Source organism: Pantoea sp. VS1 (assembly GCF_002207995.1).
Taxonomy (GTDB): Bacteria; Pseudomonadota; Gammaproteobacteria; order Enterobacterales; family Enterobacteriaceae; genus Pantoea; species Pantoea dispersa.
Genome location: NZ_NHZE01000004.1, coordinates 114672 through 171756, shown reverse-complemented (window position 1 = coordinate 171756; position 57085 = coordinate 114672). Strand labels below are relative to the sequence as shown.

Here is a 57085-nt window from a genome sequence, read left to right as displayed (position 1 = left end):
CCTCGAAAATAGTAACGGCGCGCATTTTGTGCAAAAAATAGCAAGGGAATCATGACCCGGATCAATATTATTCCTTTCAGAAGACGGTTTATCGACCCTGACGCCGCCCCCTTCGCCGGGGTGTTTTTGTTTCTTACACAGAAACAATGGCTTGTCTGAAGGTCGGTTGCGCACACGGCGCACCAGGCGTGCAGAAATAATCGTCCCTTTGTCACAACCTCCTTCACCAGCCCGCAGCTACAGCGGTGGGGGCAAAAAAGTGACACGTCGCGCATATTGTTGCGCAAGGCTCAGAGTGCTAAAGCGGTCAGCGGCATGCCTTGTTTGAATATTTTTATCTTAATTCAATAACTTAAGTCGATATCAAGGCAGGTAATAGCGCAGGTTAGTCACGGGTGGAAAGCATTTTCGGTATTCTAAAAAGCAACAGTGTTTGTTATATTTATTGCTCATTGATTATTCACTGCCGCGGTATGAAAACAAGAAGATAGGCCGCAACTCAGGAAACAGAAATGCTAGATTACCGCTTCCCGACAGCTTTGCAGATGGTTTTGAGCGTAGCGATGGCGGAGCAATTGGGTAAACGCTCGACCAGTGCCATTCTGGCGTACGGTCTTGAAGCGAACCCCAGTTTCATTCGGAAACTCATGGTTCCGTTAACGCGCGATGGCATCATTGTCTCGACGCTTGGCCGTACCGGCTCGATCCATCTGGGTCGTCCGGCCGCTGAGATCACGCTGCGCGATATCTACACCTCAGTGATTGAAGACAAAAAACTGTGGGCGTCGCGCCCCGATGTCGCACCGCGCTGCCTGGTCAGCGCCAACCTGTGCTGGTACTTCAAATCGATCGCGGAACAGGCGGAAGAGGCGTCGCTTAAAGTGCTGGAAACCCGCACCGTCGCCGATGCTCTTAACGAGCTGAAAAAGCACGATACCAGCAACTGCGAACCGCTGCCTGACCTCGAAATCGCCGAACTCTGCAAAAAAGACCGCTAACCTCGCGTGCGCATCGCTGATGCGCACCTTTCCATTCCGCTTCTGTACGCGCAATCTACCCCTGTAAATCCTGTGAAATCCGGCTGCTGTGCTCTGGCGCAGAGGCGCACTGTTGCTGTGTAACATCGTCATGCTGCGCCAGGCAAAAAAAATCCGGGCACGATGGCCCGGATGGGTTTTACTCCTCAGCGTTTACACCGTCTGCGTTTCCACCGCCGGCTGCTGTTTGCGCGTCACCAGCTTACGCAGCGTGACGTAGAACACCGGCGTCAGGAACAGGCCAAACAGCGTAACCCCCAGCATGCCCGAGAACACGGTGATACCGGTTACGCCACGCACTTCGGCGCCCGCACCTTCGCCCAGAATCAGCGGCACGGTGCCGGCGATAAAGGCGATGGAGGTCATGACGATCGGGCGCAGACGCAGGCGACAGGCTTCCAGCGCCGACTCCACAATCCCTTTGCCCTGCATCTCCAGTTCGCGGGCGAACTCGACGATCAGGATGGCGTTCTTACATGCCAGCCCCATCAGCACCACCAGACCGACCTGGACAAACACGTTGTTATCGCCGCCGGTCAGCCACACGCCGACCAGTGCGGAGAGCATCGTCACCGGTACGATCAGGATCACCGCCAGCGGCAGCGTCCAGCTCTCATACAGCGCCGCCAGTACCAGGAACGCCAGTAGCACCGCCACCGGGAACACGATAAACGCGGTGTTGCCCTGGGTTGCCTGCTGATAACTCAGGTCGGTCCATTCGATATTCATGCCGTTCGGCAGCACCTGGCTGGACATCGCCTCGAGTTTCTCCATCGCCTGCGCGGAAGAGAGCACGCGCGGATCGGCATCGCCAATCAGGTCGGCCGCCGGATAGCCGTTATAGCGAATCACCGGGTCCGGACCGTAGGTGGTGGTGATGTTCACCATGCTGCCAATCGGCACCATCTCACCGCGATCGTTACGGGTACGCAGGTTCGCGATATCCTGCACGCTGTCGCGGAAATCCCCGTCGGCCTGCGCCATCACGCGCCAGGTACGACCAAACTTGTTGAAGTCGTTGACGTAAGAGGAACCCAGATACACCTGCAGCGTCGTGAACAGATCGGTCAGCGATACGCCTTGTGCTTTGGCTTTGTCGCGATCGACCTGCACATCCAGCTGCGGCACATTGGCCTGATAGGAGGAGATCGGGAACATCATGCCAGGCGTCTGCATCACCGCACCGGACAGCGTATTAATCGCGGTTTGCAGTGCGCCATAGCCGAGGCCCGCACGGTCCTGCACATACAGCGAATAGCCCGATCCCTGGCCCAGACCGAGGATCGGCGGTGGCATGATGGAGAAACCGAAGCCCTGCTGAATTTTGGAAATTTTCGCGTTGATCTCAGCATTAATTTCCGCCGCAGTGCGGCTGCGCTCGCTGAACGGTTTCAGACCGAAGAACACCGTGCCGGTATTCGGCGTATTGGTGAACTGCAGCGCATTCAGGCCGGGGAAGGCGACGGAGTAGGCCACGCCTTCGGTGTTCATGCCGATTTCGCTCATCTTACGAATCACTTCATCGGTACGCGCCAGCGATGAGCCTTCCGGCATCTTCACGCCACCAATCAGGTACAGCTTATCCTGCGTCGGAATAAAGCCGCCTGGCACGGTGTGGAACATGAAGCCGGCACCGGCCAGCAGCAGCACGTACACGCCAAACACCGCACCGCGCCGGCGCAGGGTTTTGCCGACCATCGATTCATAGCCGTCCGAGCTGCGCTGGAAGAAGCGGTTAAACGGCCGGAACACCCAGCCCAGCAGGCGATCGATCAGGCGCGTCGGCAGGTCCTTCGGCGCACCGTGCGCCTTCAGCAGTTTCGCCGCCAGCGCCGGAGAGAGCGTCAGCGAGTTAATCGCCGAAATCACCGTCGAAATGGCAATGGTCACGGCAAACTGCTTATAGAACTGACCGGTTACGCCCGAGAGGAAGGCCATCGGCACAAACACTGCACACAGCACCAGCGCGATGGCGATAATCGGCCCGGAGACCTCGCGCATGGCCTGGTGAGCTGCCGCCACCGGTGTTAAGCCCTGCTCAATGTTACGCTCGACGTTCTCCACCACCACGATGGCGTCATCGACCACGATCCCAATCGCCAGCACCAGCCCGAACAGGCTCAGGGTATTGAGCGAAAAGCCCAGCAGGTAGAGCACGCTGAAGGTACCGACCACCGACACCGGCACTGCCAGCAGCGGGATGATCGAGGCGCGCCACGTCTGCAGGAACAGAATCACCACCAGCACCACCAGCACGATGGCTTCGAACAGCGTCTGGACCACGGCGCGGATCGAGTCACGCACGAACACCGTCGGGTCATAAGGCGCGGCCCACTGCACGTCATCCGGGAAGCGCGTTGCCAGCTCGGCCATCTTGGCGCGTACCGCATTCGACAGGTCGATGGCGTTTGCACCCGGCGACTGGAAGATACCGATACCAACCGCATCCTTGTTGTTCAGCTGCGAACGCAGGGCATAGCTGCCGGAGCCCATCTCGATGCGCGCCACGTCACGCAGGCGCACCAGCGTGCCGTCATCGGCGGTTTTCAGGATGATGTTGCCAAACTGCGCCTCATCTTCCAGCCGCCCCTGGGTGTTGATCGACAGCAGGAAATCGCTCTCTTTCTTCGTCGGCTCTGCGCCCAGCTGCCCGGCAGAAACCTGCACGTTCTGCTCCTGCATGGCGCTGACCACGTCGCCGGCGGTCATGCCGCGCGCCGCCACTTTGTTCGGGTCGAGCCAGACGCGCATCGCGTAGTCACCGGCACCGAAGATCTGAATCTGGCCGACGCCTGGCAGGCGCGCCAGCTCATCTTTCACCTTCAGCGTGGCGTAGTTACGCAGATAGAGCGAATCGTACTTGCCGTGGGGCGAGAACAGATGCACCACCAGCGTCAGGGTAGGTGACTGCTTCTGGGTGGTCAGGCCGAGCTGACGCACCTCTTCCGGCAGACGCGCTTCAGCCTGTGCTACGCGGTTTTGCACCTGGACCTGCGCCTGATCGGGATCGGTTCCCGGGCGGAAGGTCACGGTGGTAACCAGCACGCCATCTGAGCCGGCCACCGACTTCATGTACATCATGTTTTCCACCCCGTTGATCGCTTCTTCCAGCGGCGTTGCCACCGAATCAGCAATCACTTTGGGGTTGGCACCGGGATATTCTGCGCGCACCTGCACGCTGGGTGGCACCACGTTGGGGTATTCACTGATCGGCAACAGCGGAATGGCGATCAGTCCGGTGGTAAATATCAAAATCGACAGGACCGCGGCGAAAATCGGTCGGTCGATAAAAAAGCGGGAGAAATCCATAACGGGCAGTCTCGATTATTATTGAGCGGAGCGCATGGCCACCGGCTGCGCTTTTACCGGCATACCGGGCATGAACACTTTCTGCAGACCGTTGACAATCACCTTGTCACCTGGCTTCAGACCCTGCTGCACAATACGCAGGCCGTTAGCCAGATCGCCCAGCTGAACATCGCGGCGTTCGGATTTGCCCTGCGCATCAACCACGTAAACGTATTTACGATCCTGATCGGTCAGTACCGCGCGGTCGTCGACCAGCAGCGCGTTAAATTCTGCGCTGCCCGGCAGCCGCACGCGGGCAAACAGGCCTGGGGTAAACTGACGCTGCTGATTGTCGAGCGTGGCGCGCATGCGAATGGTGCCGGTGCTGGCGGTCAGCTGGTTATCGAGAAAATCGACGGTGCCGCGGTGCGGATAGCCCTGTTCGCCGGTCAGCGCAATCTCTACCGGCAGCGAACCGCGGTTCTGGCCCTGACGCGCCATCGCCTGGTACTGCAGATAGATCGCTTCGTCGACGTCAAAGTAGACGTACATGCGGTCCTGCGAAACCAGCGTGGTGAGAACGCTGGCGCTGTCGCCGGCGGTCACCAGGTTACCGGTGGTGATCATCGCCCGGCTGGCGCGACCATCAATCGGCGCGGTGACGCGGGTAAAGTCGAGGTTCAGCTGCGCCATATCGACTGCCGCCTGGGCGGCCAGCACGCTGGCCTGCGCCTGACTGGCGGTCGAACGCCGCTGTTCCCACTCTTCGCGCGACACCACCTGGGTGCCGATCAGCTTGTCGGTACGGGCCGACTCGCTGCGGGCCAGCGCCGCCTGGCTACGCGCGCTGGCCAGTTCGGCCTGCGCCTGCTCCAGCGTGGCGCGGTAGGTGCGGTCATCAATGGTAAACAGCACCTGACCTTTCTTCACCTCATCGCCTTCGCGATAGTTAACCTGATCGATGTAGCCCGAGACGCGCGGACGCAGCTGCACGCTCTGCACCGCTTCAATGCGGCCATTGAAGCTATCCCACTGGCTGACTTTTTGTTGCACCACCTGCGCGACACTCACTTCGGGCGGAGGCGGCGGCGCGTTTTGCGCCACACCGCGATCACAACCGGCCAGCAGGCTTCCCAGCAACATCACTCCTGACAGGCTTACGGCCCGACGAACCCCATATGTTTGCAGATGCATTGTTGTTATTCCGCGTTGGTGAAAAAGAAAGGAGACGTACGAAAAATCTGCAACTTTTAAGATTGCATTAAAACCACAGGAGTGTAGGCTTGGGCGAACTGCATCTGCAAGAATATCTGATACACTTTATGTGCGGTTTTGATCAATTCGTAACAGGTAGCGAAAGCCCCTACGGCGAGTGCGGCATTTAATGCAATAATAAAACTTGCATTAAGTGCGATAGTCAGTCACCCTTAAAGTGTAATTGCAACTGATACTGATACTGTTCGCCATGGCGACGGGAGAGAATGGGATGATGAGCGACGCTTTTATTCACGATCTGATCGACTGGATTGATAACAACATTGAAGCACGTCTGGATCTGGACACCGTAGCGGGGCGCGCCGGCTATTCGAAGTGGCACCTGCAACGTATGTTCAAAGAGCACACCGGCTATCCGCTGGGTGAGTACATCCGGGCCAAGAAGCTGAAAAAATCGGCCGACCGCCTGACCACCACCAACGAACCGATCCTCAACGTGGCCATTTCGCTGGGCTTCGATTCACAGCAGTCGTTTAACCGCAGCTTCAAGCGCCAGTATGGCGTGGCACCGGGCGCATGGCGTCGTCACGCCGCGCACACCCCGAGCGCGATGCAGCAGTAAACCTCCGCCAGGGCCAGCCATGCTGGCCCGCGTTTTTCCCCGCCTGAAACCTGCTATTATCGGCGTCCTGCTTTTCAGGATGTCACTATGTCGAAAAAACTCTGGATTGGATTACTGTTTGCGCTGGTGGTTTGCTGGATCGGGCTGAAGCCCCATCTGAGCGGTACTGCACCGGAAAAACAGACGGATATTGCGCAACTGACCGATGCACATCGTGTGGCGCGCTGGCTGCAGCAGCATCACCGTTTGCCTGATTTTTATCTCACCAAAAGCGCGGCACGTCGTCAGGGCTGGAACCCGGCGCAGGGTAACCTGTGTGAGGTGTTGCCAGGGCGGGCGATTGGCGGCGATCGCTTCAGTAACCGCGAACGGCGGCTGCCGATGCAGGCAGGGCGTCAGTGGTATGAAGCGGACGTCAATTACGACTGCGGCCACCGCGATGCCGATCGTCTGCTTTACTCTTCTGATGGGCTGATCTTTCTCACCACCGATCACTATCGCAGCTTCACGCCGGTACCCTGACTATGCTGACACTCCATTTTGATTTTCGCACGCTAGGCACGCGCCAGGCCTTTTATCAGGCGCTGGTCGAACAGAGCGGCTGCGGTGAATGCTTTGGTTACAATCTGGATGCGCTGTGGGACTGGCTGACCGGCGGTATGGCGCTACCGGCAACGCTGCATCTGCAGCATGTCGCCGAGGTCAGCACCAGCGCGGAGTTTGCCCCGGTGCTGGCGCTGCTGGAAGAGGCGGCGCAGCAGCTGGCGGGCGAGCTGCGCCTGATTACTCACTGACTACGCGTGCAGCGGCAGCAGCATAATCGCCAGCGTCTGGCGTGCGCTGGCCGGCAAATCGCCGCCGCCGGTGTAGCCGTTATTCTCGACGATCAGCGAATTTAACCCCACCAGCCAGTCATAAATGTAATAGGCGGTGTGGTTAGCCGGCGCGGCAGACAGCCGCGTCAGACGCTGGCCTGACGAAAAGCTGACGCTGGACGCCGGCGGGCGGGCGAAAATCGGGCTGCCGCGATTGACGCGACTCTGCGGCCGTTCACGTTCATCCCGCTGCAGGAAGCCGAGCCAGGCGACAAAGTCACCCAGCACCGTCATGGCACGCGACACCTGGCGATCGGTGCGCGCTTCATGGGCACTGGCCTGCGCCTCCGTTTCGTTCAGCGCGCTTTGCAGTTTGCTCAGCACCTGCAGACGGAAGCTGGCGGTGATGAGCTCCTCCACCAGCAGTTCCAGCGTCGGCTTATCAACGTTGAGCAGCGCCAGCAGGCTCTGGCTCTCCGGCAGCTGACGCAGGTGCGCCAGCCACAGCGCGAACACCTGCTGAGGAAACTGCTGATCGCGCTGGCCACTGCTGCTGCGCGGTTCGGCGGTGGTTACCGGCTCATCGTTAAACAGGTCAAACTCAAAACCAATACCAAAATAGCTCTGCTCCACCGCGGCTGGCTGGCCGCCGGTGGACGGCGTGCTGCCGTGGCTCTGACTCAGCCACAGCTGGCGCACCGCCTCGCGCGACGGCTGCAGACGCTCAAGCAGCTCGCCGTGCAGGCCGGTGCGATGCTGTAAACACTTCAGCAGCGTATCGGCGATGGCCTGTTTCCGCGCGGCCTGTTCCGGCGTGGCGCTGGCTTCGGTCCACGGCTGCAGACGTTCCACCAGTTTCTGCTGCAGCGTGCTGAGCTGCAGCGCCAGCCGGTCGCGCCGTGCCTCCGGCTGCATCTCATCCTGCAGCCAGCTGCTCATGCGGTCAACACCGGCGCGATCGCGCGCCAGCATGGAGCCCCAGCTCTGGCCAGGCTGACCAATCTGCCGCTGTACCGCTTCATCGACGTTGATTTGCGACTGCTGATAGCGCGCATCGTGCGGCGTAATCGCCCAAATCAGGCGCGGCTTGTCTGCGCTGGCCGTCGCGATCTGTTGCAGTTGCCACTCGCGCAGCGCGCTGGCGGCGAGATCCGCATCCTGACGCTGGCTGGCGGCGGTACAAATCAGCATTAAATCGATGCCCTGACGGGCGGCATAGAAGCCCGGCAGCAGGGCACGTTTGTGTTCCAGCAGACTGGCGCGCAGCGCATCACGCGCCTGCAGCCTTGCGCGCTCATCCTGCTGATCGCGATCGGCGGGCGTGCCCGGCGCGGGCAGCTCCAGCATATCGGCGTCGTCATACAGCGCCTGACGCGGCGTCGAACTGAGCGGCAGGGTGATTTCCAGCGTCAGCAGCGCCAGCCAGCCGAGCGGTACCGACTGCGGTTTGCCCACGCGGTTGGCGACAACCGGACACACTTCAATCAATTCGTTCAGGTCGGCGTCATGGCCGATGAGCTTTTCAGCGGGCAGCGAGGCGTCATCCACCAGCAGGCTGAGCGGTGCCAGCACGCGCGGCGCGTGCCGCAGCTGATGGCGCAGATGCAGCAGGCTGCGCAGGGTTTCATTCAGCGCCGGACGCTGCGGCCACAGCAGCGCAAACAGCTGCACGCGGTCGTCCACGTTGAGCCACGGTGCCAGCTCAATCGCCTGCGGCCAGAAATGACGGTCCAGCACCTCGGCGTGGTCGGGCTGGCGGCGATGCCACGCCCACAGCGTCACCAGCGCATCGCTGTCGAGGCCGGGCTGCATCTCGCTCTGGCGATGGCGCTGCAGGCGCTGCAGCGCGGCATCAATCGCCGCGCTATCCGGCTGGGTGTCTGCGCTGGCACAGGCCAGCATCAGACGAATCAGCTCGGCTTCGCTCAGCAGCGTCATCTCCAGCGGCCACGCACCAGACTGCGCTTCACGCTGATGGCTGAAACGGGTGGCGATGGCAAAATCGAGATTGCCGGGATTGATGTGCTGAAAATAGTTCAGGGTTTTGTCGCCGAGACGGGCGATCAGCTGGCCCTGCGCGTCGCCGACCATTTCACTCAGCAGCCAGGCTTTACCCGCCTGCGACTGACCAAACAGCGCCAGGGTGACCGGCCGCGCCAGCTGTCGCGCCAGCGCGTGGCTTTCAACGCGGGCGCGACGCAGCTGGAGCCGCAGCGTATCGGCTTCCAGCGCCAGACGCGGCGAGTGCGCCTGGTGGCTCTCCACCCAGTTCAGCGCGCCGTCAACCGTCTCCTGCAGCAGGCCCAGGCGTTTAGCAGGCGTCGCCGGCGTGGCTTTTTTGGCAGTTCTCATCGTTTACACACGCTCCCGCTGTCGATCCAGTATTGCGCATTGGCGTTGCCGGTGGCCGACAGCGTATTCAGTTTCAGACTCAGTTGCTCCAGCGGCACGCGCGTGCCATCGTCCATGCGTGCCTCGCTCAGTACCAGCCGCTCCGGGCCGAGGTTATCCGGCCCCGGTTGTACCGCCAGCCTGATGCGCAGCACGCTTTCGCCCGCTACCTGGCGCGCCAGCTGCGGATCGGTAATGCTCAGGCTGTAGAGCGGTGTCGCCGGCCAGCGGTCGTTCTCCAGCTGGCGGAAACCGAGGCAGACGTTACCGCGAATGCGGAAGCTGCTTTTACGGTCCAGCGCGAAGCTGTGGCTGTCCAGATCAATCTCGCTGTAGCACAGATTGTCATCGCTCAGCGTGGCGTTTTCATCCAGTACGCCAAGATAGCGAATGGTCGAGTAGGGTTCAAAATCGCCGGCGCGGAACCAGAAGCTGCTGAGACGCAGATCGAGTGCCAGCAGACACAGCATGGCACCGACCGCCGCGGTGGATTTCGGGTTGTCAATGCGCCCCTGTTTGTTGAACGGATACCAGTCGCTGGTGTGATACCCCTCCAGCGACAAAATGCGGCTGCCCGGCAGCGGCTGCAAATGACGCACCAGCGCCTGAATGCCGGGGAAGCGCGACGGGCGACCGGTCAGCAGCAGCACATCGCACTGATAGAGAGAAACCACTTCGCACATGGCGCGTAGCGCCGGGATGATCGCCATCCGGTGCTGCAGGAACTCAGCATGCAACTGCGCCATGCTCACCACCAGCGGCACGTCAAGCAGATCGAAACGGCTGTCGCCGCCGAGCGTGCGCTGAATCTCTCCGTTGACAAACGCCAGCACGCTGCTGGCTGGCTTCTGCGGCACCAGCTCGCCAAACAGCGTGTTAATTTCGCTGTGGCTGTCGAGCGGATTCCAGTTTTCATAGCGCTCCAGCACCGCCTGCGCCAGCGGAATAAACAGCTGCAGGGTGACCTGCTGGCGCAACGTGGCCTGACCGTCCATGCGGCTGTCGTGTCCAAACAGCTTGTTCATCAGCGGTTCCGCCAGCGCCAGGCCGGCTTTTTGCAGACTCTGCTGTAGCGCGGGCAGGATCCACAGCTGAATCACGTCCAGCAGAATGTCATCGCCGGCCACTTTAAACCCTTCCCGGAACAGCAGGCGCGGGGTGATTTTCACGTTGTTGCCCTGACCATCATCCAGACGATACTGGGTGATGGCGAGGTCGGTGGTGCCGCCGCCGATATCAATCGAGGCGATGCGCAGGCTTTTGCCCGGCAGCTCATCCGCTTCGCGCGGGCGATCCGGGCGCGCCATGCTGCTGAAGAAATCTTCCGCGCGACCTGCAAAGTTCACCTGGGTTTCGTTGAACAGCCACACCATCTGACCGCAGGTGGCTTCATCCCACTCCATCTGCACATCCGGTACCGGCCGCAGGCTGTGCGCCTGGCTGGCGGCGTCAAACGCGGCGTCGGCCGGATGCCAGCCTTCGGCTTTCCACACCAGCGCGATGGCTTCCTGCATGCGGCGACGAAAAATTTCCCGCTCCGGCTTCGGCATGGCCGACGGCAGCGTGAGGATCACATGACGCAGCTGGCGCGGCGCCTGGCTTTGCGGCATACGCTGGCGCTGGGCCACGCTGTTCATCTGCATCATGGCCTGCGCCAGCAGCTCACACAGCATAAAGGTCATCAGCGAGCTGCGGCTGTAGCTGGCAGAAAACACCGGCAGGCGGTCATCTTCCGGCAGGGCATGCAGCGGCTGCCCCTCATCGTTGAGCAACAGGGTAAACGGCAGCGCGGTGGCCTGCGGCTCGTCGCTGCCGCCGCTGGCGTTGAAGCGCCAGCCGGGCTGATAACGCGCTTCGTCCCATAAGTAGCGGCGCGGGCTGGAGAGGCCGGTGCTGCCCTCGGTGCCGGCGCGCAGCAGCGCCAGGCGGCTGGCTTCGCGACCAACGCGGGTCAGTGAGGGCCACATAAACGCGTTTTCACGACCGCTCTCCAGCGAGAAGTTGGCTTTGCCAAAGTGCGTTTCGGCAAACTCCAGTCGGCTGTCGAACAGCTCGTTGTAAACCTGGTGCGGCTGCGACAGATCGCGCAGCTGCAGCTCATAGGTCTGGCGCAGGCCGTTGCTCTCTTCGGGGTGATCTTCCACCAGAATGCCGCAGGTGTGTGAGTTGCCGACGTCGAGAATGATATCCACGTTGACCGCCGGCGTTTGCGGTGAGGCCGCCTGGATAGTGATTTCTGCCAGATCGAGCTGTTCGCCCAGCAGTTCCAGCACGTTGAGATAGTGCGCCTGATATTCAAATTCGCGCAGCGCCTGGTTCACTTCCTGCTCGCGGCGTGATTCCAGCGCATACACCTGCTGGCTGAACGTCTCGCGCAGCCAGCCGTCAACCCAGGTAAGGTCGAGGAACTCGCCCAGTTCATAGTTGTGCCACGCCAGCGCAAAGCTGACGCCGTTCTGCGCATCGGCTTTGCTCAACCCCAGCTGCTCACCGCCGTCCGCGTCGGCCACCAGGCGCGTATCGAAGGCGAGGGTGATGCGATGGGTATTGCCCGCCGCGTCGGGCTGGCTAAGCGGCGCAAGGCGCAGACGCGCCCAGTTATCCGGGCCACCGATGAAACGACGGCCGCTGGAACAGCGCAGCACCGGCAGCGGCAGCCACTGCCCGGCCAGCAGCGTCAGGGAATCGGCCAGCGCGATATCGGTCTCCGGACGCACCACCTCAGCGGCACCGCCATCCTGCGGATAGAGCAGAAACTTGCCGCTGTTGCCATCAACGTTGAGGCGCAGCAGCGGGCCGTTGGCGGTCTGGCGCACAAACTGCCGCCGCGTCTGTAGCGCGGGCAGGCGCAGACCAAAATCAAGAAACTGCACACCGCTGTCTTCGATCAGCGTGATTTTCTGTTTGTCATCAATCAGGGGAGCCAACATGGTTACTTACTCTCACGCTTAATCGTCAACGGGAACACCTGATCGGCGCCATACTGCGCCGTACAGCTGGCAATGCCATCACCGGCTTTGCACACCAGCTCCGGCATGCGATAGCGTGATTTATCGCTGCAGCTGGCAGTATAGCGGCTGCGCACTACCATGGTGCCGGCGCTGGTCATGGCAGCGGTGACATCGGCTTTACAGCGAATATTGTCGCCCTGGGTAATCACTGCGCTGCCTTTACCGTTGCGGATCTGATAGCGCAGGCTCGGCGGCTTGCCGGTCGGCAGATTGGTCTGACGCAGCGTCACGCGCCAGGTACCATTGATAAATTTCACCGAGCCGAGACGCGCGTCATCGGCCGTCATCACCAGATCGTCCGCTTTGGCCGGTTCGGTATGTTCCGCTACGACCTCCGGCGGTGCCGGTGGGGCAGCCGGTGCCGGCGCAGGCGTTACCGTCGCACTGCTGTGCGGCAGCGTGGCGGCCAGCGTCTGTGCTTTCGCCAGCATCGCCGGGGCCAGCGCGGGCGCGGCGCTGACCACTGACGCGGTTTCGGTTTCTGCCGGCTGGACCGGCGCGTCGTGTAACCAGAAGGCCACGCCCGCTGCGGCGACAGCGGCCAGAGGCAGCACCAGCAGCAGCGGGCGCAGTGCGGATTTCTTCCGCGCGGGCGCGTCGGCGACAACGCTCAGCGGTGCAGGTTCAGGCTGTGGTTCGGGTTCCGCCAGCCGTTCCGGCTCGGGCTCCGCCACAACGGGGGCCGCAACCGGTTCAGGCGCGGCAGCCCTTTCTGGCTCCGGCGCGGGCACCACCAGCGGCGGCAGTTCTTCATCAAGGCTGTCGCGCAGGCAGGCCAGCGCATCATCACGCGTGCGCGCCTGCGGGTCGACAAAGCCCCAGAAGGTGATCACCGGCTTGCCATCCACCAGATAGACGTATTGCTGATCGGGAAACTGCAGCGTCTTCGCCAGCAGCGCCCCAAACAGGCGCATCGCCGGATTGTCGGCATCCCGGGCGCGCAGGCTGAGCGCCTGCAAATCCTGCTGATTAAGGGTGAGCTGATCCAGCGCCTGACGCTTTTCGCGATCGCTGGCCGCCAGCCAGGATTTCACTTTGCCGCTGAATGGCGCGTACCAGTCAAGGCGGTCACCGCGCTCGTTGGCCTGCGGGATCGCGAGGCAGTTGGCCAGTGTCGTCTGGCGGCGCAAACGTAACGTTTCGCGAATTTGCAGGGCAGAAGCCCAGACCGGCTGGCCGTTCTCCCCCAGAGCCAGTAACGCGTCGAGATTGCCGCTGCGCAGAAAAGTTTTTGCCACTCGTTGGGCCCTTATCGGTGGTTATCTGAAGCCAAACATCGGGTGTGATGGGCGATGGTAGTGATCTTAAGCCAAATGCGCCGCAATCAAACGGGGGAAAAAGGGGGGAAAACAGGGCGTTATTCCCCCCACGGTACGCGGGGTGGTGAAATGTTAACCGTTCCGGCGCGGGCTGAGCAGCAAATGGGTGAGGACGCCCCCGATCAGGCCCCAGAACGCCGAGCCGACGCCGAGCAGGGAGATGCCGCTGGCGGTGATCAGGAATGCCACGATGGCGCTGTCGCGCTGCGCGGGTTCCGCCAGCGCGCGCTGCAGGCTGCCCGCCAGCGTGGCCAGCAGTGCCAGACCGGCCAGCGTGGCGATCAGCACCGGCGGCAATGCGCTGAGCATCACGGCGATCAGCGCGCCGGTAAAGCCGGTCAGCAGATAGAACACGCCCGCCAGCGCGGAAGCCACCCAGCGGCGCGCCGGGTCCGGATCGACATCATCGCCCATGCAGATCGCGGCGGTGATGGCGGCAATACACACCGAAAAGCCGCCGAACGGCGACAGCAGCAGCGCGATCAGGCCGGTCCAGCCGGTGAGCGCGGAGACCGGCGGCCGGTAGCCATGCGCCTGCAGCGTGGCAATACCGGGCGCATTCTGCGACGCCATGGTCACCAGGAAGTAGGGCAAGCCGACGCCAATCAGCGCGGCAGGATTAAAGTGCGGCATGATAAATTCCGGCACGCTCAGCGTTAGCGCATGAGGCGGAAAGTGGATGGCGCGCTGACCCAGCGCCACCAGCACGCCCGTCACCAGCGCCAGCAGAATGGCATAACGCGGCAGCCAGCGGCGGCCCAGCAGCCACACCAGACACATGCTGCCGCACAGGGCAAAATGATCCTGTAAGCCGCTGAAGGTGCCGATGCCAAATCGCAGCAGAATTCCCGCCAGCATCGCGGCCGCCAGCGACTGGGGAATATGGTTCATCAGCCGGGCAAACAGGCCGGTCACGCCGCTCAGCACAATCAGCAGATTGGTAGCGACAAACACCCCGACCACTTCATTCAGCGTCAGGCCGTGCACGCTGGTGGCCAGCAGCGCGGCACCCGGCGTCGACCAGGCGGCGAGCACTGGCATCCGCGTCCACAGCGACAGGCCGAGTGACGCCAGTCCCATGCCCACGCCCAGCATCGACAGCCAGCCGCCAATCTGTGCCGGTGAGGCGCCTGCAGCCTGCGCCGCCTGGAAGATCAGCGCCGCGGTGCTGCTGTAGCCGACCAGCACGGCGATCAGGCCGGAAATCAGCATCGGAAAGGAAAAAGCCGGACGAACAGTCGCAGTGGTCATGGAATCACATCCTGTTGTGCGTTATAACGCACATTGTGGCACGCACGGTATGGCGCGCACAAGTGGTACACTGCGCGCCCGCTTTTCAGGAGAATTCATGGAAAATCTGCATCAACATCTCAGCCAGGCGCTGAAGCAGCTGCGTCAGGCCAATGGCTGGAGCCTGACGCTGGCGGCGGCGCGCACCGGCGTGAGTAAAGCCATGCTCGGTCAGATTGAGCGCGGCGAGTCGAGTCCAACGATCGCCACGCTATGGAAAATCGCCACCGGCTTTAATGTGCCGTTCTCCTTTTTTGTGCAGAGCGGGGCGCAGCCGTCGGGCGATGTGGCGACCTTCAGCCAGCCCAATGCACAAATGCAGGTGAAGCCGCTGCTGCCGTATGACGCGCGTTTGCGCTTCGATCTGCTGGAAGTGACGCTGGCGGCGGGTGCGCAAAGCGATTCGTCGGCTCACGAAAGCGGGGTGATTGAACAGGTGGTGGTGCTGGAAGGTGAGCTGTTGCTGGGTATGGCGGGCAGCTGGCGTCGCCTGCAGGCCGGAGAAGCCAGCCAGTTCGCCGCCGATCAGCCGCACAGCTACCGCAATCCGCTGGCCAGCCCGTTGCGCTTTCATAGCCTGATTCACTATTTGCAGCGCAGCTGAGCGGCGGGATGCACAATTACAAATTGATACGAAGGCAAACTACACAGTTTACCTGCGTATTTATATACTGCGGTCTCATCAGTAAAGGAGAAGGGCGATGAGCGAGCTGAATAGCGCCGCTGCCGCGTTACGCAGCATCAATGGCAAACTGATGCGCCGCCTGCGTGAATCGGCCCCGCCGGGCGATCTCACCTGGCCGCAGGTTTCCGTGCTGGGGTATCTGGTGCGCGACGGCGCAATGACGGTGACCGAGCTGGCCGCGCGCGAAGGGGTGCGCAGCCAGTCGATGAGTGCCACGGTCGCCAGCCTGCAGACGCTGGGCCTGGTACAGGGCGTGGCCGATGCGCAGGATGGCCGCAAAACCCGTTATCAGCCTACCGCTGCCTGCCTGCAGCTCATCGCCAGCAATCGCGCCCAGCGTGACGACTGGCTGCTGCACAGTATCAGCAGCCTGCTCAGTCCGCAGGAGCAGCAAACGCTGCTGGCCGCCATTCCCTTACTGCAACGACTCGCTGACCACTAATTTGAGAGGACTCACCATGGCTGTCACCACGTTAGATGCCCAAACCGCCCTGATTGTCATCGACCTGCAGCACGGCATCGTCCGCCTGCCGGTTACGCCGCGCCATCCGGATGAAGTGATTGCACGTGCCACGCAGCTGACGCAGGCGTTTCGCGCGAAACAGCTGCCGGTGGTGCTGGTGAACGTGGCGGGCGGCGCGCCGGGCCGCAATCAGCAACCGCGCCACGATGCAGCTCTGCCGGCAGACTGGGCGGTGCTGGTGCCGGAAATGACACCGCAGCCGGGCGATATCAGCGTAACGAAAAAAACCTGGGGCGCGTTCCACAATACCGATCTGCACCAGCAGCTGCAGCAGCGTGGCGTAACGCAGGTGGTGGTGTGCGGGATTGCCACCAGTATCGGCGTGGAATCCACGGCGCGTCAGGCGTACGAGCTGGGCTACAACGTCACGCTGGCGACCGATGCGATGAGCTGCCTGAACGCCGAAACCCACCACAACAGCATTGAGCGCATCTTCCCGCGCCTAGGCGAAACCGGCACCACTGACGAAATCCTCGCTTTGCTGAACTGATCTTTTCCCTCCAGGGCTGGTACTGGCGGCCCTGTTCTCAATATTTTCCTGCCGCAGCCAACCGTCTTCTGGCGGATGTCATCCTGCTGTTAAGCATTCTCCTGTTACGGGAATGCTGCGTCAGGTCTGAATCAGAAATCGGTCCTGCTATGGAAAAAATCTCGCTTTTAACTCAAGTGCAGCACCCAGGAGGGCTATCAATACAACACAGATGAAACTGGTGATATGTGCGTAATAAAGCGCAGATATCCAGCCGAAACATTTGCCCTTGTTATCATCAAAAAAATCATATGCGCTACTATTGCGGTTAAGGAAAAAAACTTTCTTTTTTTTCATGATGCCCATAAAGAAATATGACATGGGCGCAGCGCCAAAAAAGCCCACGAGACAATGAAATGAATAGGGAGCCGGGAATACATGTCTTTTTTGAAACTCCTCCAAAAGCGTGTAATATTTCTTTCTGTTATAAGCATAAATCAGTATGGATAATAAGAAGCTGGCTAAACATAGTCCAATGATAAATATGCCAAGAAATTTTATCGTCATTTATAAGCCCATATGATTATAAAAAGCGTCGACACCCCAGTTCATAAACTCCCCGGCTGCATAACCAGCAGCAACTGAACCGACCGCTGCGCAGGCAACGCCTCCCACTCCTGCCGTGGCTATCCCGATAGCCGTGCAAAAACCCAGGCCAATCGCCGATCCTGCAGCGCCAGCGCCAATACCCGCAGCGGTTGAGAGTCCAAATTTCTAATACTCCCTAAACGCAGATCTACTACACTCACCTTCACGTCCAACCGTACAGGCCTTCATAACATCATTCGTCGTCCCGGCAAAAGAAAACGCAATACCCACATAGCCGCCCATCTTAAGAAAACGTGCCGCTTTGGCGGCATTGCCGACATAGGTTGAATAGCCTGGTATGCCTCCCAAACCCACAGTCGACCACTCATGTACTATTGAGCGACTTGAAAGGTTTAGCGCTCGTTTCATATTTTCGTACTGCTGGAATTTAATGGTATAGCGGGAGAGGTTTTTGAGTACAGGCTTATTGACTAGTTCTTTTAATTGATTCAGCAATTGATTACGCTCAACAAAGAACTGCTGGCTAATGAGGGTTCCCTGTGCGCGAAACTGATTCTGATAACTGGCCTCTATTTTTATTAACGTCTGCTCTATTGCACTGAAATATTTTGCTCCGGCATCCCCTGTGATACCAAAAATCTGATTGCCGGCACTCGTTAATGCAGCAATGGTGGCATAATGTTTTTGCATAAAATCCGCTTCATTAACACTGACGCCAATTAATGCATTGTTAATTCTGTGCTTAGCCTGTCTCAAAGCTGTCAAGGCATGCAGCGTAAGAGGAGCCTGAGTTTCAGGATCGGCGACGATTAATATCTGTCCCGGCCTTAACCAGGGCGTATCAGCGTTCAACTGCATAAACATGTTAACTGCTGGAGCACGGGTGTCGCGAAACAATTCTCTGGCCTGGTACTCCAGCGATCCAGCGCGTTCGACAACACAATATCCCGGGGCGATGTTACGTGTCATGAATCCTTTCTCCCTTCCCTGACTAACATCCTGCACGCCTGACTGCAGCAAACAATATAAGTAATTCTATTGCGCGGCGCAAAATATGTTGGCTAACAAATGTGGTGTGAGCGCTCAGATGCGTAAATGCGAAACCGGCACCACTGACGAAATTCTCGCGCTGCTGAACTGATCTTTTCCCTCCAGGGCTGGTGCTGCCGGCCCTTATCTTTGCGGCTCCCTGCCACTGGTTATTCTGCTGCGCCTCGCTTTCCCTGCCGCCGTTGAGAATTGGTTGTAACAGCGCTGGTTACTGTCACAGTATGCACAGCAACACGATAACCAATATTTAGCCTGACTTTATGACTTTATTAACACCAGTGAGCAGCAGGATCGGGCAGAGCAGTACAGTGCTATTCTGCTGCAGGGAGGTAGGGATGCTAAAAAAATTAAACGTGCTTTATCTCATCGCCAGCCTGTTTTTTCTGGGCACCGGTATTACCTTAGGTCTGGTGCTGTCACCGTTAATTACCGCGGAAGTGAATGCCACGCAAAAGGAGGTTGATCTGGCGAAACAGCGGGCGCTATATAGCGGTGAGTTTGATCGCCATCAGCCGGGCAGTGATGCGCTGTACTGGGCCAGCGGCAAGGTCTATCTCAATGAAAATGTCATCGTCTTTGAGGGGGAGATTGCCCCCGGGCCACACTATAAAATTTACCTCACCAAAACTCAGGCGTTCGATCAGCACTCATTTCTGCAAATAAAGCATCAGTCGGCGTTAATTGGCGATTTAAATAACTTTGGTGATTTTATTAAATCGCTACCCGAGGGCATCGATCCACAGGAATATTGTGCCGTGCAAATCTGGAGTGAGCAATTTTCGAAATTTGTCGGCTCAGCGCGTTATCGCACCTGAATAAGGCACCGACGTGCGCCGGTGCCCGCATGAGATTACTGGAAAGCGTAGCTTAGCGTCAGGCCGACGCTGTAATTACGCCCCGGTGCGGGTTCGTAATACCGGCCATTGCTCTCATTAACGATGACCGAGCCGATATAGTGGCGATCGAGCAGATTATCCACGCGGCCAAACAGATCCAGCGTCCAGTTCTGCACCAGCCATTTATAGCCGCTGTTCAGTCCCACAACCGTATACGCCGGCGCTTTGACATCATTCTGGTCGTTGGCCGCAATGTCGCTCAGGTAGCGCAGGTCGCCGCCGGCATACCAGCCTTGCTCCGGCGCGTAGGCCAGTCCGGCGTAAGCCATATTGCGTGCAATACCGGGGATGCGCTTGCCGTCACAGCTGTCGCTGCCGCAGGCGTTACTGCGGTAGCGCGCGTCGAGCAGCGTCCACGCGGCTTTCAGGTGCCAGTCATAGCCAAACTGCTGATCGAGTCCGAGTTCCAGGCCACGGCGGCGCGTCTCACCGGCGTTTTTGTAGCTGGTGCGGCCTTCGTAACTGCTGTCTGACACGATCTCGTTTTTGGTATCGGTCTGAAACAGCGCGGCGGTCAGCAGGCCGTTGCCGAGGCGTTTTTTGCTGCCGAGCTCCACGGTATTGCTGGTGGCCGGCTGCAGGTTGAGATTGAGCCCGGCCTGATCCGCCGCGCGGTAGGAGAGTTCATTGAGCGTCGGCGTTTCAAAGCCGCGACCGGCGGAAACATAGGCATTCCAGCCATCATCAATCGCGTATTTGAGCGAGGCCGCAGGCAGCCAGCGGTGATAGCGGCGATTGCCGCTGTCATCCGGATCGCTGGCGGTCACGTAATAGTCGTTAGCATCGAAATTGACCGTGCTGAAGCGCACGCCGGCGTCCAGCGACCAGCGATCGCTCAGCTGCCACGCGGTCTGCAGATAGGGATCGAGGTTCCACATCAGGTTGCGCTCGTTGCGGCGCAGATCACCCTGCACGCCGTAGTCGGTGGCACCATCACTGCGGGTAAAGTTCTGATAGCCTTTGCGCTTCTCGCTCATGGTTTCATAGTCGAGGCCGCCGGTCAGGGTCACCGGCAGCGTCAACAGCGTCGCGCGGTGCGTCCAGCGCGTATCAATGCCCTGGTAGTGGCGCGTCAGCGAAATGACACCGCCGGGGTAGCCGGCTTTCAGCTGGGTCGCCAGCGGGATGGACTGATACTGGGTGGTTTCGCGTTCACCGGCATAGAGCATCACGCTGAGGTCGTCGTTGTCGCTCATCTGGCGCTGGTAATGCAGGCCGGCCTGGGTCTGATCAACGGTTTTGCGCGCGTTGTACAGCGTGACGTTGCTGGCCACCTGGCGCGGATTATCACGCCACTGATCCGGCGTCAGGCCGCCCGGATCCTGCGCCTCAACGTGAACGCTGTTGAACAGCAGCGTCAGGGTGCTGACATCGTCAATGCGCACGCCAAGCCTGGCATTGCCGAGGTTTTTCTGCGCGGCGCTGTGGTCGCGATAGCCGTGCGTGGTGAAGCGCGAAGCCGACACCGTATAGTCAACGTCGCCGGCGTGGCTGCCATCACCGGTGGCACCGCTCGCTTTCACGCTGTTGCGCCAGCTACCGTAGCTGCCGTACCAGCTGCTGGCTTCAAGCGTGGTCGGCTGCTGGCCACGCTGGGTTTCCACATTGATCACGCCGCCCGATGCGTTGCCGTACAGTGCGGAGAACGGGCCGCGCAGCACTTCCACGCGTTCGATGGAACCGATATCGATATTCGAGGTCTGCCCCTGGCCATCCGGCATGCTGGCCGGAATGCCATCGACGTACAGGCGAATGCCGCGCAGGCCGAAGGTGGAACGCGAACCAAAGCCGCGCACTGAAATCTGCAGATCCTGCGCATAATTTTGTCTGTTTTGAATTTGCAGACCGGGCACGCTGGTGAGGTTTTCAGACAGGTTAACGCGCGGTGCGGCGTGGCGCATATCGTCGCCGCTGACGACGCTGACCGCCGCCGGGGTATCCAATTCGGAGAGTCCACTGGCCGCAGGCGCGGCGCTCACCACCAGGGTATTGCTGGCATTGTCCGCCGCTAATAGCGGCAGCGGCAGGAGTGCAGGCAGCATCAGCAACGGCGCCTGTCGCAAAAGAGCAATTTTCATTTTAATAACCGTAAAAGACGTGAAATGAACCAATCGGGACATTTATCGCGCGTATGTTAATCGTTTTAGCGCGGGTTTGAAAAGCGTTAATAGTAGGGCAGAACCCTGTTAAGTGTGGCGTGAAAAATGTCCTTTCACCGCACCTCTGGCCTGGCTGTCAGCCCCAATTTCTGTCAGTGTGATCGTTTTGCCTGCGGTCAGAGGAAGGAGAAAACATGAGTCAGCAACCTGTAGTGGCGGTACTGGGATTAGGCGCGATGGGACACGCATTTGCCGCCAATCTGTTGAAGAAGGGCTTTACCGTGCGCGGCTGGAACCGCACGCGTGCCAAAGGTGAAGATCTGGTGGCCGCAGGCCTGACGCTGAGCGACAGCGCCGCGCAGGCTGTGGAAGGCGCAGACGTGGTGATTGCCATGCTGGCGGACGGCGCTACCACGCGCGCCACGCTTAACCATGTGCAGAACGCACTGCAGCAGGGGGCTACCGTGGCGCAGATGGGCACCATCGGTGTTGAAGCGACCGACGCGCTGATCGCCGGGCTGGCGGCTGCACGGCCGGACGTGGTGTTTATTGATGCGCCGGTCTCCGGTACCAAAGCGCCGGCTGAAAACGCGCAGATTCTGGTGATGGCCAGCGGCGACCGGCAGCGCGCCCAGGCGGCGGAGCAGGTGTTCGCCGCGATTGGTAAAGGGACGCAGTGGCTGGGTGCCGCCGGTGCCAGCTCGCGCATGAAGCTGGTGGTGAATAGCTGGCTGATTGGCCTGATGCAGAGTCTTGCCGAAAGCACCCGGCTGGCAGAGCAGTTTGGTTTCACTACCGACGATCTCTGGCAGGTGCTGGAGGGCGGCCCGCTGGCAGCGCCGTACGCCAAAATGAAACTCGGCATGATTGCCAGTGGCGACTTTACGCCGCAGATGCATCTGGTCTGGGCGCTGAAGGATGCGCGGCTGGCGCTGGACGCCGCCGGCGACGCTTCTCTGCCGGCGCTGGAAAACATCGTCGATGTCTGGCAGCAGGCGGTCGATGCCGGTTACGGCGAGCGGGATCTGGCGGCGGTTTATCAGTACCTGAAACGCTAAATGAGTCAGCGGCTCGACTTTGACTTCTCGCAGCGTCCGCTGGTGCCGTATGCGCATGATTACGCGCACGGCGATGCGGAGCCGTGGCACTATCACCACTGCGCGCAGCTGATACATACTTTGAGCGGCGTGGTGAAAGTGGAAACGCAACACGGCAGCTGGATTGTGCCGCCCAGCCGCGGCGTGTGGCTGCCGGCCGGCACGCGTCATGCGCTGCACATCGTTGGCAGCGTGGCGGCGCGCACCCTGTTTGTCGATCCGCTGGCGCGCGCCGATCTGCCCGCCAGCTGTCAGGTGGTGCAGATATCGCCGCTGCTGCGGGAGCTGATTGTCAGCGCGCTCACGCTGCCGGAGCATTACGCGTCTGGCAGTCGCGCCGAGCGCATTTACGAGCTGATTCTTGATGAGATTCGCGTGATGGACGTGCTGCCGTTTGGCCTGCCACTGCCGCACAGCGACCGGTTGCTGACGCTGTGCCAGCAGATTCAGCAGGCGCCGGGCGAGAGCTGGACGCTGGCGCGCGCAGCGGCGCAGCTGTGTGTAGCGGAGCGCACGCTGGCGCGCCATTTCAGTCGCGAAACCGGTTTGCAGTTTAGCGACTGGCTGCGGCGTGCCCGGCTGAGCGTGGCGCTGACCCGGCTGGCACAGGGCGATACGGTGCTGGCCGTGGCGCTCGACCTCGGCTATGACAGCCCGAGCGCCTTCAGCGCCATGTTTCGTCGCGTGCTGGGCGTTACGCCAGCGAACTACTTTCCGGCGGCAGAAAAGCGCCCGCCGCGTTAAGCAACGCCTGCAGCGAGGCGCGCGTCACGTCATTATCAATACCCACGCCCCACGCACGCTCGCCACGCGGCGTGATGCAGCTGATATAGCACACCGAACGGCTGTCGCTGCGTTTGCCCAGCGTGTGTTCATGGTAATCCTCAATGGTTACGGCCAGATCGTAGCGCTGACGCAGCGCGGCCACCGCCGCTGACAGCAGACCGTTGCCGCGCCCTTCCAGGGTTAGCTGCTGCGGGCCCTGCTGCAGGCGCGCTTTAATCCGCGTCTCGCCCTGATCATCGCTATAGCTCTCCGCCTGCAGCAGGCGACACCGCGGCTGTTGCAGGCCGTACTGCTGACAGAACAGCTGCCACAGCGCGTGGTGCGTCATCTCCTGGCCGTGAGCATCGGTCTGCTGCTGCACGCAGCGGCTGAAATCCTGCTGCAGGCCGCGCGGCAGTTGCAGGCCGTGATTTTGTTCCAGCAGCCAGGCGGCACCGCCTTTACCGGACTGGCTGTTCACGCGGATCACCGCTTCATAGCTGCAGCCGATGTCCAGCGGATCGAGCGGCAGGTAGGGCATTTGCCATACCACTTCATGACGCGCGCTGCGTTCGGCAAAGCCTTTGCGAATGGCATCCTGATGCGAGCCGGAGAAGGCGGTAAACACCAGTTCACCGGCGTAAGGATGGCGCGGATGGACCGGCAGCTGGTTACAGCGCGTCACCACTTCCAGCACCTCGCGCATATCGCTAAAGTCCAGCTCAGGCGTCACGCCCTGGGTATAGAGATTCAGCGCCAGCGTCACCAGATCGACGTTGCCGGTGCGCTCGCCGTTACCAAACAGACAGCCTTCAACGCGATCGGCCCCGGCCAGCAGCGCCAGCTCGGCGCAGGCGGTGCCGGTGCCGCGATCGTTATGCGGATGGACGCTGATGGCCACCTGCGAGCGCTGGCTGAAGTGGCGACAGAAATACTCGATCTGGTCGGCATACACGTTGGGCGTGTTGACTTCCACCGTGGCGGGCAGGTTGATGATCATCGGCCGCTGCGGTCCCGGCTGCCAGATGGCGGCGACCGCTTCACAGATTTCCAGCGCAAACTCCGGCTCGGTAAAGCAGAAGGTTTCCGGCGAGTACTGAAAGGTCCAGCGCGTGGCGGGCTGCGCCGCACAGCGTGCGCGGATTTGCCGCGCGGCGGCGCAGGCCAGCTCGACGATCTCAGCTTTGCTCTGACGAAATACGCGCTCACGGAACAGCGGGGCGGTGGCGTTATACAGATGGACAATCGCCTGCGGCGCGTCACGCAGCGCTGTAAAGGTGCGATCGATTAAATCGCCGCGCGCCTGGGTCAATACCTGAATAGTGACGTCGTGAGGGATGTGCTGCTGTTCAATCAGCAGGCGCACAAAATCAAAATCGGTTTGCGAGGCGGCGGGAAACGCCACTTCAATCTCTTTAAAGCCGCAGCGCAGCAGCAGTTGCCAGAATGCTAATTTGCGCGCGCTGTCCATCGGCGTAGCCAGCGCCTGATTGCCATCGCGCAAATCGGTTGAGAGCCAGCGTGGCGTGCGGGTGATCTGGCGTGACGGCCACTGGCGATCCGCCAGATTGATGACAGGCCACGGGCGATATTTTTCAGCAGGTTGAGTCAGCATGAGGGTCTCCTTGAGGTCTGCCTGTAGTCTGCAGTAACCTGCCGGACGCGGCTCACGTATAGCTGACAACCCGGCGTGCAAAACTGACAGCTGCCGCAGCGATACCCGTCAGTTAAACCCTACTGTGCTTCGATCCCGTGTTTTTTCATCATCGCGCGCAGCTGATGATAAGTGACGCGCAACAGTTCAGCGGCGCGGCGCTGGTTGTATCGCGCCTGTTGCAGACTGGCTTCGACCAGTGCGCGCTCCTGCTGGTTTTGCCACTGGCGTAAATCCAGCGGCAGCGCCGGCAGGGTATTTTCACGCTGTTCTGCTTCCGCTTCGGTTACCGCAGGAGCGCCGCGTGGCGCAAACGGATTGATGATGATGGTGTCGAGCGCCTGTTCGGTGCTGTGATGACGGTACACCGAGCGCTCCACCACGTTTTTCAGTTCACGCACGTTGCCCGGCCAGCTGTGCTGCAACAGGGTGAGCTGAGCGCGCTCGCTAAAGCCGGGAAACAGCGCCAGGCCCAGCTCGCGGCACATCTGAATGGCAAAATGCTCGGCCATCACCAGGATATCGCTGCGGCGCTCGCGCAGCGGCGGCAGCTGGACGACATCGAACGCCAGCCGATCGAGCAGGTCGGCGCGAAAACGGCCGGCGGCGGCCAGCGCGGGCAGATCCTCATTGGTGGCGCACACCAGCCGCACGTTAACCTGCAGCGACTGATTGCCGCCAACGCGTTCCAGCTGGCCATACTCAATCACGCGCAGCAGTTTCTCCTGCACCAGCATCGGCGCAGTGGCAAGCTCATCCAGAAACAGCGTGCCACCATCGGCGCGCTCAAAGCGGCCAAGGTGGCGCTTCTGGGCGCCGGTAAAGGCACCGGCTTCATGGCCGAACAGCTCGGAATCCAGCAGGTTTTCATTCAGCGCGGCGCAGTTGAGCGAAATAAACGGCCCCTGCCAGCGGTCGGAGAGGTAGTGCAGGCGGCTGGCAATCAGCTCTTTACCGGTACCGCGTTCGCCAGTCACCAGCACCGGTTTCTCCAGCGGCGCCAGTTTCGATACCTGTTCCAGCACCTCTAAAAAGTTATTCGACTCGCCCAGCAGATTGTCTTTACCGTTTGCCATGATGAAATTCACCACTGATTAATTAATTTCACTACCTTAACGGATTGCGCCGCGCGTGTAAAACAGTCAAACCCAGTAAAATCAGCATATTAAAAACTGGCACGCATCTTGTATTAGTTATGGGCGTAAAGACATGACAACCAGAGGAACATCATTATGGGTATTTTTTCTCGTTTCGCCGATATCGTGAACGCTAACATCAACTCGCTGCTGGAGCGTGCCGAAGATCCGCAGAAACTGGTACGCCTGATGATTCAGGAAATGGAAGACACGCTGGTGGAAGTACGTTCCACCTCGGCCCGCGCGCTGGCAGAAAAGAAACAGCTGCTGCGCCGTATTGAGCAGGCCGAAACTCAGCAGGCCGAATGGCAGGAAAAAGCTGAGCTGGCGCTAAGTAAAGAGAAAGAAGATTTAGCCCGTTCGGCGCTGATTGAGAAACAGAAGCTGACCGACCTGATCGCCGCGCTGCAGCAGGAAGCCAGCCATGTTGAAGAGACGCTGGATCGCATGAAAGGCGAGATTGGTGAGCTGGAGAAAAAACTCAGCGAAACCCGCGCCCGCCAGCAGGCCCTGACGCTGCGTCACCAGGCGGCTTCATCGTCACGCGATGTGCGTCGTCAGCTCGACAGCGGCAAGCTGGATGAGGCGATGGCACGCTTCGAGTCGTTTGAACGTCGCATCGATCACATGGAAGCAGAAGCGGAAAGCCAGCGCTTCGGTAAAAGCAAAACGCTGGACCAGCAGTTTGCCGATCTGAAAGCTGATGACGAAATCAGCCAGCAGCTGGCTGCGCTGAAAGCCAAAATGAACCGCAGCGAGTGATCGCCCCGGGCCTGCTAACGGGCCCGGATTGCCGGGTGTACTGAAAAAGGAGAGTCAATGAGCGCACTATTTCTGGCCATACCGTTAACGATCTTCGTGCTGTTTGTGGCACCGATCTGGTTATGGCTGCACTACAGCAACAAACGCAACGGCGGGGCGCTTTCGTCCGGTGACCTGCAGCGCCTGCAGCAGCTGACGCAGGAAGCGCGCCGCATGCGTGACCGGGTCGAGGCGCTGGAAGCGATCCTCGATGCCGAACACCCGAACTGGAGGCAGCCATGATGAACGGACGCAAACTGTGGCGTATTCCGCAGCAGGGCAAAGTGCGCGGCGTGTGTGCCGGGCTGGCCGAGTACCTGGATATTCCGGTGCGGCTGCTGCGTGTGATTGTAGTGCTGTCACTGTTTTTCGGTCTGTTTATGATCACCGTGACCGCCTATTTTATCCTCGGCTACGTGCTGGATGAAAAACCGCTGGACGCACCCTCTGAGCGCACACCAACAGCGCGCGAACTGCTGGATGAGCTGGAGAACACCCTCACCGCGGATGAGCGTAACGTACGCGATATCGAGCGTTACGTGACCTCAGAAACCTTCAGCGTACGCAGCCGTTTCCGCCAGATTTAATCCCTGTCGCGGGCCCGTCAGCGGGTCCGCTGCTCTAAGAGAGGCGCTATGCATACGCAACGTTTAACTGCTCTGCGCCGCCGCGCAACGCCTGCGTTGAAGTCGGCGGGAAAATTCATCATCATCAGTGCAGTAACCTATGCGCCCGGCGGCCTGGCCGGCTGGGCAGTGAAATCGGTGGCGCGCCGTCCGCTGCGCCTGTTGCTGGCGGCCGCCCTGGAACCGTTGCTGAGTAAGGCGTTTAACCGCCTGTCGGCACGTTTCATCAGGGAGAGCGATGAAAAGACTGCAAAATGAGTTGATGGGGCTGATGAACCGTGGCGTGGATCGTCATCTGCGCCTCGCCGTCACCGGCCTGAGCCGCAGCGGCAAAACCGCCTTTATCACCTCGCTGGTTAACCAGCTGCTCAATGTCCACAGCGGCGCGCGTCTGCCGCTGTTTTCCGTGGTACGCGAAGAGCGGCTGCTGGGCGTGAAGCGCGTACCCCAGCGTGAGCTGGGCACGCCGCGCTTTACCTATGACGAAGGGCTGGCCCAGCTGTACGGCACACCGCCGATGTGGCCAACCCCGACGCGCGGCGTCAGCGAGATGCGCCTGGCGCTGCGCTACCGGCCGGATCAGTCTCTGCTGCGCCATTTCAAAGACACTGCCACGCTCTACCTCGAAATTGTCGATTATCCCGGCGAGTGGCTGCTCGATCTGCCGATGCTGGCGCAGGATTATCTCAGCTGGTCACGCCAGATGGTCGGCCTGCTGCAGGGCGATCGTCAGCAATGGGCCGCGCGCTGGCACAGCCTGAGCGCCGATCTCGACCCGTTCGCGCCCGCCGATGAAAACCGCCTGGCGGAGATCGCCGCCGCCTGGACCGACTACCTGCATCAGTGCAAAACCGAAGGACTGCACTTCATCCAGCCGGGACGTTTTGTGTTGCCGGGTGACATGGCTGGCGCGCCGGCACTGCAGTTTTTCCCGTGGCCCAACGTCGATGAACAGCAGGCCGGCAAGCTGCTGCAGGCACCGGCCGGCAGCAATTTCGCCATGCTGCAGCAGCGTTTCCACTACTACTGTCAGCATGTGGTGAAAGGGTTTTATAAAAATCACTTCCTGCGCTTTGATCGCCAGATCGTGCTGGTCGATTGCCTGCAGCCGCTCAACAGTGGACCGCAGGCGTTCAATGATATGCGGCTGGCGCTGACCCAGCTGATGCAAAGTTTTCACTATGGTCAGCGCACGCTGTTCCGCCGTCTGTTCTCGCCGGTCATCGATAAGTTGCTGTTTGCCGCCACCAAGGCCGATCACATCACCGCCGATCAGCACGCCAATATGGTGTCGCTGCTGCAGCAGCTGGTGCAGGACGCGTGGCAGAACGCCGCGTTTGAAGGCATCAGCATGGATTGTCTGGGGCTGGCGTCGGTGCAGGCGACCGAGAGCGGGCTGGTGGATCATCGCGGAGAAAAATTACCGGCGCTGCGCGGTCATCGCCTCGCCGACGGTGAACCGCTGACCTTTTACCCGGGCGAAGTACCGCCGCGCCTGCCGGGCAACAGCTTCTGGCAGCAGCAGGGGTTTCAGTTTGAACAGTTCCGGCCGCAGCAGCTGGATGTCGATCGGCCGTTGCCGCATATCCGCATGGATGCTGCGCTGGAATTTTTACTGGGAGATAAATTGCGATGAGCGATGAAACGCCACTCAAACCACGGATAGATTTTGCCCGCCCGTTGCAGGAGCCTGTGGAGCCGACCCTGCGCGCGGCACACACCTTTAGCAGCGACGCGCAACAGGGGTTTCTGGTGACGCCTGACGCGGAGCCGCTGGAAGAGGGCGCCGGCGAGAAAGTGGTGGAAGCCGCGCTGCGGCCAAAGCGCAGCCTGTGGCGCAAAATGGTGGGCGTCGGGCTGGGTATCTTTGGCATCAGCGTGGTGGCGCAGGGCGCCCAGTGGCTGCACGATGCCTGGCTGACGCGCGACTGGTTTGCACTGGGCAGCGGCGTGGCCGGTGGGCTGATTGTCGCCGCCGGCGCGGGCGCGCTGATTGGCGAATGGCGTCGGCTGTATCGTCTGCGTCAGCGGGCGGAAGAGCGGGACGTGGGCCGTGAACTGCTGGCCAGCCACGGCATTGGCAAAGGCCGGGCGTTCTGCGAAAAGCTGGCGCGTCAGGCGCAGCTGGATCAGGCGCATCCGGCACTGCAGCGCTGGCACGCGGCACTGCACGAAACCCATAACGACCGCGAAATTGTCACGCTGTATGCGCAGCTGGTGCAGCCGGTGCTGGACCGTCAGGCGCGGCGCGAAATCAGCCGCCACGCGGCAGAATCGACGCTGATGATTGCCGTCAGCCCGCTGGCGCTGGTGGACATGGCGTTTATCGCCTGGCGCAACCTGCGGCTGGTGAACCGCATCGCGGCCATCTACGGCATTGAACTTGGCTACTTCAGTCGCATCCGGCTGTTCCGGCTGGTATTACTGAATATGGCGTTTGCCGGGGCGTCAGAGCTGGTGCGCGAAGTTGGTATGGACTGGATGTCGCAGGACATCGCCGCCCGTCTCTCGGCGCGTGCGGCGCAGGGCATCGGTGCCGGGCTGCTCACCGCCCGACTGGGGATCAAAGCGATGGAATTATGCCGTCCGCTGCCGTGGCTGGCGGAGGACAAACCGCGGCTCGGCGATTTCCGCCGTGAACTGGTGGGACAGCTTAAAGAATCGCTGGCCAAAAGCGGTGATAAAGCAGGTCAGGCTGCTAAATAATCTCACCATGTTTGCCTTTCACGCTGCCGATGGCGTGAAAGGTGAAATTATCTGTGCTCAGAGCGATTTCTGGCGGGATTATTGTTGGTTGTTCCGCTACACTTCTCTTCGTCACCTGCCTCAGAGTGTCAACTTTTCATGACAGAACCCTTCTGAGGCGCTGCAAGTTAGCGTATTATCTCTAAAATCAAAACCTGACTAAGGCTCATCGCAATGCGTTTGGAAGTTTTCTGCCAGGACCGTATCGGTCTGGCGCGCGAGCTACTCGACCTGCTGGTTGCCCGTAATATTGACCTGCGCGGCATTGAAATTGCCTCGCTGGGCCGCATCTACCTCAACTTTTCTGCGCTGGAATTTGACGCATTCAGCAACCTGATGGCGGAGATTCGCCGTACACCGGGCGTGACAGACGTTCGCACCGTGTCTTTCATGCCGTCTGAACGTGAACATCGCGCGCTGAGCGCGCTGCTGGTGGCGATGCCCGAGCCGGTGTTCTCCCTCGACCTGAAAGGTAAAGTCGAACTGGCGAATCCGGCGGCGCAGAACCTGTTTAACCTCGACGAACAGAAGATCCGTAATCAGAACGCCGGCACGCTGATTGCCGGCTTTAATTTCCAGCGCTGGCTGGAGAGTGAACGTGTTGACGCGCAGGCGCAGCATGTGGTGATACAGGGGCGTGATTTCCTCATGGAAGCGCGCCCGATCTATCTGGCGCAGGAAGATGAGCAGAACGACCAGCCGGTAGGCGCGATGATCACCCTGAAATCCACCGCGCGCATGGGGCGGCAGTTGCAGAATCTCAGCGTCACCGATGATTCCGAATTCGATCACATCGTGGCGGTGACGCCGAAAATGCGTCAGGTGATTGACCAGGCGCGCAAACTGGCGATGCACGATGCGCCGCTGCTGATTGTCGGCGACACCGGCACCGGTAAAGATATGCTGGCGCGCGCCTGCCACCTGCGCAGCGCTCGCGGCAAAAAACCGTTCCTGGCGCTCAACTGCGGCTCGATCCCGGATGACGTCGCTGAGAGCGAGCTGTTTGGTCACGCGGCGGGCGCGTATCCCAACGCGCTGGAAGGGAAAAAGGGCTTCTTTGAGCAGGCGAACGGCGGCTCGGTGCTGCTGGATGAAATCGGCGAGATGTCGCCGCGCATGCAGACCAAACTGCTGCGCTTCCTGAACGATGGCACCTTCCGCCGCGTCGGCGAGGATCATGAAGTGCATGTGGATGTGCGCGTGATCTGCGCCACGCAAAAGAACCTGATTGAGCTGGTGCAGCGCGGTGAGTTCCGCGAAGACCTGTTCTATCGTCTGAACGTGCTGACGCTGAATCTGCCGCCGCTGCGCGAACGTCCGCTGGATATTCTGCCGCTCACCGAAATGTTTGTGGCGCGCTTCGCCGATGAGCAGGGGCTGCCGCGCCCGCGTTTGTCACCGCAGCTGACGCCGTTCCTGACGCGCTATAACTGGCCGGGCAACGTGCGCCAGTTGAAAAATGCGCTGTATCGCGCGCTCACGCAGCTGGAAGGTTATGAACTGCGTCCGCAGGATATCGTGCTGCCGGAGCAGGCGCTGGATGTGTCGCTGGGTGAAGAGGCAATGGAAGGGTCGCTGGATGAAATCACCAGCCGTTTCGAGCGTTCAGTGCTGACTCGTCTCTATCTGTCGTATCCCAGCACGCGTAAACTGGCGAAACGCCTTGGGGTGTCACACACCGCGATTGCCAACAAGCTGCGCGAATATGGCCTCGGTCAGAAACGCAGCGAAGGCGAATAATCCGCGTTCTGCATCAACAAGCCGTCTGTGACAGACGGCTTTGTTATCAGCAGTAGCCTTACTTCAGCGCTGCCAGTGCCGCTTCATAGTTCGGCTCTTCGGTGATTTCATTCACCAGCTCGCTGTACAGCACCTTGTCGTTCTCATCCAGCACCACCACCGCGCGGGCGGTCAGGCCTTTCAGCGGGCCATCGGCAATCGCGACGCCGTAATTTTCAATAAATTCTGCACCGCGCAGTGTAGACAGGGTCACTACGTTGTTGACGTTTTCGGCGCCGCAGAAGCGCGACTGCGCAAACGGCAGGTCGGCAGAGATGCACAGCACCACGGTGTTGTCAGCTTCGCCAGAACGCTCGTTGAATTTGCGCACCGACGCGGCACACACGCCGGTATCAATGCTTGGGAAAATGTTCAGAACTTTGCGTTTGCCTGCATACTGAGAAAGGGACACATCACTGAGATCTTTCGCTACCAGGTTGAACGGTTTTGCCTGCTCGCCAGCCTGCGGGAAGTGGCCGGCAACCGGCACCGGATTGCCCTGAAAGTGAACATTCTGCGACATACAATTTCCTTTTAACGATGAAAAATCTGGCGTTAACCCCACCAGAACAGGTATAGCGTTTGTTTATGACATAAATTTTAAGGGTTTACGAGCCTAATTCAACGTGGAGCTGCACCAGCACGTTATGACGTCATGGATTTGAGGAGTCAGTATGAGAACAGTGAAAAGTTATCCGGAAGCCTGGCCGCTGCACTCGCCGTTTGTGATTTCGCGCGGCAGCCGCACCGAGGCGCACGTGGTGGTGGTGGAGATTGAGCAGGATGGCCTCAAAGGGATTGGCGAGGCCACGCCCTATGCGCGCTATGGCGAAAGTGAAGCTTCGGTGCTGCAGCAGATTGCTTCACAGCTCGGTGCGTTACAAAACGGCATGACGCGGGCAGCGCTGCAACAGGCGTTGCCGGCCGGTGCCGCGCGTAACGCGATTGATTGCGCGCTGTGGGATCTGGAGCGCCAGCAGCAGCGCACCAGCCTGGCGGCGCTGTGTGAAGCGGTGCCGGCACAGGAGATCGTTACGGCGCATACCGTCAGCATTGATACGCCAGAAGCGATGGCCAGCAGCGCGCTGGCGCTGTGGCAGCACGGCGCGCGCCTGCTGAAAATTAAGCTGGATAACCATCTGATCAGCGAACGGCTGGTGGCGATCCGCAGTGCGGTGCCGGACGCCACGCTGATCGTCGATGCCAATGAGTCCTGGCAGGCTGAAGGGCTGGCGGCGCGCTGCCAGCTGCTGGCGGATTTGCAGGTGGCGATGCTGGAGCAGCCGCTGCCTGCCGCGCAGGATGCGGCGCTGGCCCATTTTATCCATCCGCTACCGATCTGTGCGGATGAGAGCTGCCACACGCGCGACAGTCTGGCAGCCCTGCACGGGCGCTACGACATGGTGAATATCAAACTGGATAAAACCGGTGGGCTGACCGAAGCGCTGGCGCTGGCCACGGCCGCGCGCGCGCAGGGATTTGCCATCATGCTGGGCTGTATGTTGTGTACCTCACGCGCCATTCGCGCCGCGCTACCGTTAACGCCGCAGGCCACGTTTGCTGACCTCGACGGTCCAACGTGGCTGGCGGCCGATGTGGAACCGTCGCTGCACTTCTCGCACGGCGTGCTTAAGACGACGGCTGCCAGCGCAGCAGGTTGATCATCGCATCGAGATACACCTCGGTGGCTTCGTCCACCGAGATGGCCGGCATTTCGGCGGTGATGCAGGGCAGCCTGAGATCGGCGCACCAGCTGCCAAACGAGCCCGGCGTGGCGTAGCCGACGCTGCTCACCACCGGCAGACCGGTTTGTTCCGCCAGCCAGCTGGCCAGCGGGCTATGGTGCGGATCGTCAATACAGGCCAGCGGTTCGTGCCAGGAGACGACCCAGCGCGGCCGGATACGATGAATCAGCTGGCACAGTGCGGCGGTTTCCGGCTCTGACGCCGGTGCGTTTCCGGTTGAGAGCAGCACATCGCGCGCGTCGGCCACGCTGTTCCAGCGATAGACCGTATCGCCCGCTTGCCAGTTGGCGGCAGGGAAGTTGCGGTTGAGATCAACACCGTTGACATTGGCGCGCAGCCCGAGCTGGCAGCCATCCGGATTGACCGCCAGAATCACATGATGACGCCGCAGCGTGTCCGGCAGCGTGCGCATGGCGGCGGAGAGCGTGGCCACCGCCGCGTTTTCATCGCCGTGGGTGCCGGCGATAATCAGTCCGCTGTCCTCGTCAGCCGCCGGTGCCGGAAACCACAGCAGCGGCGCACCCAGCACCGAATGTCCATACTGTTGCCAGACGGCGTCCAGCTTACCGCGCAGCGGGCGCGGGTGGTGTGTCGACATAACCTTCCTCTCTGTCATGCATCGCGTTCAGCCGCAAAAATTGTGAGCTGCAATCCAGCCTCAACATAACGGTAAACAGCAGACGGGGAAATAGCTATTTATCAATCAGCGATTTGCGATAAAGTGCGAAAAGTTGCTGGCGACGCATTGGTTTGGCCGTCGCCCTTTTTTCGGGTCAAGGAGTCGTGATGAAACTAACTTTCCGCACCACGCTGGCCGCGCTCATCATCAGCAGCGCTCTCTCATCCGCCTATGCCGCCAGTGTGCCAGCCGGGGCGCAACTGGCCAGCAGCCAGGAAATCGTCCGCCATATTAAAGATGAACCGGCCTCGCTTGATCCGCTCAAAGCGGTCGGCCTGCCGGAGATTCAGGTGCTGCGCGATCTGTTTGAAGGGCTGACCAGCCAGGACGCGCAGGGCAAAATCGTACCGGGCGTTGCACAGAGCTGGAGCAGCAATGACAACAAAACCTGGCTGTTCACGCTGCGCAAAGATGCGCGCTGGTCCAGCGGTGAACCGGTGACCGCACAGGATTTTGTCTATAGCTGGCAACGTCTGGTCGATCCCAAAAATAGCTCGCCTTTCGCCTGGTTTGCTGCGCTGAGCGGCATTGAGAATGCTGAAGCCATCACCAAAGGGCAGATGAGCCCGGACAAACTTGGCGTTGTGGCGACCGATGAGACGCATCTTAAGGTGACGCTGTCACGTCCGCTACCGTGGTTCCCCAGCATGGTGGCTAACGTGGCGATGTTCCCGGTGCCGCAAAAGGTCATCGCGCAAAACGGCGATGGCTGGACTGCGCCGGGTAAACTGGTGGGCAACGGCGCTTATCAATTGCAGGAGCGCGTAGTTAACGAAAAGATTGTGCTGGTGCGTAACCCGCACTACTGGGATAACGCCCATTCGGTACTGACGAAAGTGACCTTTATTCCCATCAATGAAGAATCCAGCGCCACCAAGCGTTACCGCGCCGGGGATATCGATATCACGGAATCCTTCCCAAAAAATATGTACGGCCTGTTGAAAAAAGAGCTGCCGGGTCAGGTGTATACGTCGGATCAGCTTGGCACCTACTATTACGCATTTAATACGCAGAAAGGGCCGACGGCGGATGTGCGGGTGCGTAAGGCGCTGTCATGGAGCATTGACCGCCGCATTATCGCGGAAAAAGTGCTGGGCACCGGTGAGAAACCGGCATGGCACTTCACACCGGACGTCACCGCCGGCTTCACGCCGCAGCAGAGCTATCTGCAGCAGCACAGCCAGCAGGAACTGAATGCGCAGGCCAAAGCCCTGCTGACCGCCGCCGGTTACGGCCCGGCTAAACCGCTGCACCTGACGCTGCTGTATAACACCTCTGAAAGTCACCAGAAGATTGCGATTGCGGTGGCCTCGATGTGGAAAAAGAATCTCGGCGTTGACGTGACATTGCAGAACCAGGAGTGGAAAACCTATATCGACAGCCGCAACAGCGGTAATTTCGATGTGATCCGCGCTTCCTGGGTGGGCGATTACAATGAGCCATCGACCTTCCTCAGTCTGCTGACCGCCAGCCACAGCGGCAATATTTCCCGCTTCAGTAACGCGGAATATGATGCGGTGTTGAGTAAAGCCAGCAATGAAACCAGCGTGGCGGCGCGCAATGCCGATTACAACAAAGCCGAGCAGATCATCGCTGACCAGGCGCCGATTGCGCCGATCTACCAGTACACCAATGGGCGGCTGATCAAGCCGTGGGTTAAGGGCTATCCCATCACCAATCCGGAAGATGTTGCCTACAGCCGGGAATTGTGGATTGAGAAGCACTGACGCTGAACCGCCACGGAGGGCGGTGAACGACCCGGTTGCGCTGTCATTTTTACTCACACCCTGGTAATTGCAACTGTCCCGCGCCGCGCTAGACTGTATCGTATTGTTTTTGCTAGTGAGGCGAGTACGTGAACGTCATTGAAGGAAAAGCGCTGCAGGTGTCGGATGCGATTGTCGCCTGCCAGTTCGACGGCAAGGGTGGCGTTATCGCCATTGAAGATAAAGATGTCATCAACTGCGAGCGTCACTGCTGGCTGCATCTGAACTACACCCAGCGGCAAAGCGCCGACTGGTTGCAGCACACGCCGCTTATTCCTGATGCGGTGCGGGATGCGCTGGCCGGTGACAGCATGCGACCGCGCGTGACGCGTCTCGGTGACGGCTTTATGATCGTGCTGCGCAGCGTGAATCATAACGCCGATTCGCGCCCGGACCAGCTGGTGGCGATGCGCGTATTTATCAATGACAAGCTGATTGTTTCTACCCGCCGTCGCAAAGTGTATGCCATTGATGAAGTGCTGACCGATCTGCAAAACGGCAACGGCCCGGTGGACGGCGGCAGCTGGCTGGTGGACGTCTGCGATGCGCTCACCGATCACGCCAGCGAATTCATTGAAGAGATGCACGATAAAATTATCGCGCTGGAAGATGCGCTGATGGACCAGCAGGTCCCGGCGCGCGGTGAACTGGCGCTGCTGCGCAAACAGCTGATCGTCATGCGCCGCTATATGGCGCCGCAGCGTGATGTCTATGCGCGGCTGGCAAGCGAGAAACTGCCGTGGATGAGCGATGACGATCGCCGCCGCATGCAGGATGTCGCGGACCGGCTGGGGCGCGGGCTGGATGACCTCAATGCGGGCGTGGCGCGTACCGGCATTCTGGCGGATGAAGTAGCCTCGCTGCTGGCGGAATCCATGAACCGGCGCACTTACACCATGTCGCTGATGGCGATGATTTTCCTGCCCGCCACGTTTCTCACCGGGCTGTTTGGCGTCAATCTCGGTGGCATTCCCGGTGGCAGCTGGCCGCACGGCTTTACCATGTTCTGCGGGTTGTTACTGGTGATGGTGCTGGGGGTCGCGCTGTGGCTGAAACGCCGCAACTGGCTGTGATGTTATCAGGGGGTTATCTGCAGGTCATGAACGGGTAATTGTGGCGGTGCAGGGGAGAAAAGCGGAAAAAACCTGATCGACATCAATAAGCGCATAGCCCAACCGGGGCAAACTCTCTCCCGCAGGTGAATGCAACGTCAAGCGATGGGCGTTGCGCTCCATATTGTCTTACTTCCTTTTTTTGAATTACTGCATAGCACATTTGATTCGTACGACGCCGGCTTATCCGCCGGCTTTTTTTTTGCCGTTTGGCTTGCTGCCGCATCCTTTCCTATGCTTAACAGACATTCAGCGAACAGGAGAACGGCATGCGCATGATTCACGCCAGCGAACCTATCCCGACCGATCCGCCACCGATTCCCGAACCCGTGCCGCAACCGCAGCCGATCCCCGAGCCTGAGCCGCCGCACGATCCTGAATTTCCGCCGATTAGCGATCCTCCGCCGCACCGCTAATAAAAAAGGCGCGTTGCCGGAGCGACGCGCCTCTATGCTGCAAAGTCACCGCGTTATTTAATTTCCAGCACGTCGAGGCGAGCGCTCAGGTCCGGCTGATCGTCCTCGTCAGCCTGCCAGCCGACTGGCTGCGCTGGCAGCGATTCGCGATCGAAACCAATGTCCCCGCCGTCAACCACCGCATCACCATGCTTAATGCCTTTAAAATCAAACAGATTAATATCAGCCATATGCGATGGCACGATATTCTGCATGGCGCTGAACATGGTTTCAATGCGGCCCGGATAGCGCTTGTCCCAGTCACGCAGCATATCGGCAACCACCTGGCGCTGCAGGTTCGGCTGTGAACCACACAGGTTGCATGGAATGATAGGGTACTGGCGTGCTTCGGCAAACCGTACGATATCTTTTTCGCGGCAGTAGGCCAGCGGGCGAATCACGATATGTTTACCGTCGTCACTCATCAGTTTTGGCGGCATGCCTTTCATCTTGCCGCCGTAAAACATGTTGAGGAACAGCGTCTGCAGGATGTCATCGCGGTGGTGACCTAAGGCAATCTTGGTGCAGCCCAGTTCAGTGGCGGTACGGTAAAGAATACCGCGACGCAGGCGTGAACAGAGCGAGCAGGTGGTTTTGCCTTCCGGAATTTTTTCTTTAACGATGGAGTAAGTGTCTTCGTTGACGATCTGATACTCCACGCCCAGCGTGTCGAGGTAAGCCGGCAGCACGTGTGCCGGGAATCCCGGCTGTTTCTGGTCAAGATTCACCGCCACCAGCGAAAAATTGACCGGCGCGCTCTGCTGCAGGTTACGCAGAATTTCCAGCATAGTGTAGCTGTCTTTACCGCCGGACAGGCACACCATGATGCGATCGCCTTCCTCAATCATGTTGAAATCCGCAATCGCTTCACCGACGTTACGGCGCAGGCGCTTCTGCAGTTTGTTCAGGTTGTACTGCTCTTTTTTATTAACTTCTTGATGTTCAGACATGAGTTTCGGTCTCGGTGATCGCTGGTCAGCTGCGGATGTCGCGTTGATGCGGCCCTGGTCAGGCCTGCATTAACCGTGTCCGCGCACGCTGCGGGTCGCTGCGCTGGCCTTTATGGGTGCCGGCTGACCGCAGTCAGCAGGAAAAGTCTGTGGCGTATGGTACGGATTACAGCGCCAAATTCCAGCACGATTTATGGGTTTGCCGGTGATGCGCTCTTTGCGCCGCGCGATCGCGGTCAGAGACCTGTTGCGCTATTAACAATTTTTAGTTTGTCGCGGATTTGGCAAGCGGTACACTGCCTGCTTCCCCAGGGAGGAATAAGCGATGAAAAATGTTGTGTTAAGCATGCTGGCGAAGATTTCACAAATTGATGCCACCACCAAGCAGTTGACCGCGCGCGTTGAGGCTCAGTCGCTGCTGATCGGTGCGCTGGTACTGGCCGTCAGTAAGAAAGGCGGTGTAACTGAAGTTATTGAAAGCGCCAACAAAGCCATCAACATGGTGATTGAGTCAGCCGAGGCTGACGATATGCTTAAGTCGGACGCCGCTATTCTGCTGAGCGAGTTTCAGGATCTGTTGACGATTTCGCGTGCGGTTGACAGCGCCGATGATGTCATCAACCAGCAGGCGCTGGAAGGTATTACCGGTGTGAGCAGCGCCGGCGATGACGACAAAAAGGATCCGTCCTAATCGCGCTGCGCCGCAGTCGGCTACCATTGCGCACATTTTGCCAGCGGTAACTGCATGTTTATTGATCTGGGTAAAGATTTCTTCTCACTGCGCTGACAGGATGGATTCAGCGCTTTTTTTAGTTTTTAAAGGTGAGGAGAGGAACAATGCAAACGTACGATATGGTGTTTGAGGAGGCGTGCCGGCTGGTGGGGCAATGCTATCTGGAACTGGCGCAGCGCGGTGCCGCTACCGAAAAAGAGGTGCTGGCCAGCGAGTTGCGTAACCTGCAACTGCGCTATCGGGAATTAACCGGCGCGCCCAATCGCGCCGTTGAAATGGCGATTGGACAACTCAAACCCTGCTAACCCAGCCGCCCGGCCTTCAGCGCCGGGCTTTTGTCTTCCCTCCACTGCAGCGATTAACCTGCTAGCGCCAGCGCAGTCAAACCATTTCCAGCGACTGCACGCCTTTGATTTCCATCACTTTGTCATAAATGCTGTGCATAGGAAATCTGCGTGACAATGTCACCTCAACACTCAGCTCGCACAGGCCGCTTTCTTCGTTACGATTGACTACAGCGATGTGGCCATAGCGCAAATTTTCGCGCTGCAGTACCAGCAACACCAGCGGTACGCTTTTGGCCTTAAGATGGACGATGAGGGTGTGATGGCGGCCAATCAGCCAGTGGCTGATACGGCGGAACGTTTCCAGCACCACCAGCGCCAGCACCGTGCCGTAAATACCGATTTCATACATGCCGCTACCGATCACCAGGCCAATCGCGGCGGTCACCCACAGGCCGGCGGCGGTCGTCAGGCCTTTCACAATCTGCTTTTGAATGATGATGGTGCCAGCGCCAAGGAAGCCCATGCCGCTGACCACCTGCGCCGCAATACGGCTGGGATCCAGCGCCACATGGTCGTTAGTCAGCATATCGGCAAAGCCATATTTTGACACCAGCATGAACATGGCGCTGCCAATACCGACCAGAATGTGGGTGCGCAGGCCCGCTTCTTTAGCGCGCATCTGGCGCTCCAGGCCAATCAGTCCGCCCAGTATTCCGGCTAACGCGATGCGGATGAGCATGTCGGCTAACATCCTTCCTCCTTATTGATTGATGTTTTGTATGAACAGGCAGAGAAAGAGGGAAAACGCTGCAATCAGGATAATTCTGCTTGCCAATGGCGATATTAAATTTTGTAAAAAGCTGTGTCGCCTATCGATCGCGCACCGCTGCTGACATATGCTGGTGCGACTTTTCCGCTCACACACCCGGAGCCCGACCGATGAAAGCCGCAACTTTACTGCTGGCCGGCGCAGCGCTGTTACTCTCTGCCTGCAGCAGCAACAGCGACAATGAACCGCCGCAACAGGCCACCGCCGCGCACGTGCAGCCGCACGTTGTGATGTCGTCCATGGCAGAAGCCAACTGCAACAGCGCAGGCGGCACGCTGGCGTTCTCGCGTCAGTTAGACGGTTCACGCATCGGGATGTGTCAGCTGGCTAACGGTCGTCGCTGCGACGAACAGGCGCTGATCGGCGGTGCCTGCGCCCGCTAACGCAGGCGCAGAACCTTACGCCTTAACCTGATTCGAACAGGTTTCCCCGCGTGCCAGCTGCTGTAAATTACTGAGTGTGGTTTCTGAAATCGCCGTCAGCGCTTCGGCGGTGAGAAAGGCCTGATGGCCGGTAAACAACACGTTGTGACAGGCCGACAGGCGGCGGAACACGTCGTCCTGAATCACGTCATTCGACTTGTCTTCAAAAAACAGGTCGCGTTCGTTCTCATACACGTCCATGCCGAGCGAGCCGATTTTCTGCTGTTTTAGCGCCTCAATCGCCGCCTGTGAATCAATCAGCCCACCGCGGCTGGTATTGATAATCATCACGCCATCTTTCATCTGGCTGAACGCCTGCGCGTTGAGCAGATGGTGGTTTTCCGGCGTCAGCGGACAGTGCAGGGTGATGACATCGGACTCCGCCAGCAGCGTTTTCAAATCAACATATTCCGCCCCGAGCGCCAGCGCGGCGTCACTTGGGTACGGATCGTACGCCAGCAGACGCATGCCAAAACCTTTCAGGATGCGCATCGTCGCCACACCAATCTTGCCGGTGCCGACCACGCCAGCGGTTTTGTTATGCATGTTGAAACCGGTCAGGCCGTCCAGCGAGAAGTTGGCATCGCGCGTGCGCTGGTAAGCGCGGTGAATACGGCGGTTGAGCGTCATCATCAGACCTACCGCGTGTTCCGCTACCGCTTCCGGCGAGTAAGCGGGCACGCGCACCACCTGCAGTCCCAGCGCGGCTGCGGCGTCGAGGTCGACGTTATTGAAACCAGCACAGCGCAGCGCGATATATTTCACGCCCAGCGCCGCCAGCTCCGCCAGCACCGCTTTGCTCCCGTCATCGTTAACGAAGATACAGACCGCGTCACAGCCAGCGGCGTTTTTCGCCGTGGTTTCGCTCAGCAGGAAGTCAAAAAACTGCAGCTCAAATCCGTAGCCTTCGTTAACGTGCTCGAGGTATTTCTGGTCGTAATGCTTGGTGCTGTAAACCGCAACTTTCATTGTTTCGCTCCTGAAAAATGCTACGTCGGTATCACATCAGGATAACGTTTTCCGCGTCATTTTGCTGTTCTTCAGCCAGACTAAAGCGGTAACGCCTTCATTTGCCGGGCGTAACATGCCATCATCTCTGTCAGGATTGGGTAAAGAACAGGAACGTTAACAGCCATGACGCGGGGCCTCCGTCGACTACTTGCTGCGCTACTGGCGCTGATACTGCTGCTGCTGGGATTGCTGCTGACGCTGACGCACTGGCTGCCGCGGCTGGCGGGTATCTGGCTGCCGGAAAATACCCGCGTCGAGCTACACGGCGCGCCGCACTGGCAGCAGGGCCGGCTGGTATTTCCTGATGTGCGCTATCTGGCCGGTGACTGCCTGCTGGCGCAGGTCGCGGACGTGGGGCTTGGCCGGACGCAACAGCGCTGGCAGCTTGATGCGCGCGAGGTGGCGCTAAACAGCGATTGCCTGCAGGCGCTGCCGCACAGTGCCACGCGCGATGCGCCGCGCAGCCTCGCAGAGTGGCAGCAGATGCTGCCCGGCGCGGATATCCATCTGCAACAGCTCAGTATTTTGCCATGGCAGCAATATGCCGGCCGCTTCGATCTGACCTTAGACAAAGACCTTCAGCAACTGCGTTATCAGGGCGACAACCTGCGCATCGCCGCGCGCCTGCAGGGGCAGCAGCTGCACATTGATCAGCTGCAGCTCAGCCATCCCATACTGCCGCAACCGGTCGAACTGCATGGCAATTTGACGCTGCCAACGTTTGCCGATGGCCTGCCGGTGGCGGGTGAGCTCAGCGGTGCGCTTAACCTGACGCAGTGGCCGCAGCCGCTGGCGCTGACGCTCAACTGGCAGCAGCAGCAGGGCGAACTGGTGGTGCGCCAGCAACAGGAACCACAGCCGTTGTTGCAGCTGCCGTGGCAGGTCGATGCGCAGCAAATCCGCATCACTGCCGGTCACTGGCGCTGGCCGTTCGGGTCGCAGCCGCTGTCGGGCGGCGTGGCGCTGACGCTGGATGACTGGCAGCAGGGGCTGGAACAGACGCAGATCCGCGGCCGCTTCAATTTACTGACCGCCGGTCGCGGCGGGAAAGGCAACCTGGTACTGAGCGTTGGGCCGGGCAAGCTGAGCCTGACTGACAGCGCACTGCCGTTCCAGTTAACCGGCGAAAGCAAGTTTGCCGACCTGCAGCTGTACGGCACCATTCCCGGACAATTACATGGCATGCTCAGCGATCCGCAGCTCAGCCTGCAGCCTGGCGCACTGCTGCGCCTGCGCGGACGCTTACTCTCGACGCTGGAAGTGGATGAAGCGCGCTGGCCGCTGGCCGGCGTCAGCGTGGCCTCGCGCGGCATCAACGGCCGGTTACAGGCGATTCTCAACGCGCACGACCCCAGTTTCGGCCGCTTCAGGCTGCATCTCGACGGCCGCGCCAGCGACTTCTGGCCAGACAGCGGACGCTGGAACTGGCGTTACTGGGGCGAAGGCGTGATGGCGCCGCTTAGCGCCAAATGGGATGTGAAGGGCACCGGCAGCTGGCACGACACCCTGATCAGCCTCGATACGCTGAACACCGGGTTTGATCAGCTGGCGTACGGCATGGTGCAGGTGGATAAGCCGCGCCTGACGCTGACCGCGCCGGTGCGCTGGCTGCGCGATGTGGCACAGCCAGCGTTTAACGGCGGGTTTGCGCTGCGTTCCGGCCAGACCCGCTTCAGCTACGGTGGCTGGCTGCCGCCGTCCGAACTGCGTTTCGATGCCAAAGGCCGCGATCCAGGGCATTTTCTGTGGCGCGGTCAGCTCACCGCTGAAGACATCGGACCGCTGCGAGTGCATGGCCGCTGGGACGGCGAGCGGCTGCGCGGCGAAGCCTGGTGGCCGGCGCAGTCGCTTAGCGTATTTCAGCCGCTGCTGAGCAGCGATCTGAAGATGCGTATCCAGTCTGGCGAGCTGCGCGCGCAGATGGCCTTTTCCGCCGCCAGCGGCCAGGGGTTTGAGGCGGGCGGTTTCTGGGCGGTGAAACAGGGCAGCGTATGGATGCCGGACAGCGAAATCAACGGCATCGATTTTACCCTGCCGTTCCGCCTGAAAGATCATCAGTGGCAGCTGGGGCGCCGCGGGCCGGTGTCGCTGCGCATCGCCGAAGTGAAAAACCAGTTTGCGCTGCAGAACATTACCGCGGATCTGCAGGGCCACTATCCGTGGCAGGAGCGCCAGCCGCTGACGCTCAGCAACGTCAATCTCGATCTGCTCGGCGGGCACGTCAGCATGCCAGCATTGCGTTTACCGCAGCATCAGCCGGCGCGGATTTCGCTGCGTGACATTGATCTCAGCCGGCTGGTGACGGCGCTCAAGCCGAAGCAGTTTGCCATGTCCGGTAAAGTGAATGGCGAATTGCCGCTGTGGGTGAACAATCCGCACTGGCTGATTGAAAAGGGCTGGATCGCCAACAGTGGCCCGCTGACGTTCCGCATGGACAAAGACATGGCGGATGCGATTGTCAGCAATAACGTGGCCGCCGGGGCGGCGATGGACTGGCTGCGCTACATGGAGATTGCCCGTTCGTGGGCGACGCTGGATCTGGATAACTTCGGTAACCTGATTCTGCAAAGCGAGGTGAAAGGCACCAGCCAGTTCAGTAACCGCCGCCAGTCCGTCAATCTTAATTACCGTCATCAGGAAAACCTGTTCGAGCTGTGGCGCAGCCTGCGCTTTGGCGATAATTTGCAATCCTGGGTGGAGCAAAACGCCACCCTGCCATCCAACAAGGACCCGAAACCATGAGCCTGAGGGCATTACTGGTGCTGACAGCGGGACTGCCGCTGCTGGGCTGTGTGCCGCGCATCGAAGTCGCCGCACCCAAAGAGCCAATCACCATCAACATGAACGTAAAAATCGAACATGAAATCCACATCAAGGTGGATAAAGACGTCGAAGCGCTGCTGAAGAATCAGAGCGGACTGTTTTGAGGAGAGGCCCGATGAAACGCAAGGGGATAGCGCTGTTGCTGGCGTTTTTGCTGGTGCCGTCGGCCTGGGCGCTGACGCTGGATCAGGCGCGCCAGCAGGGGCGTGTGGGCGAAACGCTGAGCGGTTACATCGCCGCTCGTCAGCAGGATGACGAGACGCTGGCGCTGGTTAAGCGCATCAATGACGGCCGCAGCCAGCAGTATCAGCGCGTGGCGCAGCAGAACAATCTCACCACCGCCGAGGTGGCGCGCATCGCCGGTGAGAAGCTGGTTAACCGTGCCGGCAGCGGCGAATATGTGCGCGGGATTAATGGCCAGTGGGTGCAGAAATAGCCGCTTCCACGATTGCGCAGGCATAAAAAAGCCGGGCACTCAGGCCCGGCAAGACAGATAGCATCGTTTTAATGATGATTACGCAGCAACAATCTGTTTGATGGCGTCTTTGGCATCGCTGGCGGCTTTGGTTGCCACTTCCGGACCGTAGGCAATGCCTTCGGCGAACACGAAGTCAACGTCGGTGATGCCGATGAAGCCGAGGAACAGTTTCACGTACGGGGTCAGCAGATCAGTCGGGGTGTCTTTGTGAATGCCGCCACGGCTGGAGAGGATCACCGCACGTTTGCCTTTCACCAGACCTTCCGGGCCTGCTTCGGTGTAGCGGAAGGTGACGCCGGCACGGGCAATCAGGTCAAAGTAGTTTTTCAACTGAGTAGGAATGTTGAAGTTGTACATCGGAGCGGCGATAACCACGGTATCGTGCGCCTGCAGTTCAGCAATCAGTTCATCGGACAGGGCCAGCGCGTCCTGCTGACGTGGCGACAGCGGCGCGTCTGAAGGACGCAGGGCGCCAACCAGTTCACCGTCCAGTACCGGAATCGGCTGGGCAGCCAGATCGCGTACCGTGACTTCGTCGCCTTTGGCGCGGGCTTCATCAGCGTAGAAGTCTGCCAGCTGGTTAGACTGTGAATAACCGGCAAGGATGCTTGATTTCAGAACTAAAACTTTGCTCATGGTATTTTCCTGTACGTTACGCGGTTGGCTTACCGCTCAATGCGTTACACTCTACGGAGTTCGTCCGGCAGGTAAAAGCGCAATATTTCGAGGCCTATGTTCGAAATTATTGAATAAGGTGGCACGTCCGGTCAGGTGAGATGTTCCAATCTGTGCTAAGATGGCGGGCATTAATCGATTGAATCCGCCGGAAAATTCTGCCCGGCGCCGAGCCGTAAGTGCCGGCTCACTGCAACAACAGGTAATTCATCACTATGTCATCATCCGTTACGTCACCTCTGGCCCCCCTCTGGTCGCGGCTCGATAACCTGATGCTGCGCGACCGCAAAGCGCTGCAGCGTCGTCTGCACGGGGCGGCAAAAGTGAAAAATCCCGCGGCGCAGCAGGAAATTATGGCTGAGCTGGAGCCGGTGTTCGCCGCGGCAGAACAGCGCGTGGCGCAGCGCGCCGCCGCGACGCCGCGCATTACGTTTCCGGTCAATCTGCCGGTCAGCCAGAAGCAGCAGGACATCGCCGACGCGATTCGCGATCATCAGGTAGTGATTGTCGCCGGTGAGACCGGCTCAGGTAAAACCACCCAGCTGCCAAAGATCTGTCTGGCGCTCGGGCGCGGTGTGAAAGGGCTGATTGGGCATACGCAGCCGCGTCGTCTGGCGGCACGCACCGTGGCGAACCGCATTGCCGAAGAGCTGGAAACCACGCCCGGCGGCACCGTCGGTTACAAGGTGCGGTTTAACGATCAGGTCAGCGAAACCACTCAGGTCAAACTGATGACCGACGGTATTCTGCTGGCGGAAATTCAGCAGGATCGTCTGCTGCTGCAGTATGACACCATCATCATCGATGAAGCGCATGAACGCAGTCTGAACATCGATTTCCTGCTGGGTTACCTGCGCGAACTGCTGCCGCGTCGTCCCGATCTGAAAGTGATCATCACCTCCGCGACCATCGATCCGCAGCGCTTTTCGCGCCACTTCAATAATGCCCCGGTAATCGAGGTTTCGGGCCGCACGTATCCGGTCGATGTACGCTATCGTCCGGTGGTAGAAGATGCCGAGGACACCGAGCGCGATCAGCTGCAGGCAATCTTTGATGCGGTTGACGAACTGAGCAGCGAAGGGCGCGGCGATATCCTGATCTTCATGAGCGGCGAGCGCGAAATTCGCGATACCGCCGATGCACTGATGAAGCGCGATTTACCGCACACCGAGATTCTGCCGCTCTATGCGCGCCTGTCCAACGCCGAACAGAACCGGGTGTTCCAGGCGCACAGTGGCCGCCGCATTGTGCTGGCGACCAACGTCGCCGAGACCTCGCTCACCGTGCCGGGCATTAAATATGTCATCGATCCCGGCACTGCGCGCATCAGCCGTTACAGCTACCGCACCAAAGTGCAGCGACTGCCGATCGAGCCGATCTCGCAGGCGTCGGCTAACCAGCGTAAAGGGCGCTGCGGCCGCGTGTCGGAAGGGATCTGTATCCGCCTCTATTCGGAGGATGATTTCCTCAGCCGCCCGGCGTTTACGGACCCGGAAATTCTGCGTACCAACCTGGCGTCGGTGATTTTGCAGATGACGGCGCTTGGACTGGGCGACATCGCCGCATTCCCGTTCGTTGAAGCGCCGGATAAGCGCAACATTCAGGACGGCGTGCGCCTGCTGGAGGAGCTCGGCGCGATTACCCTGAGCGAGGAAGGTGCGTACAAACTGACGCCGTCCGGGCGCAGTCTGGCACAGTTGCCGGTCGATCCGCGGCTGGCGCGCATGGTGCTGGAAGCGCAGAAATTTGGCTGCGTGCGCGAAGTGATGATTATTGCCGCTGCGCTGTCGATTCAGGATCCGCGCGAGCGTCCGGTGGAGAAACAGCAGGCATCTGACGAGAAACACCGGCGTTTTGCCGACAAAGAGTCAGACTTTCTCGCTTTTGTCAATCTGTGGAACTACCTGCAGGAACAGCAGAAAGCGCTGTCCGGCAACCAGTTCCGCCGCCAGTGTAAAAGCGATTATCTCAATTACCTGCGCGTGCGCGAATGGCAGGACATCTACACCCAGCTGCGTCAGGTGGTGCGGGAACTGGGTATGCCGCTCAACAGCGAGCCGGCACCATACCGCGAAGTGCACTGCGCGCTGCTCACCGGTCTACTGTCACACATCGGTCAGAAAGATGCGGAAAAGCAGGAGTTTACCGGCGCACGCAACGCGCGGTTTGCTATTTTCCCCGGTTCCGGGCTGTTTAAGAAGCCGCCAAAATGGACCGTGGTGGCGGAACTGGTGGAAACCAGTCGCCTGTGGGGCCGCGTTGCGGCGCGCATCGACCCGGAGTGGATCGAACCGCTGGCCCAGCATCTGCTGAAGCGCAGCTACAGTGAACCACACTGGGAGAAAGCGCAGGGCGCAGTCATGGCCACCGAGAAAGTTACGCTGTACGGGCTGCCGATTGTGCAGGCGCGTAAGGTCAATTACAGCCGCATCGATCCGCAACTCAGCCGGGAGCTGTTTATCCGTCATGCGCTGGTGGAGGGCGACTGGCAGACGCGTCACGCCTTCTTCCGAAACAACCTGAAACTGCGCAATGAAATCGAGGATCTGGAGCACAAATCGCGGCGGCGCGACATTTTAGTCGATGACGAGACGCTGTTTGCGTTTTACGATCGCCGCATTGGCAGCGAGGTGGTCTCAGCGCGGCACTTTGACAGCTGGTGGAAACAGGCCAGTAAGGACAATCCGGACCTGCTGAGCTTTGATAAGCAGATGCTGATCAAAGACGGGGCGGAGAAGGTCAGCCAGCTGGATTACCCGAACTTCTGGTATCAGGGCAACCTGAAACTGAAGCTCAGCTATCAGTTCGAACCGGGGGCCGATGCGGATGGCGTGACGGTGCACATCCCGCTGCCGCTGCTCAACCAGGTCGACGAAGCCGGTTTCGAGTGGCAGATCCCCGGCGTGCGCCGCGAGCTGATCATCGCGCTAATCAAGTCGCTGCCCAAGCCGGTGCGACGCAACTTTGTGCCGGCACCCAATTACGCCGAAGCCTTTCTTCGCCGCGTGACGGCGCTGGAGCAGCCGCTGCTGGATGCGCTGGAGCGTGAGTTCCGCCGCATGTCTGGCGTCACCATTGAGCGCGACGCCTGGCAGTGGGATCAGGTGCCCGATCACCTGAAAATGACCTTCCGCGTGGTGGATGAGCACAACCGGAAGCTGCAGGAAGGCAAAGACCTGCATCAGCTGAAGCAGGTGCTGAAGGGCAAGGTACAGGAAACGCTGTCCAACGTGGCGGATGACGGGCTGGAACAGCGCGGGCTGCATCTGTGGAGCTTCGGCGATCTGCCGCAAAGCTACGAGCAGAAGCGCGGCAATTATCAGGTCAAAGCCTGGCCGGCGCTGGTGGATGAAAAAGACAGCGTCGCGATTCGCCTGTTTGACAGTGAACGCGAGCAGCAGAAGATGATGTGGCGTGGCCAGCGGCGGTTATTGCTGCTGAACATTCCTTCGCCGATCAAGTATCTGCACGAGAAGCTGCCAAACAAAGCCAAGCTCGGACTCTATTTCAATCCGTACGGCAAAGTACTGGAGCTGATTGATGACTGTATCGCCTGCGGCGTGGATAAGCTGATGGCGGACGCCGGTGGGCCGGCTTGGCAGCAGGAAAACTTCGAGCAGCTGCGCGATAAAGTACGCGCTGAACTGAACGACACGGTGGTGACCATCGCCAGCCAGGTCGAGCAGATTCTTACCAGCGTGTTCAACATCAACAAGTTCCTCAAGGGGCGGGTGGACATGACGCTGGCACTGGCGCTGGCGGATATCAAAACGCAGCTGAGCGGCCTGGTGTATCGCGGTTTTGTCACCGGCAACGGCTATCAGCGGCTGGGTGACACACTGCGCTATCTGCACGGTATTGAGCGCCGGCTGGAGAAGCTGCCGGTCGATCCGCACAGCGATCGGGCGCGGATGCTGAAAGTGCAGGCGGTAGAGCAGGCGTGGCAAAGCTGGCGTAACAAGCTGCCGCCGCAGCGTCAGGACGATGAAGAGGTACAGGCGATTCGCTGGATGCTGGAGGAGCTGCGCATCAGTTATTTTGCGCAGCAGCTGGGCACGCCGTATCCCATCTCCGACAAACGTATTCTGCAGGCGATGGAGCAGCTGGGCTGACTTATTGCGCCAGCGCTTCCAGCTTGTCTTTAAAGGATGTAACGGCAATGGCGCGGTTATCGGCGCGATAGCGATCGGCCGGTGCCGGTGCCGAGCTCTGTACCGCAATCAGCTGCCACTCGCCGTCGCGCTTCAGCAGCAGCGGTGAACCGCTGTCGCCCGGCAGGGTGTCGCACTGGTGCGACAGCACGGCACGCTGCGCCCAGCCGGTGATCAGGCAATCGCTGTGCGAGTAGAGCGTATCCAGATGGTCAGCGGGATAACCGGCCTGTGTTACTTTGCGGTCGGTGGTTTTCAGCGCGGCGGTTAAATCGCTGCGCGAACCGTCAAACAGCGGAATCGGCACGATACCGGATGGCGGATTGTGCAGAATCACCAGGCCGTAATCGTAAGGCGCCGCGTCTGGCGGCACGATCCAGCCTTCACCATCCGCCTGCAGACGCCGCGCCAGCGAAGGCTCCACGCGCGCGTCAATATCATGAATTTCGTAACGCCAGCCTTTGGCACCCGCCATAAAGCGCAGCGCGACCGGCTTGTCGAATTTGCCCGGGGGCGTCAGTAAGCAGTGTCCGGCCGTCAGCGCCAGATGGGCCGAAATCAACGTGGCACTGCACAGATTGCCGCTTTCCGTCTCTAACTGACCAATGGCATCCCACGGCGCCGCACTGACGTCGGTAATGGCTTTACGATGATCTTTGCCGAAGAACAGGGTCTTAATCTCTTCCGGGCTGGGGCCGTCTTCATCATCGGCATGTGCTGTGAGGTTAAAGCTAAAAAGACCTACAAATAACAGGATAGCCAGGCGCATAGTTCTCTCAATGGCGAGAATAAATAGAGGTTATGGTCATCACGCTTGAGCGATAACTATAGTCGGTGAGCGGTAAAAAAGGGAGAAATATTGGAGTAATCAGCACGCTACAACGACTAGATAAAAAAGCTGGCCGCAATAATGCCGCACAGAATCATGACAATCAGGATAATTTCGAAGCGATAGCGACGCACCATTTTTCGCTACTCCAGTAAATAAACACCCGGCAGAACCGGGTGTTTTCAATCATTAATGCGGTGTTGGCGCGCAAGGCAACCTTATTTAGCAGCTTTTTTCGCTTTGTGGTGCTTTTTAGCAGCCTGAGCTTTCTGAGCAGCAGGTTTGGTTACTTTTTTGTGGTGCTTTTTAGCCGCCTGAGCTTTCTGTGCAGCTGGCTTGGTGGCTTTGTGGTGTTTTTTAGCAGCCTGGGCTTTCTGAGCAGCTGGCTTGGTGGCTTTCTTGTGGTGCTTTTTAGCGGCCTGGGCTTTCTGAGCAGCTGGTTTGGTGGCTTTCTTGTGGTGCTTTTTAGCCGCCTGCGCTTTCTGAGCCGCTGGTGCTTTCTTCTCTACTTTCTTGTGCTTTTTGGCAGCCTGCGCTTTCTGAGCAGCAGCTTTTTTGTGGTGAACAGCTTTGTGCTTAGCCGGTGCAGCGGTAGTTGCAGCAGCAGCAGGAGCAGCAGTTGTTGTCTCAGCAGCGAAGGCTACAGAAGACAGACCCATAGCAGCGGCGATCACCAGCGCAAATAATTTTTTCATTGCAAAACCCTCGAACTATTTTTTCATGTGTAGCCCACTGCGGGGCCGGTGAATGCACTATATGTAAAACAATTCGCGCCTTCAGTGAGGGAATGGTATCGGCGTGTAACGGATTGTACAAAGCAGGAAAACCGGGCAGGGCGGGGATAAGTGCGGATCACTCTCCGCGCAAAAAACGGCGGCCGGGCAGGCCGCCGCACGAATCAGGCAGAGAGATAACGCTGTTCCAGATGCTGACGGAAATAGTGTGGATTGAGCGCCTCGCCAGTGGCATTGATCAGCAGCTGCTGCGTCGGGAAGCGGCTGCCGTGCTGCCAGATGTTCTGCTGCAGCCAGTCAAACACCGGTTGCAGTTCGCCCTGCTGAATCAATTCGTCCACCTGCGGAATGGCGCGTTTTACCGCCTGGAACAGCTGAGCGGCGTACATCGCGCCCAGCGTGTAGGTCGGGAAGTAGCCGAAGGCGCCGTCGGTCCAGTGAATATCCTGCATACAGCCGTCGCGGTAGTTGCCGCGCGTATCGATCCCCAGCGACTGCTGCATTTTTTCATCCCACAGCGCCGGAATATCCTCGACCTCAATCTCGCCTTCAATCAGCGCCCGCTCGATTTCGTAACGTAAAATCACGTGGGCCGGATAGCTCAGCTCGTCGGCATCAACGCGAATGAAGCCCGGCTTCACGCGCTGGGTCAGCCGAATAAAGTTGTTGCGTTCCAGCGCCGGCTGGTCGCCCATCAGCGCCACCACCTGGGGATGAATATGCTGCAGGAAGGCGTGACTGCGCCCCAGCTGCATCTCCATAAACAGGCTCTGCGATTCATGCATCGCGGTCGAGCGCGCCAGCGCCACCGGCTGTCCGCGCCACTGCTGTGGCAGATTCTGCTCATAGCGCGCATGGCCGGTTTCGTGGATCACGCCCATCAGCGCGCTGAGAAAATCGTTTTCGTTGTAGCGTGTGGTGATACGCACATCTTCCGGTACGCCGCCGCAGAACGGGTGCGCGCTCACGTCCAGCCGGCCGTGATTAAAATCAAACCCTAACGTCGCCATCACGCTCAGGCCGAGTTGCTTTTGTGATTCGATGGCGAAGGGGCCGACCGGCTGGGCAATCGGCGTTGCCTGCTGGCGGGCTACCGCTTTTTGCAGCAGGTCCGGCAGCCAGCTTTTCAGATCGCCAAAAGTGCTGTCGAGCTGCGCGCTGGTCATGCCGGGCTCAAACACATCCAGCAGCGCATCGTAGCGTGATACGCCGAGCGCATCGGCGCGCAGCTGAGCCTCTTCGCGGCTCAGCTTCACCACTTCTTTCAGGTTAGCGCTGAAGCCCTGCCAGTCATTGGCCGGACGCTGACTGCGCCACGCGTGTTCACAGCGCGAGCCGGCCAGCGATTTGGCTTCCACCAGCGAGGCCGGCAGCAGCGTTGCCTGGCGCCACGCGCGCTGCATTTCGCCCAGATTGGCCTGCTCCACATCGTTCAGCGACTCCTGTCCGGCGGCGTCAAACAGCCCGCCGAGGCGCTTGTCGGTCAGCAGCTCGTGCATAAATACGCTCAGCTCCGCCATCGCTTCTCCACGCGCCTGGCTGCCGCCCGGCGGCATGGTGGTTTGCATATCCACGCCGGCAATCGTGCCCAGATGGCCAAAACGCGCCAGGCGCTGAAAAGTGCGGCTAAGTTCCTGATAAGCTGCAGTCATGTAACAAGCTCCTTATGAAGGTAAGCGCGGCGTCACGTCGCGCAGGGGGAGATCAACCGGCCAGCAGAAGCGCACGCAGGCGCCGCCCAGCGGACTGCTCTCAATCGAGACCTGGCCCTGCAGCGCCTGCGCAATAGAGTGTACAATCGCCAGACCGAGGCCGCAGCCGCCGGTGGCGCGATCGCGGCTGGGATCGAGCCGTACGAAAGGCTCGAATACCCGCTGGCGTTCATCCGGCGGAATGCCCGGACCATCATCTTCAACCTGCAGATTGCCGATGGCGCCGTCAAACCACAGGCTGACACGCAGCCGCTGCTGCGCATAGCGCAGGGCGTTATTCACGAGGTTATCCAGCACCCGCTCCATCAGGCGCGTATCTGCCGCGCCAATGTTTTCCAGCTGCGGAATATCCAGCGTAATGTGCGTCTGCGGGTTCATGGTCTGCACGTCAGCGATGTGCACGCGCAGCCACTGCGCCAGATCGAAAGATTGCAGATTGAGGTCAACGCGCGGCCGGTCGAGGCGCGCATAGGTCAGCAGCTCCTCAATCAGGCTCTCCAGCTGGCCGACGTCACGGTTCAGCGCCGCGGATTCTGCCGCGCTGAGGTTTTCACTCATCTCCAGCCGGTAACGCAGCCGGACCAGCGGCGTGCGCAGCTCGTGCGCGATACCATCAATCAGCTGTTTTTTACTCGCCACCAGCGTATTGATGTTGTCCGCCATCTGGTTGAACGCCACGCCAAGGCTGTGCAGGCTGGAGGTATTTTCAAAATGGGTGCGCACGTCAAGCTCGCCGCGACCAAAGCGCTGAGCCGCTTTCTCCAGCCGCTGCATCTCCTGCCAGTGCGGGCGCAGCCAGATGAACACCGGCAGCGCCAGCGACATGCCAATAAACGCCAGCAGGGCGATATCAAGGATGCGCATCTGGTGCAGATAAAACAGGTAAGGAATCGGTCCGACCGACAGCACATAGTGGCTGCGCGGGATGTGCTGCAGGAAGGTGTACTGATCGTCGAGGGCGACGATCTCACCGGCGCGCAGCCGCTTCATGTCGGCTTCGTCCAGCTGATATTTGCTCATCGGTTCGATGTGCAGCTCAAAGGATAAATCGAGATCGAGGTTGCGGATGGTTTTGTTCCAGTCGCGCGGCGGGATCTCACGCAGTTCGCTGCGCATCAGAAACAGCGAACTGGCCATCAGGTCGTTCATCGACTGGCGCCCGGCGCGCTCGGCGGTGAATTTGTACACCAGACCCACCAGCAGCGTCATCACCAGGAAGCAGACGAACAGCAGCAGATAGAACTGAATGAAGAGCTTTCTCATCAGGAGCGGGTATCCCAGGCCTGCGGCGCGAACAGATAGCCTTTGTTACGGATGGTTTTGATGCGGAACGGCTCGGTGGCGCTGTCGTACAGTTTCTTGCGCAGGCGTGAAATGGCGACGTCGATGCTGCGATCCATACCGTCATAGCTCACGCCGCGCAGGGTTTTCAGCAACGCGTCACGGTCGAGAATTTCTCCGGCGTGGCTCGCCAGCTCCCACAGCAGATCAAAATCGGCGGTCGAAAGGGTGATGGGTTCGTCGAACAGGATCACCTGGCGGTTGAGCGCATCAATGGTGAGCGAACCGAACCGCAGCACCTTTTGCGAGCTCTGCACGGCAGGTGCGGCTTCCGGTTTGGCCACGTGCGCCTGGCGCAGATGCAGGCGCAGCCGCGCCAGCAGCACCGCCGGCGGCGTGGTTTTCAGAATATAGTCATTGGCGCCCATCTCCAGCGCCAGAATGTGGTTCATGTCGCTGTCGAGCGAGGTCAGCAGCACAATCGGGCCCTGCCAGTGCGCACGCAAATCGCGGCACAGCGTCATGCCATCTTTGCCCGGAAGCATGATATCCAGTAATACCAGATCCGGATCGGCGGCGAGAATGGTTGCTTCCGCGCGATCGCCGCGCGTCTCAACCAGCACCTCAATATCGTGGCGGCCAAGATAAGCCGCAATCAGTTCGCCGACTTCCGGCTCATCTTCCACATAGACAATTTTGTTCATAATGCTCTGTCATGGCTGAGAATGTCAGCAGCATAGCTTTTCCTGGTCCTGAGCTCTACGCTACCGCACGAATTATCCTTGTCTTACTGGTATGTACACCGTGAAATGTGCCATTATTACCGGCGCGTTCTGGCGCAAGGTTCGGAATCGTACTGAAAACAGGAGGAGTGCGAGGGTGTCTGATAAAGAGCTGGCTTCAGCCGGATACAGTGACCGCATCTGCTTCAACTACAGTGACTTCCTTTCCGCTTCCTGCAAAAAACGCTGGAGCTTTGTCGATGCCATTTACGGCGTGATGCCAATTTTTGGCATGGTGACGCGCAAGTCCGGGCACAGTTTACAGGCCAGCGACGACCATCTGAAAGAATTAGCATTACAAATCATTTCAACCCAGGTCAGCGACGAAATTAACATCGCCCGACTGATCACCCTGGCCGAACAGCAGCACATCAGCCGCTTCGATATTCAGCTGCCTTATCCGCTGTCCGCTGAGCAGCTTGACGCCATCCATCTGGAATACCGCAAGCCGCTCAATCTGACACAGCAGAATGATCTGCTGTGCGTTTCCATTCCTTTACAACCTCACTGATTAGCGCGTCAGCTGCCACAGCGCGGGCAGTGAGGCGGCAATTAACAGCACGATGGCGATGCGCTCCAGCGCAAACAGCGGTTGATCGCCGCGGCCACCGCGTCGTGCATACAGGAACAGCAGCAGACCCGGCGCGTAAAGCACCACCGACAACAGCAGATGCAGCGGCCCCGAGGCGTACAGCAGCCACAGCCCATAGGCGCTGGCACCGAGACCGGTCAACAGGGCCAGCGGTTTGTGCTGACCGCGTACCACTTTGACCAGATACAGACCGACCAGCAGATAGGGCACGAGGATCATTTCTGAGGCGATAGTCAGCAGCGTGTTGTAATCCGCGCCGGTAACCGCAATCAGAATCAGGCACACCTGCACGCTGCCGTTAGTCAGCCACAGCGACGCCGCCGGCGCGTTATGGCGGTTCTGCCGGGCAATGCTGCGCGGAAACGCGCCCTGCTGCGCGGCGAGGAACGGGACTTCTGCCGCCATAATGGTCCAGCTGAGATAGGCCCCGCATACCGAAATAATCAGGCCAACCGCAATCACCGCATCGCCCCAGTGACCCAGCAGCCGTTCCATCAGACCGGCCATCGACGGATTGCGCATCTGCGCCAGTTCCGCACGCGGCACCACGCCAAGCGACAGCAGCGTCACCAGCAGATAGACCAGCAGCGCGGCCAGCACCGCCAGCAGCGTGGCGCGCCCGACATCTTTCTTGTGGCGCGCGCGGGCAGAAACTACCACCGCGCCCTCCACGCCAATAAATACCCACAGAGTAATCAGCATGGTCTGTTTGACCTGCTGCCACAGCGGCTGGCCGAGCGCCGCGCCGTCAAAGTCAAAACGGAAGCGATCGTAATTAAACGCCAGCAGCGCCAGCACCACGAACAGCAGCAGCGGCACCAGTTTGCCCAGCGTCGCCAGCAGGTTGATGCTGGCCGCCGTCTGTACGCCGCGTAGCACCAGCCAGTGCACCAGCCACAGCAGCACGGAAGCGCCAAGCATCGCCTGCCAGGTGTTGCCATCGCCAAACACGATGCGATCCGGCGTATCGGTAAAGAAGCTCAGCGCTGAAAACACAATCACCAGATACGAGACGTTGGCAATCACCGCGCACAGCCAGTAACCCCATGCCGAGCAGAAGCCGGTCAGCTCGCCGAAGCCGGCGCGCGCGTAGGTGAAGATGCCGCCATCCAGTTCC

The 57085-nt window shown here is 59.6% G+C and carries 50 protein-coding genes and 1 pseudogene (1 of these 51 running past the window's edge); 29 read left to right on the top strand and 22 right to left on the bottom strand.

The window, feature by feature from the left end:
- Nucleotides 1-512: 512 nt before the first annotated feature.
- Entirely contained in the window at nt 513-998 is a 486-nt protein-coding gene (locus CBW22_RS01415) for an RrF2 family transcriptional regulator (RefSeq protein WP_031279147.1), read from the top strand.
- 192 nt (nt 999-1190) lie between these two features.
- On the opposite strand, the gene oqxB is transcribed toward CBW22_RS01415, so the two are convergent.
- Both oqxB and CBW22_RS01405 read right to left on the bottom strand, forming a co-directional pair.
- Nucleotides 1191-4346, bottom strand: a complete 3156-nt coding sequence (gene oqxB / locus CBW22_RS01410; RefSeq protein WP_058758475.1) for a multidrug efflux RND transporter permease subunit OqxB — start codon at nt 4344-4346, stop codon at nt 1191-1193.
- An 18-nt stretch (nt 4347-4364) separates the two neighbouring features.
- The gene (locus tag CBW22_RS01405) at nt 4365-5519 is read right to left on the bottom strand and encodes an efflux RND transporter periplasmic adaptor subunit (protein ID WP_088515832.1); all 1155 of its coding nucleotides are present in this window, start codon (nt 5517-5519) and stop codon (nt 4365-4367) included.
- Nucleotides 5520-5811: 292 nt separating this feature from the next.
- Here CBW22_RS01405 and CBW22_RS01400 point away from each other — a divergent pair, with 292 nt between their 5' ends.
- From CBW22_RS01400 to CBW22_RS01390, 3 genes are all read left to right on the top strand, one after another.
- Nucleotides 5812-6162, top strand: coding sequence for a helix-turn-helix domain-containing protein (locus tag CBW22_RS01400; RefSeq protein WP_021506154.1), 351 nt, complete (start codon nt 5812-5814; stop codon nt 6160-6162).
- A gap of 87 nt (nt 6163-6249) precedes the next feature.
- Nucleotides 6250-6684, top strand: coding sequence for a ribonuclease domain-containing protein (locus CBW22_RS01395; RefSeq protein ID WP_021506153.1), 435 nt, complete (start codon nt 6250-6252; stop codon nt 6682-6684).
- Between the two features lie 2 nt (nt 6685-6686).
- On the top strand, nt 6687-6956 hold the full coding sequence (locus CBW22_RS01390; protein ID WP_058758476.1) for a barstar family protein: 270 nt from the start codon (nt 6687-6689) through the stop codon (nt 6954-6956).
- On the opposite strand, the gene CBW22_RS01385 is transcribed toward CBW22_RS01390, so the two are convergent.
- From CBW22_RS01385 to CBW22_RS01370, 4 genes are all read right to left on the bottom strand, one after another.
- Nucleotides 6957-9329 carry a virulence factor SrfC family protein gene (locus CBW22_RS01385; RefSeq protein ID WP_088515831.1) on the bottom strand — a complete coding sequence of 791 codons (2373 nt, stop codon included), beginning with the start codon at nt 9327-9329 and terminating at the stop codon, nt 6957-6959.
- Nucleotides 9326-12298 carry a virulence factor SrfB gene (locus tag CBW22_RS01380; protein WP_088515830.1) on the bottom strand — a complete coding sequence of 991 codons (2973 nt, stop codon included), beginning with the start codon at nt 12296-12298 and terminating at the stop codon, nt 9326-9328. The genes CBW22_RS01385 and CBW22_RS01380 overlap by 4 nt, the downstream gene beginning before the upstream one ends.
- 2 nt (nt 12299-12300) lie before the next feature.
- Nucleotides 12301-13617 carry an SrfA family protein gene (locus CBW22_RS01375; RefSeq protein ID WP_088515829.1) on the bottom strand — a complete coding sequence of 439 codons (1317 nt, stop codon included), beginning with the start codon at nt 13615-13617 and terminating at the stop codon, nt 12301-12303.
- Between the two features lie 153 nt (nt 13618-13770).
- Complete coding sequence (locus tag CBW22_RS01370) at nt 13771-14949, bottom strand: benzoate/H(+) symporter BenE family transporter (protein WP_021506148.1); 1179 nt, start codon at nt 14947-14949, stop codon at nt 13771-13773.
- 97 nt (nt 14950-15046) lie between these two features.
- Here CBW22_RS01370 and CBW22_RS01365 point away from each other — a divergent pair, with 97 nt between their 5' ends.
- From CBW22_RS01365 to CBW22_RS01355, 3 genes are all read left to right on the top strand, one after another.
- Entirely contained in the window at nt 15047-15592 is a 546-nt protein-coding gene (locus CBW22_RS01365) for a helix-turn-helix domain-containing protein (protein ID WP_021506147.1), read from the top strand.
- Nucleotides 15593-15689: 97 nt separating this feature from the next.
- Nucleotides 15690-16115 (top strand): MarR family winged helix-turn-helix transcriptional regulator, encoded by a 426-nt coding sequence (locus CBW22_RS01360; protein ID WP_088515828.1) that lies wholly within the window; start codon nt 15690-15692, stop codon nt 16113-16115.
- 16 nt (nt 16116-16131) lie between these two features.
- On the top strand, nt 16132-16686 hold the full coding sequence (locus CBW22_RS01355; RefSeq protein WP_058758482.1) for an isochorismatase family protein: 555 nt from the start codon (nt 16132-16134) through the stop codon (nt 16684-16686).
- A gap of 546 nt (nt 16687-17232) precedes the next feature.
- Here CBW22_RS01355 and CBW22_RS01345 read toward each other — a convergent pair.
- A pseudogene (locus CBW22_RS01345) lies at nt 17233-18243 on the bottom strand (hypothetical protein).
- Nucleotides 18244-18659: 416 nt separating this feature from the next.
- Between CBW22_RS01345 and CBW22_RS01340 the strand changes: the two are divergent.
- On the top strand, nt 18660-19139 hold the full coding sequence (locus CBW22_RS01340) for a DM13 domain-containing protein (RefSeq protein ID WP_088515827.1): 480 nt from the start codon (nt 18660-18662) through the stop codon (nt 19137-19139).
- Between the two features lie 35 nt (nt 19140-19174).
- On the opposite strand, the gene pqqU is transcribed toward CBW22_RS01340, so the two are convergent.
- On the bottom strand, nt 19175-21298 hold the full coding sequence (gene pqqU, locus CBW22_RS01335) for a TonB-dependent receptor PqqU (protein WP_176428070.1): 2124 nt from the start codon (nt 21296-21298) through the stop codon (nt 19175-19177).
- A 215-nt stretch (nt 21299-21513) separates the two neighbouring features.
- Between pqqU and CBW22_RS01330 the strand changes: the two genes are divergently transcribed.
- Complete coding sequence (locus CBW22_RS01330; RefSeq protein WP_088515825.1) at nt 21514-22377, top strand: NAD(P)-dependent oxidoreductase; 864 nt, start codon at nt 21514-21516, stop codon at nt 22375-22377.
- Nucleotides 22378-23160 carry an AraC family transcriptional regulator gene (locus tag CBW22_RS01325; RefSeq protein WP_088515824.1) on the top strand — a complete coding sequence of 261 codons (783 nt, stop codon included), beginning with the start codon at nt 22378-22380 and terminating at the stop codon, nt 23158-23160. It abuts the gene before it with no gap.
- Here CBW22_RS01325 and leuA read toward each other — a convergent pair.
- Entirely contained in the window at nt 23111-24796 is a 1686-nt protein-coding gene (gene leuA, locus CBW22_RS01320; protein WP_088515823.1) for a 2-isopropylmalate synthase, read from the bottom strand. The genes CBW22_RS01325 and leuA overlap by 50 nt on opposite strands.
- Before the next feature lie 119 nt (nt 24797-24915).
- Nucleotides 24916-25911, bottom strand: coding sequence for a phage shock protein operon transcriptional activator (gene pspF, locus CBW22_RS01315; RefSeq protein ID WP_088515822.1), 996 nt, complete (start codon nt 25909-25911; stop codon nt 24916-24918).
- Between the two features lie 156 nt (nt 25912-26067).
- On the opposite strand from pspF, the gene pspA reads away from it, so the two are divergent.
- From pspA to tyrR, 7 genes are all read left to right on the top strand, one after another.
- A complete protein-coding gene (pspA, locus tag CBW22_RS01310) occupies nt 26068-26733 on the top strand; it encodes a phage shock protein PspA (protein ID WP_021506139.1) in 666 nt (221 codons plus the stop codon).
- 57 nt (nt 26734-26790) lie between these two features.
- Nucleotides 26791-27015: an envelope stress response membrane protein PspB gene (gene pspB, locus CBW22_RS01305; protein ID WP_058769745.1), complete on the top strand. Its 225-nt coding sequence runs from the start codon at nt 26791-26793 to the stop codon at nt 27013-27015.
- Nucleotides 27012-27359: an envelope stress response membrane protein PspC gene (pspC, locus tag CBW22_RS01300; protein ID WP_058758492.1), complete on the top strand. Its 348-nt coding sequence runs from the start codon at nt 27012-27014 to the stop codon at nt 27357-27359. Before pspB ends, pspC begins: the two co-directional genes overlap by 4 nt.
- 48 nt (nt 27360-27407) lie before the next feature.
- Nucleotides 27408-27656, top strand: coding sequence for a phage shock protein PspD (pspD, locus tag CBW22_RS01295; protein ID WP_021506136.1), 249 nt, complete (start codon nt 27408-27410; stop codon nt 27654-27656).
- Nucleotides 27637-29034 (top strand): YcjX family protein, encoded by a 1398-nt coding sequence (locus CBW22_RS01290; RefSeq protein ID WP_058780608.1) that lies wholly within the window; start codon nt 27637-27639, stop codon nt 29032-29034. Before pspD ends, CBW22_RS01290 begins: the two co-directional genes overlap by 20 nt.
- Nucleotides 29031-30104 (top strand): YcjF family protein, encoded by a 1074-nt coding sequence (locus CBW22_RS01285; RefSeq protein WP_088515821.1) that lies wholly within the window; start codon nt 29031-29033, stop codon nt 30102-30104. Before CBW22_RS01290 ends, CBW22_RS01285 begins: the two co-directional genes overlap by 4 nt.
- A 213-nt stretch (nt 30105-30317) precedes the next feature.
- A complete protein-coding gene (gene tyrR / locus CBW22_RS01280) occupies nt 30318-31883 on the top strand; it encodes a transcriptional regulator TyrR (protein ID WP_021506133.1) in 1566 nt (521 codons plus the stop codon).
- A 58-nt stretch (nt 31884-31941) separates the two neighbouring features.
- Here the strand turns inward: tyrR and tpx are convergent, their stop codons facing one another.
- A complete protein-coding gene (gene tpx, locus CBW22_RS01275; RefSeq protein WP_058780606.1) occupies nt 31942-32445 on the bottom strand; it encodes a thiol peroxidase in 504 nt (167 codons plus the stop codon).
- Nucleotides 32446-32596: 151 nt separating this feature from the next.
- Here tpx and ycjG point away from each other — a divergent pair, with 151 nt between their 5' ends.
- Nucleotides 32597-33583 (top strand): L-Ala-D/L-Glu epimerase, encoded by a 987-nt coding sequence (gene ycjG, locus CBW22_RS01270; protein WP_021506131.1) that lies wholly within the window; start codon nt 32597-32599, stop codon nt 33581-33583.
- Here ycjG and mpaA read toward each other — a convergent pair.
- Entirely contained in the window at nt 33552-34265 is a 714-nt protein-coding gene (gene mpaA / locus CBW22_RS01265) for a murein tripeptide amidase MpaA (RefSeq protein WP_088515820.1), read from the bottom strand. The two genes, ycjG and mpaA, sit on opposite strands and share 32 nt — an antisense overlap.
- Before the next feature lie 188 nt (nt 34266-34453).
- Here mpaA and CBW22_RS01260 point away from each other — a divergent pair, with 188 nt between their 5' ends.
- The 3 genes from CBW22_RS01260 (at nt 34454) to CBW22_RS26230 (ending at nt 37640) form a co-directional block, all read left to right on the top strand.
- Complete coding sequence (locus tag CBW22_RS01260) at nt 34454-36073, top strand: peptide ABC transporter substrate-binding protein (protein ID WP_088515819.1); 1620 nt, start codon at nt 34454-34456, stop codon at nt 36071-36073.
- A gap of 128 nt (nt 36074-36201) precedes the next feature.
- Nucleotides 36202-37185, top strand: a complete 984-nt coding sequence (zntB, locus tag CBW22_RS01255; protein WP_021506128.1) for a zinc transporter ZntB — start codon at nt 36202-36204, stop codon at nt 37183-37185.
- 308 nt (nt 37186-37493) lie between these two features.
- Nucleotides 37494-37640 carry a hypothetical protein gene (locus CBW22_RS26230; RefSeq protein ID WP_021506127.1) on the top strand — a complete coding sequence of 49 codons (147 nt, stop codon included), beginning with the start codon at nt 37494-37496 and terminating at the stop codon, nt 37638-37640.
- A 53-nt stretch (nt 37641-37693) separates the two neighbouring features.
- On the opposite strand, the gene ttcA is transcribed toward CBW22_RS26230, so the two are convergent.
- Nucleotides 37694-38629 (bottom strand): tRNA 2-thiocytidine(32) synthetase TtcA, encoded by a 936-nt coding sequence (gene ttcA, locus CBW22_RS01245; protein WP_021506126.1) that lies wholly within the window; start codon nt 38627-38629, stop codon nt 37694-37696.
- 325 nt (nt 38630-38954) lie between these two features.
- On the opposite strand from ttcA, the gene iraP reads away from it, so the two are divergent.
- On the top strand, nt 38955-39320 hold the full coding sequence (gene iraP, locus CBW22_RS01240) for an anti-adapter protein IraP (protein ID WP_088515818.1): 366 nt from the start codon (nt 38955-38957) through the stop codon (nt 39318-39320).
- Between the two features lie 146 nt (nt 39321-39466).
- Entirely contained in the window at nt 39467-39667 is a 201-nt protein-coding gene (locus CBW22_RS01235; RefSeq protein ID WP_010618426.1) for a DUF2767 family protein, read from the top strand.
- A gap of 76 nt (nt 39668-39743) precedes the next feature.
- Here CBW22_RS01235 and CBW22_RS01230 read toward each other — a convergent pair whose 3' ends face one another.
- Nucleotides 39744-40400, bottom strand: a complete 657-nt coding sequence (locus CBW22_RS01230; protein WP_021506125.1) for an MgtC/SapB family protein — start codon at nt 40398-40400, stop codon at nt 39744-39746.
- Between the two features lie 188 nt (nt 40401-40588).
- Here CBW22_RS01230 and CBW22_RS01225 point away from each other — a divergent pair, with 188 nt between their 5' ends.
- The gene (locus CBW22_RS01225) at nt 40589-40861 is read left to right on the top strand and encodes a putative hemolysin (RefSeq protein ID WP_021506124.1); all 273 of its coding nucleotides are present in this window, start codon (nt 40589-40591) and stop codon (nt 40859-40861) included.
- 15 nt (nt 40862-40876) lie between these two features.
- Here CBW22_RS01225 and CBW22_RS01220 read toward each other — a convergent pair whose 3' ends face one another.
- Nucleotides 40877-41869: a 2-hydroxyacid dehydrogenase gene (locus CBW22_RS01220; RefSeq protein WP_088515817.1), complete on the bottom strand. Its 993-nt coding sequence runs from the start codon at nt 41867-41869 to the stop codon at nt 40877-40879.
- 165 nt (nt 41870-42034) lie between these two features.
- Here CBW22_RS01220 and CBW22_RS01215 point away from each other — a divergent pair, with 165 nt between their 5' ends.
- From CBW22_RS01215 to CBW22_RS01205, 3 genes are read left to right on the top strand one after another with little or no spacing between them, the layout of a single operon-like run.
- Nucleotides 42035-44653, top strand: a complete 2619-nt coding sequence (locus CBW22_RS01215; RefSeq protein ID WP_088515816.1) for a YdbH family protein — start codon at nt 42035-42037, stop codon at nt 44651-44653.
- Entirely contained in the window at nt 44650-44838 is a 189-nt protein-coding gene (locus tag CBW22_RS01210; RefSeq protein ID WP_010618431.1) for a YnbE family lipoprotein, read from the top strand. The genes CBW22_RS01215 and CBW22_RS01210 overlap by 4 nt, the downstream gene beginning before the upstream one ends.
- 11 nt (nt 44839-44849) lie before the next feature.
- The gene (locus CBW22_RS01205) at nt 44850-45170 is read left to right on the top strand and encodes a YdbL family protein (RefSeq protein WP_021506121.1); all 321 of its coding nucleotides are present in this window, start codon (nt 44850-44852) and stop codon (nt 45168-45170) included.
- 78 nt (nt 45171-45248) lie between these two features.
- On the opposite strand, the gene azoR is transcribed toward CBW22_RS01205, so the two are convergent.
- Nucleotides 45249-45848 carry an FMN-dependent NADH-azoreductase gene (azoR, locus tag CBW22_RS01200; RefSeq protein ID WP_021506120.1) on the bottom strand — a complete coding sequence of 200 codons (600 nt, stop codon included), beginning with the start codon at nt 45846-45848 and terminating at the stop codon, nt 45249-45251.
- Nucleotides 45849-46102: 254 nt separating this feature from the next.
- On the opposite strand from azoR, the gene hrpA reads away from it, so the two are divergent.
- Nucleotides 46103-49999, top strand: coding sequence for an ATP-dependent RNA helicase HrpA (hrpA, locus tag CBW22_RS01195; protein ID WP_088515815.1), 3897 nt, complete (start codon nt 46103-46105; stop codon nt 49997-49999).
- Nucleotide 50000: 1 nt separating this feature from the next.
- On the opposite strand, the gene CBW22_RS01190 is transcribed toward hrpA, so the two are convergent.
- From CBW22_RS01190 to rstA, 5 genes are all read right to left on the bottom strand, one after another.
- Nucleotides 50001-50807, bottom strand: coding sequence for a trypsin-like serine peptidase (locus CBW22_RS01190; RefSeq protein WP_021506118.1), 807 nt, complete (start codon nt 50805-50807; stop codon nt 50001-50003).
- A 278-nt stretch (nt 50808-51085) separates the two neighbouring features.
- A complete protein-coding gene (gene asr, locus CBW22_RS01185) occupies nt 51086-51562 on the bottom strand; it encodes an acid resistance repetitive basic protein Asr (RefSeq protein WP_071813568.1) in 477 nt (158 codons plus the stop codon).
- Nucleotides 51563-51765: 203 nt separating this feature from the next.
- The gene (locus CBW22_RS01180; protein WP_088515814.1) at nt 51766-53253 is read right to left on the bottom strand and encodes a carboxypeptidase M32; all 1488 of its coding nucleotides are present in this window, start codon (nt 53251-53253) and stop codon (nt 51766-51768) included.
- Between the two features lie 12 nt (nt 53254-53265).
- The gene (gene rstB / locus CBW22_RS01175) at nt 53266-54576 is read right to left on the bottom strand and encodes a two-component system sensor histidine kinase RstB (RefSeq protein ID WP_021506114.1); all 1311 of its coding nucleotides are present in this window, start codon (nt 54574-54576) and stop codon (nt 53266-53268) included.
- Nucleotides 54576-55298, bottom strand: a complete 723-nt coding sequence (gene rstA, locus CBW22_RS01170) for a two-component system response regulator RstA (protein ID WP_021506113.1) — start codon at nt 55296-55298, stop codon at nt 54576-54578. Before rstA ends, rstB begins: the two co-directional genes overlap by 1 nt.
- Before the next feature lie 175 nt (nt 55299-55473).
- Here rstA and CBW22_RS01165 point away from each other — a divergent pair, with 175 nt between their 5' ends.
- Nucleotides 55474-55887, top strand: a complete 414-nt coding sequence (locus CBW22_RS01165; RefSeq protein ID WP_021506112.1) for a hypothetical protein — start codon at nt 55474-55476, stop codon at nt 55885-55887.
- On the opposite strand, the gene CBW22_RS01160 is transcribed toward CBW22_RS01165, so the two are convergent.
- Nucleotides 55888-57085: the 3' portion of a basic amino acid/polyamine antiporter gene (locus CBW22_RS01160; protein WP_021506111.1), read on the bottom strand. The gene runs 194 nt beyond the window's last position; the window shows 1198 of its 1392 coding nt (coding positions 195-1392); its start codon lies off the right edge, out of view; it ends in the stop codon at nt 55888-55890. It abuts the gene before it with no gap.

Coding starts and splice junctions, on each gene's coding strand:
- CBW22_RS01415 (WP_031279147.1), top strand. CDS start 513: ATGCTAGATTACCGCTTCCCGACAGCTTTGCAGATGGTTTTGAGCGTA.
- oqxB (WP_058758475.1), bottom strand. CDS start 4,346: ATGGATTTCTCCCGCTTTTTTATCGACCGACCGATTTTCGCCGCGGTC.
- CBW22_RS01405 (WP_088515832.1), bottom strand. CDS start 5,519: ATGCATCTGCAAACATATGGGGTTCGTCGGGCCGTAAGCCTGTCAGGA.
- CBW22_RS01400 (WP_021506154.1), top strand. CDS start 5,812: ATGATGAGCGACGCTTTTATTCACGATCTGATCGACTGGATTGATAAC.
- CBW22_RS01395 (WP_021506153.1), top strand. CDS start 6,250: ATGTCGAAAAAACTCTGGATTGGATTACTGTTTGCGCTGGTGGTTTGC.
- CBW22_RS01390 (WP_058758476.1), top strand. CDS start 6,687: ATGCTGACACTCCATTTTGATTTTCGCACGCTAGGCACGCGCCAGGCC.
- CBW22_RS01385 (WP_088515831.1), bottom strand. CDS start 9,329: ATGAGAACTGCCAAAAAAGCCACGCCGGCGACGCCTGCTAAACGCCTG.
- CBW22_RS01380 (WP_088515830.1), bottom strand. CDS start 12,298: ATGTTGGCTCCCCTGATTGATGACAAACAGAAAATCACGCTGATCGAA.
- CBW22_RS01370 (WP_021506148.1), bottom strand. CDS start 14,949: ATGACCACTGCGACTGTTCGTCCGGCTTTTTCCTTTCCGATGCTGATT.
- CBW22_RS01365 (WP_021506147.1), top strand. CDS start 15,047: ATGGAAAATCTGCATCAACATCTCAGCCAGGCGCTGAAGCAGCTGCGT.
- CBW22_RS01360 (WP_088515828.1), top strand. CDS start 15,690: ATGAGCGAGCTGAATAGCGCCGCTGCCGCGTTACGCAGCATCAATGGC.
- CBW22_RS01355 (WP_058758482.1), top strand. CDS start 16,132: ATGGCTGTCACCACGTTAGATGCCCAAACCGCCCTGATTGTCATCGAC.
- CBW22_RS01340 (WP_088515827.1), top strand. CDS start 18,660: ATGCTAAAAAAATTAAACGTGCTTTATCTCATCGCCAGCCTGTTTTTT.
- pqqU (WP_176428070.1), bottom strand. CDS start 21,298: ATGAAAATTGCTCTTTTGCGACAGGCGCCGTTGCTGATGCTGCCTGCA.
- CBW22_RS01330 (WP_088515825.1), top strand. CDS start 21,514: ATGAGTCAGCAACCTGTAGTGGCGGTACTGGGATTAGGCGCGATGGGA.
- CBW22_RS01325 (WP_088515824.1), top strand. CDS start 22,378: ATGAGTCAGCGGCTCGACTTTGACTTCTCGCAGCGTCCGCTGGTGCCG.
- leuA (WP_088515823.1), bottom strand. CDS start 24,796: ATGCTGACTCAACCTGCTGAAAAATATCGCCCGTGGCCTGTCATCAAT.
- pspF (WP_088515822.1), bottom strand. CDS start 25,911: ATGGCAAACGGTAAAGACAATCTGCTGGGCGAGTCGAATAACTTTTTA.
- pspA (WP_021506139.1), top strand. CDS start 26,068: ATGGGTATTTTTTCTCGTTTCGCCGATATCGTGAACGCTAACATCAAC.
- pspB (WP_058769745.1), top strand. CDS start 26,791: ATGAGCGCACTATTTCTGGCCATACCGTTAACGATCTTCGTGCTGTTT.
- pspC (WP_058758492.1), top strand. CDS start 27,012: ATGATGAACGGACGCAAACTGTGGCGTATTCCGCAGCAGGGCAAAGTG.
- pspD (WP_021506136.1), top strand. CDS start 27,408: ATGCATACGCAACGTTTAACTGCTCTGCGCCGCCGCGCAACGCCTGCG.
- CBW22_RS01290 (WP_058780608.1), top strand. CDS start 27,637: ATGAAAAGACTGCAAAATGAGTTGATGGGGCTGATGAACCGTGGCGTG.
- CBW22_RS01285 (WP_088515821.1), top strand. CDS start 29,031: ATGAGCGATGAAACGCCACTCAAACCACGGATAGATTTTGCCCGCCCG.
- tyrR (WP_021506133.1), top strand. CDS start 30,318: ATGCGTTTGGAAGTTTTCTGCCAGGACCGTATCGGTCTGGCGCGCGAG.
- tpx (WP_058780606.1), bottom strand. CDS start 32,445: ATGTCGCAGAATGTTCACTTTCAGGGCAATCCGGTGCCGGTTGCCGGC.
- ycjG (WP_021506131.1), top strand. CDS start 32,597: ATGAGAACAGTGAAAAGTTATCCGGAAGCCTGGCCGCTGCACTCGCCG.
- mpaA (WP_088515820.1), bottom strand. CDS start 34,265: ATGTCGACACACCACCCGCGCCCGCTGCGCGGTAAGCTGGACGCCGTC.
- CBW22_RS01260 (WP_088515819.1), top strand. CDS start 34,454: ATGAAACTAACTTTCCGCACCACGCTGGCCGCGCTCATCATCAGCAGC.
- CBW22_RS26230 (WP_021506127.1), top strand. CDS start 37,494: ATGCGCATGATTCACGCCAGCGAACCTATCCCGACCGATCCGCCACCG.
- ttcA (WP_021506126.1), bottom strand. CDS start 38,629: ATGTCTGAACATCAAGAAGTTAATAAAAAAGAGCAGTACAACCTGAAC.
- iraP (WP_088515818.1), top strand. CDS start 38,955: ATGAAAAATGTTGTGTTAAGCATGCTGGCGAAGATTTCACAAATTGAT.
- CBW22_RS01235 (WP_010618426.1), top strand. CDS start 39,467: ATGCAAACGTACGATATGGTGTTTGAGGAGGCGTGCCGGCTGGTGGGG.
- CBW22_RS01230 (WP_021506125.1), bottom strand. CDS start 40,400: ATGTTAGCCGACATGCTCATCCGCATCGCGTTAGCCGGAATACTGGGC.
- CBW22_RS01225 (WP_021506124.1), top strand. CDS start 40,589: ATGAAAGCCGCAACTTTACTGCTGGCCGGCGCAGCGCTGTTACTCTCT.
- CBW22_RS01220 (WP_088515817.1), bottom strand. CDS start 41,869: ATGAAAGTTGCGGTTTACAGCACCAAGCATTACGACCAGAAATACCTC.
- CBW22_RS01215 (WP_088515816.1), top strand. CDS start 42,035: ATGACGCGGGGCCTCCGTCGACTACTTGCTGCGCTACTGGCGCTGATA.
- CBW22_RS01210 (WP_010618431.1), top strand. CDS start 44,650: ATGAGCCTGAGGGCATTACTGGTGCTGACAGCGGGACTGCCGCTGCTG.
- CBW22_RS01205 (WP_021506121.1), top strand. CDS start 44,850: ATGAAACGCAAGGGGATAGCGCTGTTGCTGGCGTTTTTGCTGGTGCCG.
- azoR (WP_021506120.1), bottom strand. CDS start 45,848: ATGAGCAAAGTTTTAGTTCTGAAATCAAGCATCCTTGCCGGTTATTCA.
- hrpA (WP_088515815.1), top strand. CDS start 46,103: ATGTCATCATCCGTTACGTCACCTCTGGCCCCCCTCTGGTCGCGGCTC.
- CBW22_RS01190 (WP_021506118.1), bottom strand. CDS start 50,807: ATGCGCCTGGCTATCCTGTTATTTGTAGGTCTTTTTAGCTTTAACCTC.
- asr (WP_071813568.1), bottom strand. CDS start 51,562: ATGAAAAAATTATTTGCGCTGGTGATCGCCGCTGCTATGGGTCTGTCT.
- CBW22_RS01180 (WP_088515814.1), bottom strand. CDS start 53,253: ATGACTGCAGCTTATCAGGAACTTAGCCGCACTTTTCAGCGCCTGGCG.
- rstB (WP_021506114.1), bottom strand. CDS start 54,576: ATGAGAAAGCTCTTCATTCAGTTCTATCTGCTGCTGTTCGTCTGCTTC.
- rstA (WP_021506113.1), bottom strand. CDS start 55,298: ATGAACAAAATTGTCTATGTGGAAGATGAGCCGGAAGTCGGCGAACTG.